The organism is Roseomonas fluvialis (genome assembly GCF_022846615.1).
GTDB lineage: Bacteria > Pseudomonadota > Alphaproteobacteria > Acetobacterales > Acetobacteraceae > Neoroseomonas > Neoroseomonas fluvialis.
In genome coordinates this window covers 5,197,756-5,253,253 of record NZ_AP025637.1, presented here as the reverse complement: position 1 = coordinate 5,253,253, position 55,498 = coordinate 5,197,756, and the positions used below count along the sequence as shown (strand labels likewise).

Sequence of the window (55,498 nt, the reverse complement as noted above, 5' to 3'; positions counted from 1 at the left end):
TGACCTACGTGGAGGCGGAATGCCGCCGGCTCGGTGATGCCGAGGCCGCGCGTCATGCCGCACTCGCGGCAGCACTGATCAACGGGCAGCCCGTGACGCATGCGGTCGAGACCGGCCTGCGGCATGTGCCGGCAGTGGCCGCCCCGCTGAACTGAAGCGTCCGGACCCAGCACGGCGGCTGCGGTCGCTTCGTCGCGCGAAGGCGCGCATTTCACTGAGGCGCGCGTCGCCGCGCATCATGCTCAGGCGCGCATAGGTGCGCACCGTTCCCAGGCGCGCGGAAGCGCCCATGCAGCACACGCGCGCGGACGCGCGCAGTTCGAACCAACGCGCGAATGCGCGGCATTCACCCGAACGCGCGCAGGCGCACACGTCACCCAAACGCGGCGCCGCGCTCGCATCAACCAAACTCGTGCTTGCGCGCGCTTCATTCACGCCTGTGGTTGTGCACGCTTCATGTGAACGCTTCATGCGAACGCATCAGCGCGCGCAAGTCGTGCCGCGTCACGTACACGGGCAACATGTCATCCTGCGCCTGTGCGCACGTAGCCCGGACGCGCGACGGGATGCACCCCGCTTCAACGCGCGGCATTCACCAAACCCACGGGTTCGTGCCATCCACATGCCCGGTCGGGCGCACGCTGGCGCAGCCTGCCCCGCATCATGGCTCAGCCGCGCGACATCGATCGACGCACCATCCGCGTAGCGCGCGCCATCACTCCGCGCGGCGCAGTTGGAACAGCGCCTGCTCACCGAACAGGTTGGCCAGCCGCACCGAACGCCGCCACGGCGCCTTCAGCCCGCGCTCATCGACCGCGAGCCATTTCTCGACGCGATAGCCCTCCATCTCGCACAGCGCCAGGAAGTCCAGGATGGTGCAGGGATGGATGTTGGGCGTTTCGTACCAGGGGCGGTTCCAGGTGTCGGTGTCGGGCATGCGCCCGCGCGTCAGCAGCCGCCAGCGCAACTGCCAGTGGCCGAAATTCGGGAAGGACACGATGGCGTGGCGGCCGATGCGCAGCATTTGGCGCAACACCTCACGCGGTTTCTCGACCGCCTGCAGCGTGCGCGACAGCACCACGAAGTCGAAGCCGCCATCGGGGTAAAAGGCCAGGTCATGGTCGGCATCGCCATGGATGACGGCCAGGCCCGAGGACACCGCCTTGGTCACCTCCGCCATGTCGATCTCGATGCCGCGGGCATCGACCTGCTTCTCGCGCGCCAGGTGTTCGATCAGCGCACCGTCGCCGCAGCCGATATCCAGCAGCTTGGCACCTTGCGGAATCATCTCAGCGATCAGGCGGAGATCCAGCCGCATGTTCTTCGCGACGTAGCGGATGTCGGCGGGGGCGTCAGGCATGTGCGGCGCTTCAGGGCTGCGGTGCGATCCGCGTAGTAGGCTGCACGCGGCATGTCCAGTGGAACCCCCGACCTCGTCGCGCGACTCGCACTGCTGCTCGCGGTGCAGGCCGCTGCGGTCCTGGCTTGGGATGCGCTGACACGCGGGCCGATGGCGACGATCCCGCCCGACAGCGTGATCGGCGGGCTCGGCACATTCTGGATGGTGCCGGCGGCCTGGCTGGCGGCGTGGCAGGTGCTGGCGCTGACCGACCTGCGCCGTGCGCTGAGCGGTGCGGCGGTCACGTTCGTGCTGTGCGTCGTGATCTTCGCGGTGGCCCTGGTGGCGGGGCTGTTCTCGGCCGCGCTACTGGCGCTGCCGGCGGGCGCGGTGGGTGTGGTGCTGATCGCCCGCTTCATCGCGCGACGCGAGGCCACCGAGGACGGCGCGCCGCCGCGCGCCTGGCCGCATGTCGTGGGGCTGCTGGTGGCGCTGGCGGGGCTGCTGCCCGCGGTGCTGTCGATCGGCGAGCGCTTCCACCCCGACATCCCGCCCCGGGCGGCGACGGCCGCCGGCCTGGCGCTGCTGCTGCTGCCCTCGGTCGCGATCTTCCTGCCGCATGCGCTGCTGGCACTGGCGGCGCGGCCGCACGGGCCGGCACCGTGGCGACGCGGCGCCGCCATGCTGGCGGTGGTTCTGGCGGTGCCGATGCCCGTGCTGGGCCCGGGCTGGATGTTCGCGACACCCGGGCGCGTCGCCGCCGAGCACGCCGAACATGTCCTGTTCAGCGAGGCCGGCGGTTGGGAGCGCGGCTACTATCCTGGCCAGGTGATGACGGCCGACCTTGGGCTGCGGCGGTTCAGCCTCACGGTGCCCCAGGGCTGGCTTGGCCTGCATCCGCCCTGGCCGCAGCCGGAGCCGGCGCGCGCGATCGAGATCGTGCCCGACCCGCGGCTGCCGCCGCCCGCCCTGCCGTTCCGCCGGCTGCGGATTGCACCGGCGGTCGAGAACCCCATGGTCCCGGTCGGCGCCGCCGGCACCGGGCAGGCCGACTGGCACCTGATGGGTTGCACGGCGCCGGACGACCAGGGGATCTCGTTGTGCCGGCAACTCGGCTTCCGCGACGGACGCGAGACGGATGCCGCGATGGCGACGCTGCTGCCCGAGGAAACGCTGACGCGCCGGATGCTCGCCCGCTACGCGATCGGCCCAGCCGCCTGGCGCGTGCTGGGCCCAGGGCTGCACGGCGAATGCTACCTGCGCGAAACCTGCCGCCTGCGCTTCGCCGTCCCGGACGCGATCGAACTGGAAGCGGAGATCCCGGCGACGATCGACCCCGACCTGCCGCAACTGCGCGCGGGCGCGGCGGTGCTGATGGGGCTGTAGGGCGAGCGGCGTGGAGGGCTTTGCCCTCCCCGGACCCCACCCACCAAAGGCCTAAAGGCCTCTGGACACCAATACCTGATCGGGGGATTCGGGGAGGGGCAGGGCGTGCCCGCCCCACCGGTGCCACCGGCGATGCCCCTCGCCAAATCCCCCTGATTAAATCAGGGGATCCAGGGGCCTTAAGCCCTTGGCGGAGGGGTCCGGGGGAGGCAGCGCCTCCCCCGCGCGCGACCCTCACCCCACCAGGAACGGGGCGTCCCGCGTATTCGCCAGCGCGTCCCAGGCGGCGCGCACACGGGCCGGGCCGTACTCGCGTTCGAGCCGCCGCAGCGTGAAGTGCCCCCGTGCCACACCGCGGAAGTGTTCCAGGAAGGCGATGTTGACCGCGGCCCCGGCCACGGCGCCCAGGATGGGCGCCGCCTGCGCCGACAGCTTCAACCCCATGGGTCCCACGAAGCGCGACGCCACCGCCGCGACGAAGCCGGGCACGATGGTGCGGCCCACGGCACCCTTCAGCGCCTCGGCCAGCGCGATGCGCACGGCGAAGTAGCCGCTCTCGGTGGCGTCGTCGGCGGCGGAGCTGCCGCCCAGCGCGAAGACCTTCAGGCATTCTGCGGCGGCTTCGGGGGCCGAAAGGTCTTCGCCTTCCTCACCCGCCACCGCGGCCACCTGGCGCAGCAGGATGGTGGTCGAGACCGGCAATTCGACCAGCGTGCCCGGCAAGCCGAAGGCGCCGCCGACGGCGCCCGAGGCCGCCGCCATGCCGCGATGGAACCACGATGAGGGCACCGGCAGGGGCGAGACCGACGGGCCCGAGCGCATCGCGGTGGCGATCGCGAGCTGCAGCGCAGCACGCACCGCGCCATCCAACCCGCCCTGCACTGCCGTGGGCAGGCGGGCGCGCAGCGCCTCCAGCGGCATGCCGGCGACCGAGGCCAGCCGCGCGGCGAGCGAGGGGTTCTCCAGGATCTCGAAGGCGGCGCGCAGATCGCGCTCGGCCTCGGGCGGCCATCCGGTGGTGGTGGTCAGGGTCAGGCTCATCTGCGGGGGACATGGCCCCGCGCGGGCGCGCGGTCCAGACCCGCCGCCTCCCGTTCCGCCGCCGCGGCATAGGGCGCGAGGCGCTCGGCGATGCTGCGCGCCACGGCCTCGACCGCCGCGTGGCGCGGGAAGGCGGCGCGCCAGACCATGCGGATGGTGCGCGAGGCGCGCGCCGCCAGCGGGCGCAACACGATCCCGGCATCCTGCGCTGCACCCGCCGCCAGGCCGGGGATCAGCGTGGTGCCGTAGCCGGCCGCAACCATGTTGATGAGGGTCGCGAGGCTCGCCGCGCGCAGCGCGCCACCAAGCGGCACCTGCGTTTCGCGCGCAGCCGCCACACCAACCCTGCGCGCAGGCCGGTCCGCCGAGGTCGCCGGACCGAGCAGTCCACACGCCGCCAGCGCCTGGTCGCGCAGGCAATGCCCGTCGGCCAGCACCAGCACGTCGGCGGCGAGGTCGGCTTCGGCGATACGCTCCCGCGCCGCCAGCGCGTGGTCGGGCGGTAGCGCGGCGATGAAGGGTTCGGTGAACAGCGCGCGCGACGACAGGTCGGCGGCGTCCGGGTCGGTCGCGAGCAGTGCGGCATCCAGTTCATGCGCGCGCAGCTTCTCCAGCAGGGTGCCGGTCACGTCCTCCCAGGGTTCGATCGTGAGGTCGGGCAGCGCTTCGCGCAGCGGCGCGAAGACCAGCGGCAGCAGGTAGGGGCCGAGCGTCGGGATGACGCCCAGGCGCAGCGTGCCGCGCAACGGGTCGGCGAGCGCGCGCGCGAGGGCGGACATCGCCTCGATCTCGGCCAGCGCGATGCGGGCATGGGGCAGCAGCGCCTCGCAGACCGGCGTGGGCACCACCTGCTTGCTGCTGCGTTCGAACAGCGCGGCGCCGAGCGATTCCTCAAGCTTGCGCAGTTGCACCGACAGCGTGGGCTGGGAGACGCGGCAGGCCTCGGCGGCACGGCCGAAATGGCGGTGCTCGGCCAGGGCGATCATGTAGCGCAGGTCGCGCGGGTTCATCGGGGCATCCATGCTGCGGCGCGGCGTGGCGGCTGCGTTGGCGCAAGCAGGGCGCGCGCGGCCGGCAGCTCGCCGCCACCATTGGCGCTGACTATCACAATCTTCAAAACTTGGGGCTTCCGTAATCGCCGCCGGCATGGGAAACGACGCGCCATCGTGCCGGCGCAGGTCGGCACGCCTTCGGCGGAATTCGGCCGTCCCGCCCATTCCGGCGGGGGTGGCCCACGCAGCCAGGAACGGAGAGACACCATGATGGACGGAACCTCGGGCAGCGGCGGCAAGTGCCCGGTGATGCATGGCACCCCGGTCGCGGCGCGCTTCAGCACCCGCACCAACAAGGATTGGTGGCCGAATGCGCTGAACCTGCGCATCCTGGCGCAGCACTCCGCCAAGTCGAACCCGATGGGCGAGGCGTTCAGCTACGCCGAGGAATTCAAGAAGCTCGACCTCGCGACGCTGAAGTCCGACATCATGGCGCTGATGAAGGTCAGCCAGGATTGGTGGCCGGCCGACTACGGGCATTACGGCCCGTTCTTCATCCGCATGGCCTGGCACGCGGCCGGCACGTACCGCACCGCCGATGGCCGCGGTGGCGCGGGCAACGGCGCGCATCGCTTCGCGCCCGAGAATTCCTGGCCCGACAATGCCAACCTGGACAAGGCGCGGCGCCTGCTGTGGCCGATCAAGCAGAAGTACGGCAACCGCATTTCCTGGGCCGACCTGTTCGTGCTGACCGGCAACTGCGCGATCGAATCCATGGGGCTGAAGCCCTTCGGCTTCGGCGGCGGCCGCGTCGACATCTGGGAGCCCGAGGACGACATCTACTGGGGCACCGAGGACACCTGGCTGGGCGACAAGCGCTACACCGGTGACCGGCAGCTCGAGAACCCGCTCGCCGCGGTGCAGATGGGCCTGATCTACGTGAACCCGGAAGGCCCGAACGGCACGCCGGACCCGGTCGCCTCCGGCCGCGACATCCGCGAGACCTTCGCGCGCATGGCGATGAACGACGAGGAGACCGTCGCGCTGGTGGCCGGCGGCCACACCTTCGGCAAGGCGCATGGCGCCGGCGACGCGACGCTGGTCGGGCGCGAGCCCGAGGGCGCGCCGATGGAAGCGATGGGTCTCGGCTGGCTCAGCACCTGGAAGTCGGGCAAGGGCATCGATGCCATCACCTCCGGCATCGAGGGCGCGTGGAAGCCGAAGCCCACCACCTGGGACATGGGCTATTTCGACATGCTGCTCGGCTACGACTGGGAACTGCACAAGTCCCCCGCCGGCGCCCACCAGTGGCACCCGACCGACCGCAGCGCCTGGACCCTGGTCGAGGACGCGCATGACCCGTCCAAGCGCCACCCGCCGATGATGACCACGGCGGACATGGCGATGAAGATGGACCCGGCCTATCGCGCCATCAGCGAGCGTTTCCACAAGAACCCCGACCAGTTCGCCGATGCCTTCGCGCGTGCATGGTTCAAGCTGACGCATCGCGACATGGGGCCGAAGGTCCGCTACCTGGGCCCCGACGTGCCGGCCGAAGACCTGATCTGGCAGGACCCGGTGCCGCCGGTGACGCATGCGCTGATCGACGAGGGTGATGTCGCCGCGCTGAAGGTGGCGATCCTCGCGACGGGGCTGTCGGTGTCACAGCTGGTGCAGACGGCCTGGGCCTCGGCCTCGACCTTCCGCGGTTCCGACAAGCGTGGTGGTGCGAATGGTGCGCGCATCCGCCTCGCGCCGCAGAAGGACTGGGAGGTGAACCAGCCTGCGCAGCTCGCGACCGTCCTGGGCAAGCTCGAGGGTGTGCAGAAGGCGTTCAACGCCTCGGCCACGTCCGGCAAGCAGGTGTCGCTGGCCGACATCATCGTGCTCGGCGGTTGCGCGGCGATCGAAGCTGCGGCGAAGGCGGCGGGCCACTACGTGACGGTGCCCTTCGTCCCCGGCCGTACCGACGCGACCGATGCGCAGACCGACGCGGCGAGCTTCGCCGTGCTCGAGCCCGAGGCCGACGGCTTCCGCAACTACCGCAAGGCGCGCTTCACGGTCTCGGCCGAGGAGCAGCTGGTGGACAAGGCGCAGCTGCTGGGCCTCACGGCGCCGGAGATGACCGCGCTGGTGGGCGGCATGCGCGTGCTGGGCGGCAACTTCAACGGCTCGCCGCACGGCGTGCTGACGACCCGCCCGGGCCAGCTCACGAACGACTTCTTCGTGAACCTGCTCGACATGGGCACCGCCTGGTCGCCCACGGATGAGTCGGCCGAGGAATTCCAGGGCCGCGACCGCGCCACCGGCACGGTGAAGTGGACCGGCACGCGGGTGGACCTGGTGTTCGGGTCGAACTCCCAGCTGCGCGCGCTGGCCGAGGTCTATGCCCAGGGCGACAACGCCGGGAAGTTCGTCGGCGATTTCGTGGCGGCCTGGGTGAAGGTGATGAACGCGGACCGCTTCGACCTGGCGTAAGGGTCGGGCCCCGCTTCGGGTTGACGGAGGGCCGCTCCCGGCAGGGGGCGGCCCTTCTGCGTGACGGGCTGCCGCGCGGATATGGCCCTGGCGCCCGCCGCCCCATATAAGGCGCCGCGACGGGGCGCCCTCGGGTGCCCTCCGCGCTTGAGGGCATCGACCGATGAACTGGATTTCCGACTGGGCCCTGCCGAAGATCTCCGGCCTGTTCAAGCGGGACGTGCCGGAAAACCTCTGGCACAAATGCCCGGCCTGCGAGCAGATGATCTTCCGCCGCGACCTCGATGCCGCGCTGAATGTCTGCCCGCATTGCGGCCATCACATGCGGATTTCGGCAAACCGCCGCCTGGAATGCACGCTGGATGAAGGCTTCTCCCGCATCGAGCTGCCCAAGGCGCCGGCCGACCCGCTGCGCTTCCGCGACCAGCGCCGCTATACCGACCGGCTGAAGGAATCGCAGGCGAAATCCGCGATGGACGATGCGGTGGCCGTGGCGCATGGCACCATCGAGGGCCAGCGCGCCGTCGTCGCCGCCTTCGAATTCGCCTTCATGGGCGGGTCGATGGGCGCGGGCGTGGGTGAGGCGATCGTCACCGCCGCGAAGCTCGCGGTGCTGCAGGATGCGCCGCTGATCGTCTTCACCGCATCGGGCGGCGCACGCATGCAGGAAGGCGCGGTGTCGCTGATGCAGATGCCGCGCACGGTCATCGCGACGCGCCTCGTGAAGGAAGCGGGGCTGCCCTACATCGTCGTGATGTGCGACCCGACCACGGGCGGTGTCACCGCATCCTTCGCCATGCTGGGCGACATCCACATCGCCGAGCCCAACGCGCTGATCGGCTTCGCCGGCGCACGCGTGATCGAGCAGACGGTGCGCGAGAAACTCCCCGAGGGCTTCCAGCGCGCCGAATACCTGCTGGAGCACGGGATCCTCGACATGGTGGTGAAGCGCGGCGAGATGCGCGCCACGCTCGCGCGTGTGATCGGCCTGCTGCGCGTGCCGCTGGTGCTGCGTCCGCCGGAGGTGAGCGTGGAGGACGTGACTGTGTTGCCCGCCCCCCAGGACCCGGCGCCGCCCGCGCAGGCCTGAGCATGCAGATGACGATACGCGCCCGCCGGTTCGCGATCACGCAGCCGCGTGGGCGCCTGGTGGTGGCGCCGCGCCGCGCAGCACGCCTCGGCCGCTGACCGTATGTCCCGCGCCGAAGCGATCGTCGAGCGCCTGCACGCGCTGCATCCGAAGCTGATCGACCTCAGCCTCGGGCGTATGCATCGCGCACTGGCCGCACTCGGGCATCCGGAACGCCGCATGCCGCCGGTCGTGCATGTGGCCGGCACCAACGGCAAGGGCAGCACCTGCGCCTTCCTGCGCGCCATCACCGAAGCCGCGGGGATGCGCGCGCATGTCTTCACCTCCCCGCACCTGGTGCATTTCCACGAGCGTGTACGCCTGGCCGGCACGCTGGTCTCCGATGCCGACCTGACCGCCGCGCTCGAGGAAGCGGAACATGCGAACGCCGGCGAACCCATCACGGTGTTCGAGATCACCACCGCCGCGGCGCTGCTGCTGTTCTCGCGCGTGCCGGCGGATGTGATGGTGCTGGAGGTCGGCCTCGGCGGGCGGCTCGATGCGACCAACGTGGTCGACCGGCCGGTGGCGACGGCGATCACCTCGCTGTCGATGGACCACATGGATTTCCTCGGCGACACGCTGGGGGCCATCGCCGGTGAGAAGGCCGGCATCATCAAGCACGGCGTGCCCTGCGCGACCGGATTGCACGCGCCCGAAGCGCGCGACGTGATCGAGCGCATCGCGCACGACAATGCCGCGCCGCTGCTGATGCGCGGGCGCGACTGGCGCTGTGACATCGTGCAGGGCGGCCTGCTGTTCGCCGATGCGCGCGGGTCGATCGACCTGCCGCCGCCGGGCCTGCCGGGGCCGCACCAGGCGGAGAATGCGGGCATCGCGATCGCCGCGCTGCGGGCCTGGAATCCGGCCTGGTTGACCGACACGGCGATCGCGCGCGGGATCGCCGCCGCGCAATGGCCCGCACGTCTGCAGCGGCTGCAGGGTGCGCTGGCCGCGCTGCTGCCGCCGGGCTTCGACCTGTGGCTGGATGGCGGGCACAATGCGGGCGCCGGCGTGGCGCTGGCCGCGCACCTCGACACCTGGCGGGATCGCCCGCTGCACCTGGTCGTTGGCATGAAGAAGGGCAAGGCGAGTGCCGAGTTCCTGCGCCCGCTGATCCCGTATGCCACCACGCTGACCGCCGTGGCCGAGCCCGGCCAGCACCTGGCGATGAGCGTCGAGGACATCGTGGACGCGAGCGGCGGCGTGGCGCGGCCTGGGCCGACGGTGGCCGAGGCGCTGACGCGGATCGCGCGCGATGGTCGGCCCGGCCGCGTGCTGATCTGCGGCAGCCTGTACCTGGCGGGGGAAGTGCTGAAGGCCGAGGGTCTGGTCGCGGCGTAGCGCCGGCCACGACCGGGCGGGACCTGCGGGCGGTTCCGCGGGCCGATCAGGCGCCGCTATTCGATCATCCGCGGCCAGCCGGCTGTTCGCAGCGCAGGCCGGTGCCCACGAAGGTGCGGGCGCGCGTTCACGCCGCGTCGCGGCGGGCCTGGTCCCAGCGGATCAGACGGCGGAGGCCTTCGAGCGCCACGCCGCAGAACACCAGGAGCACGACGAGGTAGGCCACCAGCGCCGGCCGCCCGGCCAGCGTGGCCGCGTCGATCGGCCCGCTCCCCCAGGCATCGTACGGCAGCGCGACCGGCACCAGCGCCCCCAGGGTCGTGACCGCGAGCACCGTGAGGAAGGCGCCGCGCGGCAGCCGGCTCGTCGGCACCACGATCGCGATCGGGACCGCTACCAGCAACGCGACCAGCACCGCTTCGAGCAGGCCAGGACCGCCATCCGGCAGGCTCAGCAGAAGGTAGAAGCCGAACATGGCAAGGGCGCCAAGCGCCATCACCCGCAGGTCGCGGGCCAGCGTCGGGACTGTCGCAGCGCGCGGTGCGTCCATGCGCGGCAGCATTCCCGCCGCGCGCCGGTGGCGCAAGCGCCTCAGGTCGGGCGGCGCAGGCGCATCGCGAAGAACCCGTCCATCCCACCGCGCCCGGCCCAGAAATCCGGGCGCGTGCGCAGGCAGCCGGCCGGCGTGATGCCCTCGGGCAGGCCGGGCAGGTCGGCGGCGGTCCAGGGTTGGTGCTCCAGGCCGAGGGCCGCGGCGCGCGCCAGGTGCGCCTCGCCTTCCTCCGGCTGCAGGGAACAGGTGGCGAAGACCAGCCGCCCGCCGGGCTTGAGCATCCTGGCGGCCGCGGCCAGCAGGCGCGCCTGGGCCTGGGCGGCCGCGGGCACGTCCCGCGCGCGCTTGGCATGCGCCACGTCGGGGTGGCGGCGGATGGTGCCCGTCGCGGTGCAGGGCGCATCCAGCAGGATGGCGTCCAAGGGCTCGGGCGGGGCCCAGGCGGCGGCATCGGCCTGCACCAGCGTGGCCGGCAGGCGCAGCCGGGCCAGGTTTTCGGCCAGGCGCGTGAGGCGCCCGGCATCGCGTTCGACCGCCGTGACCTCGGCGCCGGCCGCGGCGATCTGCGCGGTCTTGCCGCCGGGTGCGGCACACAGGTCGGCGATGCGTTCCCCGGGCCTGGGGGCCAGCAGGATCGCGGGCAGGGCGGCGGCCGCGTCCTGCACCCAGAAGCGGCCCTCGGCGAAGCCGGGCAGGTCGGTCACTCGCGTGCCGGGCGCCATGCGCCAGGTGCCGGTCGGCAGGGTCTCGGCACCGGAGGGCGGTTCGGCCCCGAGCGCGGGCGTGAGGTCGAGCGGTGCGGGGCCGCGATGCGCCTCCGCCATCGCGCGCACCGCTGGGCCATAGGCCGCATGCCAGGCCGACCACAGCCACGCCGGCGTGTCGAGCCGTGCCGCATCCAGCCCTTCCAGCGCTGCGGGGCCTTCGGTCGCGACCTTACGCAACACGGCGTTGACCAGCCCGGCGAAGGCCTTGGGCGCCAGCGTCACGGCCGTCGCGACGGCGGCGTGCGGCGGCGTGTCCAGCAGCAGCAATTCGGCGGCGCCGATGCGCAGCGCGTGGCGCGCCGGCGGTGGTGGTTCCTTGCGCAGGAAGGGTGCCAGCACCTCGTCGATGCTGCCCAGGCGGCGCAGCACCATGGCCGCGATGCGGTGCGCTGCCGCGCGGTCGCGCGGGTCGAGCCGCCCAGGCAGCGCGTCCAGCGCTTCCTCGAGCGGGCGGCGGTCATCGAGGGTCGCGGCGATCAAATCGCGCGCGGCGCGGCGGGTGGGAAGCCCCGGCGGAGGCGTCATCCGGGCCTCCGGTCGTCGCGACGGGGGGCAGGGCGGGCTGGCGCGTGCGCGCGTGCGTCCCGCGGCAGGGGGCTGCCGCCTGCGCTGTCCGGCGCGGGGAGGGTGCCGTGGGTCATGCTGGGGGTCACGCAGGCGTCCTGGGGCGGTTTGGCGGGAGCCATGTCGCGGCCGGGGCGCCGCCGCCGGCCCTTCATGGCACCGCCCGGCGCCGCGTGCTAGACGCCCCGCGCGATGCGCGCTGCTGCCTTCCTCGACCGGCTGCCCGAGACGCGACGGCCGGCCCTGTGGCTGGTCGCGCTGTGCCTGCTGCTGTGGCTGCCGGGCTTCTTCACCATCCCGCCCGCCGACCGCGACGAAGCGCGGTTCGCCCAGGCGACACGCCAGATGGTCGACACCGGCGACTACGTCCGGATCCGCCTGGGTGACGTGGAGCGCAACAAGAAGCCCGCAGGCATCCACTGGGCGCAGGCGGGCGTGGTGCATGCACTGGAAGCCGCGGGCATCCCGGCGCGGGGCAGCATCTGGGCGTATCGGCTGCCATCCCTGCTGGGGGCGCTGGCGGCGGTGCTCGCCACTTGCTTCCTCGGGCGGTTGCTGGTCGGGCGAAGGGCGGCCTTCGTGGCGGCGGCGATGCTGGCCCCCTGCATGGTGCTGGTGGTGGAAACCCACATCGCCAAGACCGATGCGGCGCTGCTGGCGAGCATCACGATCGCGATGGGGCTGATGGGGCGCGCGTATCTGTCGCCCGATACCTTCTCGGCGCGCGCCGCGGCGGCATTCTGGGCGGTGCTGGGCCTGGGCGTGCTGCTCAAGGGTCCGATCGCGCCGCTGGTGCCGCTGCTGGCAGGAATCACGCTGGCGGTGATGGACCGGACGTCGCGCGCGCGCTTCTGGCGCCTGCACGCGCCCTGGCTGCCGGCGCTGCGGCCGGCCTGGGGCATCCCGCTGATGGTGCTGTTCGCCGCCCCCTGGTTCGTCGCCATCGGCATCGCGACCGAGGGCCGCTTCTTCACCGAGGCGCTGGGCGGCGACATGCTCGACAAGGTGGGTTCGGGCGAGGAAGCGCATTGGGGCCCGCCCGGCCTCTATGCCTTCATTTTCGGCATCACGGCCTTCCCGTCGGCCTGGATCGTGATCCGAGCCCTGCCGGGCGCCTGGGCCGAACGCATGACCCCCGCGGTGCGCTTCCTGCTGGCCTGGGCGGTGCCGACCTGGCTGCTGTTCGAAGCGGTGCAGACCAAGCTGCCGCACTACACCTTGCCGGCCTTCCCCGCGCTGATGCTCCTGGGCGCGCGCTGGGCGATGGACCCGCTGCGCGTGGCGCCGCCGCGCTGGGTGGACTGGCTGGGCGGGATCGCGCTGGGTGGCGTGGCCACGGGGCTGCCCCTGGTGGCGGGCTATGCCGTATTCCGGGTGGAGGGGCGGATCGAGCCCTTCGCGCTACTCGGTCTGGCCGCGGGCCTCGCCATGACCTGGCTGCTGGTGGGCATGGCGCGGCGCGCGGAATGGACGCGCGCGGCGCTGGCCGGGGCAATCCTGGCGGTACCGGTCTATGCGTCGGTGCTGGAAGGCGTGATCCCGCGCCTGCAGGCGGTGTGGCTCTCCCCGCGGCTCGCCGCGACGGTGGCCGAGGTCGCGCCGGGGCTGCCCGCCGACCGCTTCGGCGTGGTGGGCCACCACGAACCCTCCCTGCAATTCGCCATGGGCGGGGGCATCCGGCTGCTGCGCGACGGTGCGGCGGCGGCCGAATTCCTGGCCGGCGCGCCCGGCCGCATTGCCGCCGTGAACGACCGGCAGGAAGCGGCCTTCCGCCAGGCTGTGGCGGAGCGGGGGCTGGCCGTGCGGGAGCTCGGTTCGGTCACCGGCTTGAATTACGTCCGCGGGCGCTGGGTCACGCTCTCGCTGTTCAAGGTGGAATAGATGTTCGAGTGGATCGCGAACCTGGTCGCGTCCTGGGGCTACCCCGGCGTCTTCCTGCTGATGGTGCTGGAAAACCTGTTCCCGCCGATTCCGTCGGAACTGATCATGGCGGCGGCGGGGTTCGCCGCGGCGCGGGGCGAGTTGTCGCTGGTGCCGCTGTTGGTGGCGGCGGTGGCCGGAACGCTGGCGGGCAACATCGCCTGGTACGAGGCCGGCCGCTGGCTGGGCGTGGACCGCTTCCGCCCGCTGGTGGCGCGCTACGGCAAGTGGTTCGCGGTCGAGGAGGAGGATGTCGACCGCGCGACCGGGCTGCTGAAGCGCTACGGGCCGGTGGCGCTGTGCTTCGGGCGGATGCTGCCGGGGGTGCGGACGCTGATCTCGGTGCCCGCCGGCATGGTCGAGATCCCGCGGTCGGTCTTCTATCTATGGACGGCGCTGGGGTCGGCGGTGTGGCTGACCTTCCTGGCGCTGGCGGGGTACTTTTTGGAAGAACACTACGACCGGGTGGAGGCCTGGGTGGGGCCGCTGGCCTGGGTGGTGATCGGGATTGCAGTGGGCGGGTATGCGGCGCACCTGGTGTTTGCGTTCCGCAGAGCGCGGCGGCGGCGGGCGCAAGGGTAGTAGCGCTTCAGCGCCGCCCGCCCCCGACGTGGTACCCGCCGCCGAAATGGTACGCGCCATAGTGGTAGCCGAGCCCGGGCAGATATTCACCGCGCGGCAATGAGGGCGGCAGCGCGCGACGCTCGATAGGCGCCGCCGGCGGCAGCACCGGCGGCGCGGCTGAGGGCGGGCCATACTCCACCCGCGTGGCCGCGAAGCGCCGCGGCCGTCCCTCCGCATCCGTGCCGTCGCCATACAGGGGCACGCCGTCATCCCCCACGCAGATCGTGCTGCCCGAGGCCGCGAAGGACCACACCGTGCAGGGCGTGCCGTTCAGGCTGCCCTGGCCCTGCGCCACGGCGCCCCCGTTGGGCAGGCGGCCCGGCGGGCTCGGCGGCATCGGAACCTGCACGGCGGCGCCGGCGGGGTCGACCGTGGTGATGCTCTGCCCCGTGCCGTGGTCCACGACCGAATAGCCCGGCGTGCCGGGCGCGTCGAAGCGCATGCGCTGCGCGCCGGCGTCGAAGGACATGTGAATGATCTGGGGCCCGTTGCCGGCCGCACCCGCGATACCGTACTGGACGGACACGTCACGCGTCGGCAGGGCGGGCTGCGCTGCGGCGGCCACCGGGACCAGCAGCGCGGCGATCAGCGCGGTCCGCATCAGTCCCGCGGCCCCGGCGCCAGCACCTCCCGCTTCCCGACATGGTTGGCGGCGCCCACCACGCCTTCCTTCTCCATCTGCTCGATCAGCTTCGCCGCGCGGTTGTAGCCGATGTTGAGGTGCCGCTGAACGAAGGACGTGCTGGCCTTGCCCTCCCGCGTCACCAGCGCCACCGCCTGGTCGTACAGCGACGCCTCCCCATCGGTGTTGCCCCCCAGCATACCGGGCAGCGCGCCGCCATCGTCGTCGGGTTCCTCGGTGACTTCCTCGACGTATTGCGGCTCGCCCTGTTCGCGCAGGAATTCCACCACACGCTCCACCTCGGTGTCGGACACGAAGGGCCCGTGCACGCGCGCCACGCGTTGCCCGCCCGGCATGTGCAGCATGTCGCCCTGGCCGAGCAGCTGCTCCGCCCCCTGTTCGCCAAGGATGGTGCGGCTGTCGATCTTCGACGTGACCTGGAAGGAAATCCGCGTCGGGAAATTCGCCTTGATGGTGCCGGTGATGACATCCACAGACGGGCGCTGCGTCGCCATGATGACGTGGATGCCCGCCGCGCGCGCCATCTGCGCCAGGCGCTGCACCGCGGCCTCGATCTCCTTGCCTGCCACGATCATCAGGTCGGCCATCTCGTCGATGACCACCACGATCATCGGCAGCGGCTCCAGCGCCAGCGGCTGTTCCTCGAACACGGGCTTGCCGGTGTCGGGGTCGAAGCCGGTCTGCACCTTGCGGGTCAGCACTTCGCTGCGCGCGCGCGCCGCCACCACCTTCTCGTTGTAGCCGCCGATATTGCGGACACCCAGCTGCGACATGGCGCGATAGCGGCGCTCCATCTCGCGCACCGTCCACTTCAGCGCGCCGATCGCCTTGGGTGGTTCCGTCACCACCGGGGCCAGCAGATGCGGGATGCGGTCATAGACCGACAATTCCAGCATCTTGGGGTCGATCATGATGAACCGGCACTCGTCCGGGCCGTAGCGGTACAGCAGCGACAGGATCATCGTATTGATCCCGACCGACTTGCCCGACCCCGTCGTGCCCGCGATCAGCAGATGCGGCATGCGCGCCAGGTCCGCGATCACCGGCGTGCCGCCGATATCCTTGCCCAGTGCGAGCGGCAGCTTCGCCTGGTTCCGCCCCCAGGCTTCGTCGGCGAACATCTCGGACAGGTAGACCATCTCGCGCTTGGCATTCGGCATCTCGATGCCGATCACGTTACGCCCCGGCACCGTCGCGATACGCACCGCGATCAGCGACATCGACCGCGCGATATCATCCGCCAGGCCGATCACGCGCGAGGATTTCGTCCCCGGCGCCGGTTCCAGCTCATACAGCGTGACTACAGGGCCGGGGCGGATCTCGGTGATGCGCCCGCGCACGCCGTAGTCTTCCAGCACGGATTCCAGCAGCCGCGCATTGGCCTGCAGCGATTCCTCCGACGGCCCGCCGGACCGGCGCGCCGGTGCCTCGGTCAGCAGATCCAGTGGCGGCAACTTCCACGACCCGTCGCGCAGATCGAGCGCGCGTTGTTCCGGCGGCCGCCGCTGGCTGTCGGCGGACGGCGTGGCGCGGCGCGTCAGCTTCGGCGTGCGGGGCGGCTCCGTCCCGGCGCGCGCATCGCCGGCCTGGCCCGGCAGGGGCGCGGGCGGTGCGGTCGGGCTCGGCGGTACGGCGGCGGCAGCCTCGTCCGCGGCGCGCAGCATGGTGCCGAGCGGCACCGACGGTTCGCGTCGCCACAGCCCGCCCGCATTGCGCCCGGCACGGCGGAAGCGGCCGGCCAGGCGCGCCACCAGGCCAGGTCGCTCGGGCGCCTGGGGCGGCTCCTCGTCATCCGGGTCGGGCCGGCGCAGCGCCGCGGCGCCCGACCGCGCGACGCCGACCGCCGCCTGGCTTGCCCCCACCGCCGCCTGGCCCGCGACACCAACGGCCGCGCGCCCGGCCCCGCGCCATTCGCCGACCGTCAGGCCGCAGGCGATGAAGGCAGCGCCAACCGCCGCCACCGTGAGCACACCCTGCGCCACGACCAGCCCCGATGGCCCCATCAGCGCGACCAGCCCATCCCCCAGGCCGCCCGAGATCAGCACCCCGATCGCGCCACCTGGACCCGCCGTGACCGGCACCTCGGCCGGCAGGGGCAGCACCGACAGCGCCGCCGCGGCCAGCGGCAGTCCGGCCACCAGCCCGCCCAGCCTGGCAACCGGCGAGCCGAGGCCACGATGCGTCACCAGCCGGAAGGCCCAGGCGATCAGCGCCAGCGCCGGCAGCCCGCCGGCAAAGCCGAAGCCCTGCAGCAGGATGTCCGAGACGATCGCGCCGGGCCTGCCGGCCAGGTTGGTCACGCCGCCCGCTGTCGCGGTGTTCAGGGATGGGTCGGCGGGGTTGTGCGTAACCAGCGCGACCAGCAACGCCATCGCTACGAGCACCACCAGCAGGCCCAGCGCCTCCATGGCGCGGCGGCGCAGCACGGCGCGCACGCCGGCCGAGGCGAAACGCCCCCCGAGCGACGGGCGGGACGACAGGCGGGCATCATCGGTGATGGCGGCGCGGGGCATGGACCGTGCTTATCCGGGCGTGAGCGTTGACAAGGATGATGAAGAATATCGCGAATAGGGCTGGCAAATCGATGTTTCTCACGCGCGGGTCGTCTTTCCCCCCGCGCTGTGCCAGCGGGGCCACGCCGCCGCCGGGGTGGAACCAGGCGCTAAGGGCGCGACCGGCCCCGCCCATATCCGCGGGTCGCCGCCGGCGGCCGTGCGCACGGTCCATGCCGGACATGCGCGGCGTTCGCCCGCTGCCTGAACGCCCCTCACCCCGCCCCTTGAGCCAAGCCCGGCGCGTCGGCACCTTCGGCGGATGGTCATGCCCGACACCGCCCTGCCCGCAACGATCGACTCCGCGACGCGGGCGCGCATCGCCGCCGGTGCGTTGCCGCTGCGCGCACCCGCCGGCGCGACGCTGTTCCGTCCGGGCGACCCCTGCCGCGGCTTCGTGCTGCTGCGCACCGGGCGCGCGCGCGTCGACCTGATCGCCGAGGACGGCCACGCGCTGCTGCTCTATCGCGTCGAACCGGGGCAGGCCTGCGCCATCACCACATCCTGCCTGTTCGCCGAGGAACCCTATTCCGCGGAGGCGACGGCGGAAGCCGATTGCGAAGGCCTGCTGCTGCCTGCCGCGCTGTTCGGCGCTCTGGTGCAGGACAGCGCCGCCTTCCGCACCTTCGTCCTCGCCGGCTTCGCCGCGCGCCTCGGCGCGCTGATGGGGCGTATCGAGGACCTGTCCTTCCGCAGCGTCGATGCGCGCCTCGCGGCCTATCTGCTGGATCGCGCGCCGGGCACGGTGGCGACGACGCAGCAGGAAATCGCCGCCGACATCGGCACCGCGCGGGAGGTCATCAGCCGCCGCCTCGCGGCCTTCGCGAAGGCAGGGCTGGTGCGGACCGAGCGCGGCGCGGTGACGCCGCTCGACCCCGCGGGCCTGCTGCGCATCAAGGACGGCACTGCCGGGGCGTGACTTCGTCACCGACGCGCCGCCGCGCCGGAGCGACAACCCCCGCGTGGCCGGGCTTGACCGGCCCGGATGAAGGAATGACGGCATGACCTGCAATGTGGGTGGCGTGGATCGTGCGCTGCGGATCGCGGCGGGGCTGGTGATCCTGGCACTGGGCGTGGCGGGGCCGCTCGGCTGGTGGGGTCTGGTGGGGCTGGTGCCGCTCGCGACCGGCGTGCTGCGCGTCTGCCCGGCCTATACGATCCTGGGCGTGCGGACCTGCGCGGCGGATGGCAAGGCCGCCTAGGGTCTCACCCAAGCAGACCCGAGGCGGATGGCCGAGGGTCGCGTGGCAGGCCGCCAAGAAGGACGCGCTGCATCGGCAATCGGCCTGACGCCGCGGATGCCGCGCGAGACCGGCCAGGCGCCCGGCAGATGATTGGGTTCGGACCCTCGGGCCTGCCGAACACGCCCAGCGCCGAGGCCCTACGGCGCCGCGGGCAGGAAAACCGCCGGCGGCGCGGTGCCGGCCGGCGTCGGCGCGGCCCGCAGGCTGACACCGCCGGGTGCGGCATCCATCGTCAGCCGCAGCCCGCCCTGCGGCGGCGCAGCAGCGGCGGCCTCGCGCGCCAGGCGGAACACCAACGCCTGCAACTCCGGCGCCGGCATCGCGAGGCGGCGCAGGCGCGGCGGTGCAATCACCTCGACGCTGCGGCCGGGACCCAGCAGCAGCACCAGCAGCGGTTCCAGCAGCTTCAGCACCTGCGGCGCGTCGGTGCCCTCCGGCCCGCCATCGGGCGGGGCCGCAAGCGAGAGGTAGGATTTCAACAGCGCCTCGATCCGCCGCGTCGCCTCCTGCATGCGCTGCACCCGCGCAAGGTCGCGCTCATTCGCCGCGCCCCGCAGCAGGATCTCGATGGTGCCACCCAGCGCGGCCAGCAGGTTGTTCGCCTCGTGGCGCACCGGGCGGGCAAAGGCGGTGAGCTCGGCGGCCATGCGCTCCGCGGTCACGATGGCACCGTGCGATGCGGCGCGGCGCGCCCCCCAGCGGTCACCCCGGCCTCCGGGCGGCTTCCAGGATGTCGCGGAACAGCCTCGCCGGAAGCCCGCCCCCGGCCACGCCGTCCATCGGCGACGCATCGTCATTGCCGAGCCAAACGCCCATCACCATCCCCCCCGCGATGCCGATGAACCAGGCATCGCGATTATCCTGCGTCGTGCCAGTCTTGCCCGCTACGGCAAGCCCCGGCACCGCGGCCGCGCGCCCCGTCCCGCGGGCGACCGTGGCGGCCATCATGCGCCGCATTGCCTCCGCCGTCTCGGGGGCGATCACCGGGCTGCGCGCGGGCGGCAGCCAGGCGATCGGGCGGCCTTCGGCGCGCGCTTCCATCACGCCATGCGCCGCCACGCGATGCCCGCCATTGGCGAAGGGCGCATAGGCCACAACCAGGTCGATCAACGTAACCTCGGCCGTGCCCAGCGCGATCGAGGCATCGCGCGGCAGCGGCCCGGGCAGGCCGACCCGCTGCGCCGCGGCCGTCACGGCGCGCGGCCCGCCGGCGCGCTGCATCACGCGCACCGCCGCGGTATTCACCGAGAAGGCGAGCGCGTCCTCGACCGAGATCTCCCCGCGCATCCGCCAATTGCCGTTGCCCGGCGACCAGCCGCCCAGCGTGAGCGGCCCGTCCGCGACCATGTCCTCTGGCCGTACCCCGGCCTCCAGCGCAGCCAGGTACACGAAGGGCTTGAAGGCGGAACCGGGCTGCCTGCGCGCCTGCGTGGCGCGGTTGAAGGGGCTGGTGCGGTAGTCCCGCCCGCCGGCCATGGCGCGCACCGCCCCGGTCGCGGCGTCGATCGCCAAGACCGCGCCCTGGCTGACCCCCGCTGCGCGCCCGGGGCCGGCCAGCAGCGCATCGATCCGCGCCTCCGCCGCTGCCTGCAGGCGCGTATCGAGCGTGGTGCGCAGCAGCAGGTCCGCGGTGGGCGGGGCGCGGTCGCCCAGGCCCTCGCGCACCCAGTCGGCGAACCAGCCGGCATCGCGCGACGGGCTGGGCGGAAAGTGCAGGCGCTCAGCCTCGACCATCGCCTGGGCCGCGGTCAGCGCGCCGGTCTCCACCATGGCATCCAGCACCTCCGTCGCGCGCCCGATTGCCGCCGAGGGGTTCACGCGCGGATTGAACCGGGACGGCGCCTTGGGCAGCCCCGCCAGAACCGCCGCCTGGCCGGGCGTGAGGCGCCGCGCCGGCACGCCGAAGAACTGCCGCGCCGCCGCATCCACGCCGAAGGTGCCCGCACCCAGGTAGACGCGATTGAGGTAGATGGTCAGCAATTCATCCTTGCTGAAGCGCCATTCCAGCCACAGCGCCAGCAGCGCCTCCTGCACCTTGCGGCGGATGCTGCGCTCGGGCGTCAGGAACAGGTTTTTTGCGAGTTGCTGCGTGAGCGTCGACCCACCCTGGACCACGCGTCCGGCGGTGAGGTTCACGACCAGCGCGCGCGCCACGCCGACGAGGTCGAGCCCCATGTGCTCGCGAAAGCGCCGGTCCTCGATGGCGACGAAGGCGGCCGGAACATGCGCCGGCAGGTCGCGCAGGCGTACCGTCTCCCCATACAGGTCGCCACTGGTGGCGAGCAGCGCACCGTCGGCGGCCACCAGCGTGACCGAAGGGCGGCGCGTGGCAGACAGCGCATCCTCCGGACGCGGCAAGTCCCAGGCAAAGAAGACCAGCGCGACGAAACCCGCCACCAGGCCCCAGACGGCCAGCACCACCGACCAACGCAACAGGCGCGGCACCAGGCGGCGCCGCGCGCGAACGGGGGGTGCAGGTCGGACAGGCTCGGCGAGGGGGGCACGCCGAACCCGCGCGGCGGCACGGGGCATCGGCAGGAGGCATAGCATGGGGCGGGCGGGAACTGGAGGGGCTTTGCCCCTCCAGACCACCCCACCAAGGGGCAACGGCCCCTTGGATCGCGGGTTTGAATTGGGGAGAGGCACCGCGCGCCCGTGGCGCCAGTGGTCCCGACGATGCCCCTCCCCAATCCCCCAATCAAGTCGAGGGGTCCAGGGGCCCTTAGGCCCTTGGCGGGTGGGTCCGGGAGGGCAGAGCCCTCCCGTCTTGCGTCCGCCCCATCTCATGCCAACCTGCGCAGCGCCGGCCCACCGGCCAACAACGCCTGCCACGCCTCACGCCTGTCTGGGATGTATCCGATGATCCGTGCCACCCGTCGTGCCGCGCTTGCGGCAATTGCTGCCGTGCCTGCCGTGCCGCACCTGGCGCGTGCGCAGGACTGGTCCCCGCGCGAGACCGTGCGGCTGATCAACCCCTTCGCGCCGGGTGGGTCGCCCGACATCCTCGCGCGCGTCATGGCGCCGCACATGCAGGCAGTGCTGGGCCAGCCCATGGTGGTCGAGAACCGGCCTGGTGCGGGGGCGGCGGTGGGCACGCGGTCGGTCGCGCGGGCGGCGCCGGACGGGCTGACGGTGCTGCTCGCGCCGATCTCCTCGGTTATTGCGCCGTTCATGATGCGTGACCCGGGCTATGCGCTGTCCGACTTCAAGCCGGTGAGCCTGCTGGCCACCACGCCGTTCATTCTGGTGGCGCGACCTGGGCTGTTCGCCGATGTGCGCGCCTGGGATGCGGCGATGCGCGCGAACGGCTCGAGGTTTTCCGCGGCGACGGGCGGGCCGGGTACGCCGCACCAGCTCGCCGCCGTGCTGTACCAGTCGATGTCGGGGGCGGATTTCACCCTGGTGAACTATCGCGGCACCGCGGCGGGGCTGACCGATATCCGTGCGGGGGTGGTGCAGTTCATGTTCGCCGACATGCCCGCCACGATGGGCCAGGTGCGTGATGGCGCGCTGCAGGCGCTGGCGGTGAACACCGCGCAGCGCGTGCCCGCCCTGCCCGATGTGCCGACCATGGCCGAGACCATCGCGCCGGGCTTCGAGGCGAATTCCTGGGTGATGTGGTGGGTGCCGGCGGCGACGCCCGATGCCGTGGTGAACCGCCTGAACGCGGCGGCGCGGCATGCGCTGTCGCAGCCGGATGTGCGTGCCCGCGTGGCGGAGGTCGGCTTCATCGGCGCGGGCGGTTCGGATGTGGCGACGGCGCAGGCGCATATGCGGACGGAAGCGGAGAAGTGGAGCGCGCTGATCCGGGCGAAGGGGCTCCGGTTCGAGGAGTGAGGGCGCGAAGGGGCGGGCACGGGAACGACTCCGCCCCTGACCCCTGGCGCTTCGTCGAGGCTTGGTCGCTGAGGTCGATGGACTACGCTTCGCGCACCGGCTTCATGACGAACCCCTTGAGACCCTTCTCGCGCAACGCGGCGCCGAGAGCGTCCGAGATGAAGATCAGGCCGCTGCCGATGTACGGCTTGTTGAGCCACAAGTGCCGCCCTTCGATCGCCGCCCGCGAGACACAGAGGTCGTCGACATCCGGCATCACGCCCCGCACGGTCTTGCGCCGCTCGCCCCAGGGGGCGACGCAGTGTTCGGGCAGCAGAGCCTCGATCTGCTGCAGGGGGTTCATGATGAAGTACTGCCCCGGTCCGACCTCCCGCCCGTCCAGACGCAGGATCGGCTTGCCGCTCGGCCGGCGCAGGGTGATCGGGAAGAACTGGTGTAGGCCGGGTTCAAACGCCTCGACGATGTCCCGGAACTCGGCCGAGCAACCCCAGGAACCGACAACCGGAAGCACATCCGCCAGCGTCCTGTGATTCGTCTTCAGCCAGAACTCTATCCTGACGTCAGCTGGATCGAACCGCTTGCCCATGAAGCCAAAGTCGAATTGCCGGATGGGCGGGACGTGTCCGGCCAGCACGGCGCTCCTTTCCCGACCATTGTCTCGGCTCCCGTCCACGAGCGGCACCCAGCGCCCGTCAATCGAGAACTTTATCAGCGCTGCCACGGGTCCCCGCCTCCTTCGTCAGTCACCAACCGAGTGCAAGGCGGCGCGCCGGGGCGCCCTGCTCTGCCGCCTCACCCCCGCATATCCTCTGCGATCAACACCGCCGCCTTCTCCGCCACGCTCAGCACCGTCGCGTTGATGTTGCACACGGGGATGTCCGGGAACACCGAGGCATCCACCACGCGCAGCCCATTGATCCCGCGCAGCCGCAGCCGCGCATCGAGCGGCACGCCCGGATCGCCACCCATCCGCACCGTGCAGGAGGGGTGGTACACCGTCCCGCCGGTGGCCTTCGCAAACGCCAGCAGCGCCTCGTCGCTCTCGGCCGCGGGACCTGGGCGAACCTCCCCCGCCACGATCCCGCGCAGGGGTTCCGCCGCCATCCAGCGGCGTGCCAGGCGCATGCCGCGCACCACGCAATCCTCGTCCGCGCGTTCGGTCAGGAAGCGCGGCGCGATCGCCGGTGCGTCCTCCGCCCGCGGGGATTTCAGCATGACGCTGCCGCGGCTGTGCGGGCGGCATTGCCACACGCCCAGCGTGAAGCCGGGTTCGGATTCGGGCACGCCGATGCGTCCCTCCGCCCAGGAGATCGGCCCGCCGTTGATCTGCACGTCCGGCGCCTCCAGCCCGTCCTGCGTGCGCGCGAACAGCGACATCATCCCCGGCGACCAGGTCAGCACGCCCTTGCCCGTGGTGGCCCAGCGCAGCACCTCGATCGCCAGCCGCGGCCAGACGATGCGGCGGTTCGCCGACCAGCGATGATCCGTCAGGCGAAACGTCAGCCGCGCGATGTAGTGGTCCTGCAGGTTGCGCCCCACGCCAGGCGCATCGAGCACCGGCGCGATGCCGTGCGCCGCCAGCTCATCCCCCGGCCCGATGCCCGAGAGCTGCAGCAGGTGCGGCGATCCGATCGCACCCGCGGACAGCACCACGCCGAAGCGCGCGCGCAGCAGCGTCTCCTCGCCGTTGCGGCGCACCAGCACGCCCACTGCGCGCCCTTCCTGCACGACCACGCGCAGCGCCATCGCATCGCTGACCACCTGCAGGTTCGGGCGCGACAGCGCCGGCACGAGGTACGCCCGCGCCGCCGAGACGCGCCGCTGCCCGCGCCTGGTCTGCTGGAAGGTCGAGAAACCCTCGCGCCGTGGGCCGTTCATGTCGGCATTCACCGGCAGGCCGATCGCCTCCGCCGCCGCGGCGAATTCGCGCAGCAGGTCGGGTGTCTCGGCCAGGTGTTCGATCGGCTGCGGGCCACTGGTGCCGCGCCCCTCGCCGCCGCCGGCGAAGCTCTCGTGCCTCATGAAATACGGCAGCAGGTCGTCCCATCCCCAACCCGTGCAGCCCTTCTGCGCCCACAGGTCGTAGTCCGACGGATGCCCGCGCACATGCCCCAGGCCGTTGATCGACGACGACCCGCCCCACACCCGCCCACGCGGATAATCGAGCGCCCGCCCCCCCGTCGCTGCATCCGGCTCGGTGCGAAACCGCCAGGTCAGGCGCGGATGATCGAGGATGCGCGCATAGCCCGCCGGGATGTGGATGTAGGGATGCCGATCCCGCCCCCCGGCCTCGATGACGGCAACACTGGCACGCCCATCGGCCGACAGGCGGTTCGCCAACACACAACCCGCACTGCCGGCACCGACGATGACATGGTCGAAGGTCTGATCCATGCGCGGCATGGGAGCGCGCCCGGGCGCGGAGGTCCAGGGCGGGGAGGGCTTTGCCCTCCCCGAACCCCACCCACCAAGGGGCAACGGCCCCTTGGATCGCGGTCAAATCGGGGGAATTGGGGAGGGGCATGGCGGGCACGTCGCGCCTGGACGCACCGACGATGCCCCTCCCCAATTCCCCCGATCAAGTCGAGGGTTCCAAGGGCGCTTAGGCCTTTGGCGGAGGGGGTTCGGGGGAGGCAGCGCCTCCCCCGTCCACGCCCTCCACCGCCGGCACCTCTCGTGCCACCGCCAGCATCAGTCGGCGCAGCCAGGCGTGGCCGGCGTCGCTTTCGAAGCGGCGGTGGAAGATCAGGGAGAGGCGTGTGTGGTGGATTTCGACGGGGGATTCGCGCAGCACCAGGCCGTGTGCTTCGGCCAGGCGGCAGGCCAGGCGGGCGGAGAGTGTCATCACCATGTCGGTGCGGGCCAGGATGTCCGGCACGGCCGACAGGTGTGCCACCACCGCGCCGATGCGGCGCTGCTTGCCGCGTGTGGCGAGGGCCACGTCCAGCGCGCCGTCGCGCGATCCGTTGGGCGAGTGCAGAAGATGCGGGAAGGCGATGAGGCGGTCTTCCGTCAGCACGCCGGACGCCAGCGCATGGCCGGGGCGCATCAGCGTCAGGAAGCCTTCCGGCAGCAGGCGGATGCGTGTGTAGATCGCCGGCGGTTCGGGCAGCACGCCGATCGCGAGTTCCGCCTCGCCACGGTCCAGAAGTTCCTGCCAGTTGGTGCGGTCGGCGTGGCGGATCGCGAGCAGGCAGCGCGGCGCGTCGTGCCCCATGCGTTCCAATAGCCGGGGTGCCAGCACCGCTTCCGCGTATTCGCTGAAGGCCACGGTGAAGACGCGGTCGGATGTGGCGGGGTCGAAGGGGGCGTGGACGGCCAGCGTCTCGCGCAGGCGGTCGAGAACCTCCGCGACGGGCCCCGCGAGCGCCAGGGCGAGTTCGGTCGGCTCCACGCCGCCCGGCCGGCGCAGGAATAATTCGTCGTTCAACGCAGCACGCAGCCGTGCCAGCGCGTTGGATACGGCAGGCTGCGACAGGTTCAGCCGCTGTGCGGCGCGCGTGACGTGGCGTTCGCGCGCCACCGCGTCGAACACCCGCAGCAGGTTGAGATCGAGGGTGGAGAGGTCCGCCATTCGTAGGGGTGATGATGGACGTTCCGAAGCGCCGTTGGAAGCGCGCTGCCCTCAGGGCGCATGGTCCGCGCCATCGAAGCCCCACGGGGCCTCCCACACCAAGGACCACGACGATGACCGATACGAAGACCACGACCCCCTATGCCGCCCTCCTGCTCCGCGTGAGCATGGGCGTGATGTTCCTGGCCCATGGCGGGCTGCTGAAGCTGGGCACCTTCGGGCTCGCGGGCACGATGGGGTTCTTCGGTTCGCTGGGCTACCCGCCGATCTTCGGCGCGATCGTCACCTTCGCCGAGATCGGCGCGGGCATCGCGCTGATCGCCGGCGTGGGCGTGCGGACCGTGAGCCTGCTGTCGGTGCCGATCCTGGTCGGCGCCACCATCCAGCATCTGCCCGCGGGCTGGATGTTCTCGGCCCAGGGCGGCGGCTGGGAATTCCCCGCCTTCTGGACGGTGGCGCTGCTGGTGCAGGCCGGGCTTGGCGCCGGCGCCCATGCGCTGGACGTGAAGCGCCTGATCGGCCGCCAGGCCGCCACCGTCAACGCCTGAACCCTGCGAAGCGCGGGCGGGGCCGAGACGCCCCGCCCCTTCGCGACCAAGGACCATGACCATGAGCGAAGCGAACCTGTTCACCCCCGTGCGCATCGGTGACATCGCGCTGCACAACCGCATCGCGATGGCGCCCATGACGCGCAACCGCAGCCCTGGCGGCGTGCCGACCGAACTGAACGCGCTGTACTACGCGCAGCGCGCCTCCGCCGGCCTGATCATCACCGAGGGCACCACGCCCGACGCCGGCGGGCGCGGCTACATCGACATTCCGGGCCTGTATGACGCGGCGCAGGTCGCCGGCTGGCGGCGCGTGACCGATGCGGTGCATGCGACGGGCGGGCGCATCGTGGTGCAGCTCATGCACACCGGGCGCATCTCGCATCCCGACTTCCTGGATGGCGGCACGCCGGTGGCGCCCTCCGCCGTCGCGGCGGCCGGCAACATCTTCACCAGGCAGGGTCCGAAGCCGCATCCGGTGCCGCGGGCGCTGGAGGCGCACGAGATCCCGGCGGTGATCGCAAGCTATGGCCGCGCCGCGTCGCTTGCGATCGAGGCCGGCTTCGACGGCGTCGAGATCCATGGCGCCAACGGCTACCTGCCGAGCCAGTTCCTGTCGACCAACGTGAACCTGCGCACCGACGACTGGGGCGGGTCGGTGGAGAACCGCGCGCGCTTCCTGCTCGGCGCGGTCGCGGCGGCGGCGGAAGCGATCGGCGCCGGGCGTGTCGGCCTGCGGGTCAGCCCGGGCAGTAGCTTCAACGATATCGCGGACAGCGACCCCGAGGCGACGCTGACCCACATCGCGACCGCGCTGCGGGGCCGCGGCCTGGCCTACTTCCACCTGGTGGGCGGGGCCTATGGCTACGACGCGGCGGGCATCGCGCGGCGCCGTTTCGATGGGCCGCTGATGCTGAACGGCGGATATGACCGGGCGCGTGCGGATGCGGATATCGCGGCCGGGCGTGCCGATCTCGTCTCCTTCGGGTCGGCCTTCCTGGCGAATCCCGACCTGCCGGAGCGGCTGCGCACGGGCGCCGCGCTCAACGCGCCGGACACCGCGACCTTCTATGGCGGTGACGCGAAGGGCTACACCGACTACCCGGCGCTGGCAGCCGCCGCCTGACCCGATGCGGCGCGCCGGGCCCTGTCCCGGCGCGCCGCCGCGTCTCATGCCACGTTCGCCTGCTTCGGCCGTGGTATCCGCTCTTGCCGCTCCGCGGACGCCTCCGGTTTCCGTGACGTGCGACAGCCGGCGGCGGGCCATTCGGGCGCTCGGCACGAGCCAAGCGCGCCCGCCTTCGGCATCACGCGCCGGCGGGTTCGACCTCGAGCAACCCGACGCGCGCCAGGCGCCGGCAGAAGGCCAGCGCGCCGTCGCCCAGCGCCTCGGGCGTCGCGCCGTCCTCCAGCGCCTGCAGCCAGTCGCACTCGGCGCCGGTGAGTGTCTCGACACCGCCATACCAGCGCAGCGCGGCGCCGCCTTCGGGCAGCGGGACCAGCGTGTGGTGCATGCTGGCCGACAGGCGCAGCCGGTCCTGCGGCGCCGGCGCGCGGCCGTACAGCCCGCGCGCGGGCAGCGCCATGCGGTCGCGCGACAGGCGGTCCAGCGCCATCAGCGCGAGGCGGTCCGCCAGCCCCGGCCGGCGCAGCACATCCAGCGCCGCCGCCAGCCGCTGTTCCACCAGCGCCAGTCCGCCATCGGCCAGGCGCCAGGTCGGGATGGCGGTGCGTAGCGCGGGATCCTCGGCTTCCAGGTCGCCCAGCAGGGCGCGCAGCAATTCGCCGATCGCGGGTTCCATGAAACCGATGGTGACATGCAGCGACGGGTCGGCGCCGTCCTGCACCATGGCTTCGTGCATGACGCCGCGCGGCAGGTACAGCGCATCGCCGGGCGCCATCACCAGTGCATGGGGGTCGCCCTGCACCTCGGCATTGTTGGCCCAGGGCGTGTGCCGCGTGGGCGCCGGGTACGGGATGTGGTCCCACACCCGCCACGCCTTGCGGCCGGAGACCTGCAGCACCAGCACGTCATGCGTGTCGAAATGCACACGGAAGCCCTGCGCGCCGGGCGGCGTCAGGTAGATGTTGGCCTGCACGCCATGCAGGAAGGCCTTCTCGAGCCCCCGGCAGAAGCGCGCCAGCGGGGGATGGATCTCGTGGAACTGCGAGACGACCAGGGAGGCCCCGTCATCGTGGCGGGCCAGCAGGCGCGGCAGGTCGACGCGGTCGGAGCCTTCCTCGAGGTATTCCTCGTCCGGCACGCGGGCGCTGCCCTTGCGCGACCCGTCGGCCATCGACACGCGGGGCGCGCGCGCCGCATCGGTGCGCAGGAAGTCGTCGAGGTCGGCGATCGAGACCAGCCCTGCATAGCGACCCGGATCGTTGCCCGGCATCAGCCGCCAGGCGGTCGCCTCGCGCAGCGCGAGACCGTCTTCGAAGGGCATGGTGCCGAAGGCAAGGGACCAGGCGTCCTCGGCCAGGGTGGTGGTGGTCATCGTGATCCTCGTCCGCGCCCGGCGGCGTCGCGCGGGTCGCTGTCGGAAAAGCCGGTGCGCGGGCGTCCGCGTCCGGCGGCGTCGCGGGGGTCGCTGTCGGAATATCCGGTGCGCGGGCGGCCACGCCCCGCGCCGTCGCGCGGGTCACTGTCGGACTGGCCGGTGTAAGGTCGGCCACGGCCGGCGGCGTCGCGCGGGTCGCTGTCGGATTGGCCGGTGCGGGGGCGTCCGCGGCCCGCGGCATCGCGGGGGTCGCTGTCCGATTGGCCGGTATAGGGCCGGCCGCGCCCCGCCGGGTCGCGCGGGTCACTGTCGGACGTCCCGGTGCGCGGCTGTGCGGCGGCGGCCAGCGGCATGATCGTCGCGGCGGACGCCAGGAACACCATCAGCCGGCGCGCGAGCCGGCCACGATGCGATCCGTCATCCTCCGCCACGGTGCGGGCGCCGTGCGGCGCCGCTCAGCGCCAGCCGCGGCCGCGGCCGGGGGCGTCGCCCGGGTCGTTGTCGGTCACGCCGCGACCCTGCTGGCGCAGGCGCCAGCCGGTGCCGTAGCCCGACGGGTCGCCCGGGTCGCCGTCGTTGATGCCGGTATAGGCGCGCTGCTGGACCCGCGGACGGTAGCCGCCGCGGCCATTGCCCGGGCCGTCGCCCGGGTCGGCATCGGTGATTCCGGTGCGTGCGGGGCCGCGATAGCCGCCGCGGCCGAATCCGGGCCCGTCGTTCGGGTCGGCATCGGTGATGCCCGTGCCGCGCCGCGCGCCGCCACGCCCATAGCCGGGGCCATCGCTTGGGTCGGCATCGGTGATGCCGGTGCCGCGCCGTGCGCCGCCGCGGCCGTAGCCGGGCCCGTCGCCCGGGTCGGCATCGGTGATGCCGGTGCGGTACTGCACAGGGGTTGGTTCCAGCGCCTCGGCCGCTGGGGCGAGGGTCGTGACGGCGGCACTGGCAGCGGCCACGCGCAGCACCAGCAGGCGTCGGCCGAGCCTCGGTTCCGCGGGGTCTGGCGCCGCGTCCGCCTGCGGCGCCTGCGCGCCTTGCGTGTCGGTCATCGCTGGCCTGCTCCTTCCACCGCCGTCATCATCGGACTGCCGCGGCAGTTTCGGCAAGTCGCATGAAGGCATGGTGAGTGCCCTGGCTCACGGTGTGCCGCGAAACGCGCACCTGGCGCAGTGAAACGCTTCACCAGCCGCGGCCGCGCCCCGGTGCGTCGCGCGGGTCGCTGTCACTGACCTGGCGGCGATAGGTGCGCCCACCGCGCCCCTGGCCCGGGCCGTCGGAGGGGTCGGCATCGGTCACGCCAGTGCCGCCACGGGCGCGATATCCGCCGCGGCCCTGGCCGGGCCCGTCATTGGGGTCGGCGTCGGTCAACCCGGTACGTGCGGGGCCGCGATAGCCGCCGCGCCCCTGGCCGGGGCCATCGGAGGGGTCCGCGTCGGTCAGGCCGGTGCGGCGGCTGCCGGCATAGCCGCCGCGGCCCTGGCCTGGGCCGTCACCTGGGTCGGCATCGGTCAGGCCGGTGCGCGCGGGCGCATAGACCTGTGCGGGCGGCGCCACGACGCAACCGGCCAGCGGTGCCGCCGCCGCCCCCACCGCGGCAGTGCGCAGCACCAGCAACCTGCGGCCGAGCCGCGGCGCCTCGTCGTTACCGTTCATCCGGCGGTCCTTCCCCGTGTCCCCGGCCGAAGCTTCGGTGACGGTGCGTTGCCGCGCAAGCCGTGCGCGGGCGTCGTCGCGCGAGCGGCGCGGGTCGTCGGTCGCGCGAGCGGCGCGGGTCATCGGTCGCGCGAGCGGCGCGGGTCATCGGTCGCGCGAGCGGCGCGGGTCATCGGTCGCGCGAGCGGCGCGGGTCATCGGTCGCGCGAGCGGCGCGGGTCGTCGGTCGCGCGAGCGGCGCGCGGGTGTCAGCCGCGCAAACCGCGTGGCCGCGTCGCGGGGCAGGCCGGGCAGGCGTGTCGTGGAAAAGCCCGCCCCCCGGGGCGCCACGGTGCTGCCGCGCTTCCCCTGCTTCCCCTGGCCGTGGCACCGTCGCAGTATCGCGCCGCCCCGAGGAAACGACCGGAAACGCCATGACACATCGCCGCACGATCCTTGCCGCCACCGGCGCCGCCGCGCTGGGCCTCACGCCACGCCTGGCGCGCGCGCAGCAGCGCTTCGCCAGCATCTACATGTTCGTCCCCGCCGGCCCGGGCGGCGGGTGGGACGGCCTGGGCCGCGCGATCGAGCAGGCGGCCCGAGCCGCCAGCCTGGTCGGCACCTTCCAGTTCGAGAACGTGGGTGGCGCCGGCGGCACGGTCGGCCTGCCGCGCTTCCTGTCGCAGCGGCGCGGGCGGGCCGATGCGCTGATGGTGTCGGGGTCCGTCATGGTCGGCGCCACGCTGACCAACAAGACGCCCGTCACGCTGCAGAACACGGTGCCGATCGCGCGCATGACCGCCGAGGCCGGCGTCATCATCGTGCCGGCCAACAGCCCGATCCAGAACATCGGCCAGCTGGCGGACGCGCTGAAGGCGAACCCGCGCGCGGTATCGGTGGCGGGCGGTTCCGCCGGCGGGACCGACCACATCATCCTGGGGCTGATGCTGCAGAAGCTGGGGCGCCAGGCGCGCGAGGCGTCCTTCGTGGCCTTCCCCGGCGGCGGCCCCGCGCAGGCCGCGATCCTGGGCGGGCAGGTGACGGCCGGCATCTCCGGCTGGTCGGAATTCTCCGAACAGATCAAGGCCGGGCGCGTGCGCGCGCTGGCCACCACCGGCGAGACACGGCTCGATCCCGCGGTGCCCACGCTGAAGGAAAGCGGCATCGACGTGGTCGCGATCAACTGGCGCGGCGTGTTCGGCGCACCGGGCATCAACCCCACGCAGCGCCAGGCGCTGGTCGACCTGATGATCGCGATCCACGCAACCGAAGCCTGGCGGCGCATCCTGGCCGATCGCGGCTGGGAGGATGCTTTCCTGACCGGCGTGCCGTTCGAGCAGTTCCTCGAGCGCGACCGCGCCGACATGGAGGGGGTGCTCAAGGACCTCGGCCTGGCCTGAGGCCGCTGCGATGAAGGCCGGCGCGGCGCCGGACCTGGCGGTCGGCCTTGGTGTCGTTGGCCTTGGCGCGCTGGCGGGATGGCTGACCTGGGTAATCCCGACCACGCCGGTCTATGCCGTGGTGGGGCCGAAGCTGGTGCCGGCGCTGATCGCCGGCGCGCTGGTGGTGCTGGGGGTGCTGCTGGTGGCGGCGGCGCTGCGCGGCGGCTGGAGCGCCGACATCCCGGAGGTGGCGGAAGCCGGACCGCCGAACCTGGTCTCGCTCGCGTGGCTGTGTGGCGGGATGCTGCTGAACCTGGTGCTGATCGTGCCGCTGGGCTTCGCGCTGTCGGCGGCGATCCAGTTCGTGTGCACGGCGCGCGCCTTCGGCAGCCGCAGCCCGCTGCGCGATGCCGTCATCGCGCTGCTGGTCTCGCTTGGCGCCTTCTTCCTGTTCGTGGAGGCGCTGGGTGTGAACATCGGCGCCGGGCTTCTGGAGGGCGCGATTCTGCAGGCGCTGGGGCGCGAAGTCTCGTGAGCGAACGACGCCAGCGCGTGTGGCAATCGTTGGCGCAGCAGCGTCGGATCGCGCAGCGCTCCGGAAGCGCACGGCGCGACCGGACCAAACCCGCCCGCTGCCGCCAAAGCGCGAGTGCGTGGTACGGAGCGAAGCCCGCGGATGTCGCCGCCCGGCGCCTGCGGCCGCCCCAACATTCGGATCGCGCAGCGATCCGGGAGCGCACGGCGCGACCGCGCCCAGACCAGCCGTCGCCGCCCGCACGCCAGTGCATGGCGCGCAAGCCAAGCCGGCGGATGCCGGCGCCCGGCGCCTGAGGGCATAACAACATGCGCGCATTCCGATTCGTGACGGTGGATGTCTTCACCGACCGGCGCTTCGGCGGCAACCAGCTCGCGGTGTTCCCGGATGCGCGCGGGCTGACCGATGCCGAGATGCAGGCGCTGGCCGACGAATTCAACCTCAGCGAGACCACCTTCGTCCTGCCGCCCGCGCATCCGCAGAACAGCGCGCGCGTGCGCATCTTCAACCGCGTGGCGGAGATGCCCTTCGCCGGCCACCCCAATGTCGGCACCGCCTTCGTGCTCGGGCGCGAGGACGAGGCCGCCCCGCCCGCCTATCGCTTCGAGGAACCGGCCGGCTTGGTCGAGGTGGTGCTGGAACGCGACGCCGAGGGCCGCGTGACGGGTGCCGAGGTCGCCGCACCGCAGCCGCTGCGCATCGGCGCGCCGCTGCCCGCCGCGGTCGCCGCCGCCTGCGCCGGACTGGCGGAGGACGACATTCTCACCGCACGCCACGCGCCGGTTCTGGCGGCGGATGGCGGCAATCACCGCCTGCTGACCGAAGTCTCGCCCGAAGCACTGGCCCGCGCCACCCCCGACCTCGCCGCCTTCCGCCGCGCCGTGGCGGCGCATCCGGCCGAAACCGGCGGCTTCCTCTCGCTCTACATCTATTGCCGCGACGGGGCTGGGCTGCGCGCGCGGATGTTCTCGCCCCTGACCGGCACGGTGGAGGACGCTGCGACCGGCAGCGCCGCCACGCCGCTCGCGGGCTTCCTGCTGCATCTCGATGGCGGGGCCGAAGGCGCGTGGGACATCGTGCAGGGGGTCGAGATGGGCCGGCCGAGCCTGCTGCGCGCCTCGGCGCGGCGCATGCCCGAGGGCATCCGCGCGCGCGTCGCCGGGCGCTGCGTGCCGGTGCTGCGCGGGGAGGCGGTGCTTTGAAGGAAGAAAGGTCGGGGGAGGACACCTCCCCCGAATCCCCCTCCGTTTTCTGGCTGTTGGGAACCGATCTCCGACGTCAGTCTCCAAGTGACAAAAGAAGGAGGGGGTTCGGAGGAGTTCCCTCCCCCGACCTTCCTCCGAAAGGCATCTGATGGATTCGCTTTCGGGCCTCGCGCTGGGCTTCGGCAATGCGCTCACGCTCACCAACCTGGCCTGGGCGCTGCTGGGGTGTTTCCTCGGCACCGCGGTGGGCGTGCTGCCGGGGATCGGGCCGGCGCTGACCATTGCGCTGCTGCTGCCCATCACCTTCCAGGTGAGTGCGACCGGCGCCTTCATCCTGTTCTGCGGGGTGTTCTATGGCGCGATGTATGGTGGTTCGACCACTTCGATCCTGCTGAACACGCCGGGCGAGAGCGGGTCGATCATCACCGCGCTCGAAGGGGCGAAGATGGCGCGCAACGGGCGCGCGGGGCCGGCGCTGGCCACCGCCGCCATCGGGTCCTTCGTGGCGGGCACGGTGGGCACGCTCGGCATCGCCTTCATCGGGCCGGTCATCGTGGAATGGGCGCTGGTGCTGGGGCCGGCAGAATACTTCGCGCTGATGGTGCTGTGCTTCGTGACCGTCTCGGCGGTGCTGGGCAGCTCGGCGCTGCGCGGGCTGACGTCGCTCGCCTTCGGGCTGATGCTGGGGCTGGTGGGCATCGACCTGCAGACCGGACAGCCGCGGCTGACCTTCGGCGTGCCGGAACTGCTGGATGGCGTGAACGTGGTGCTGGTCGCGGTCGCGCTGTTCGCGGTCGGCGAGGCGCTGCACATGGCCTGGCGCTACCACGCCGGAAAGGCCGAGGTGCTGCCGGTGGGCAGCGTGATGCTGTCTCGCCAGGACCTGAAGCGGTCCTTCTGGCCCTGGATGCGCGGCGCCGGGCTGGGCTTCCCCTTCGGCGTGCTGCCGGCCGGCGGCACCGAGATGCCCACCATGCTGTCCTATTACGCCGAACGCCGCCTGGCGAAGCCGGAATTCCAGAAGGAATTCGGCACCACCGGCGCCATTGAGGGCGTCGCCGGGCCGGAAGCCGCGAACAACGCCGCGGCCGCTGGCATCCTGGTGCCGATGCTCACGCTGGGCCTGCCGACCAGCGCCACGGCGGCGATCATGCTCTCGGCCTTCCAGTCCTACGGCATCAATCCCGGGCCGCTGCTGTTCACCCAGCAGGCGGAGCTGGTCTGGACGCTCATCGCATCCCTGTTCATCGCGAACGTGATGCTGGTGGTGCTGAACCTGCCGCTGGTTGGGCTGTGGGTGCGCATCCTGAAAATCCCGGTGCCGCAGCTCTATGCCGGCATCCTGGTCTTCGCGACCATCGGCACCTACGGCATTTCCAACAGCGTGTGGGATTTGGTGATCCTGTACACGCTGGGCGTGGTCGCGATGTTCATGCGGCGCTTCGACTTCCCTGTAGCCCCCGTGGTGATCGGCATGATCCTGGGGCCGATGGCCGAACAGGCTTTGCGCCAGGCGCTGACCATCGGGCAGGGCGATTGGTCGATCTTCATCACGCGACCGGGCAGTGCCATCATCCTGGGCCTCGCATTGCTGGCGCTGGCTGGGCCGCGTCTGTGGGCGGCGTTCGCGGCGCGGAGGGGCTGAATGTTCTACGAACCGCGGCTCGGGCACGGCCTGCCGCATGACCCGTTCAAGGCCATCGTGGCACCGCGGCCGATCGGCTGGATCTCGACGGTGGATACGCAGGGCCGCGCGAACCTCGCGCCCTATTCCTTCTTCAACGCGGTGCATTCGCGCCCGCCCATGGTGATGTTCACCTCCGAGACGATGAAGCACAGCGCGGCCAATGCGATCGCGACCGGGGAGTTCGTGTTCAACCTGGTGCCGCGCGCGCTGTTCGACGCGATGAACGTGTCGTCCGGCGCGCAGCCTGAAGGCGAGAGCGAATTCGCCGCCGCGGGGTTGGAGGAGGCACCCTGCCGCATCGTGCGCGCGCCGCGCGTCGCGGCGTCTCCGGCGGCGCTCGAATGCAAGGTCGTGACGTCGATGCAGTTGCAGGACGTGGACGGTGCCGCGCTGCAGGGCTGGATCATCATCGGCCAGGTGGTCGGCGTGCACATCAACGAGGCGTATCTGCGCGACGGTCGCTTCGACACGCTGGCGGCACAGCCGGTGGCGCGCTGCGGCTACCGCGACTACGCGGCGGTGACCGACCTGTTCGAGGCGCTGCGCCCGACCGATGGCGGTGCCTATGCGGCGGGGCAGCCGGATCGGTAGAGCAGACCCCGATGACGCCGGCTCTCCTGGTCGGGTGAAGATGCCCGCGATACCAGAAGGCCAGAGGCGTTGCCGCGAACCAAAGCGGTCGGGACGGGCGCCCGCGGCCTACCCGCGCGCCGCACGCTGGCGCAGCGTCGCGCGCATCTCCTCCATCGTCTCCTGCAGGCAATCGAGCGGCACGCGACCCGCCGCCTGTGCGCAGGCCTCCCGGTCCGCCACGTAGCGCGCCAGCAGCGCCTCGATCTCGGTCAGCGCCGTGGGTTGGCTCGCGAAGCGTATGCGGGCCGCAGCAGCGTCGCGCACCACGGCGGCATCCAGGTCGCGCATCCCGGGCGTGGCACAGATGCGGGGCGCCGCCCAGCCATTGGTGGCCGGGCAGCTGACGGCCGCCAGCGCCGTCACGGCCGGTACGGTGGCGGGCGGCGGCTTGGCGGGGTCGGCCGCCGCAGCGGAACTGCTGTTGCCGGCGCCACCGCCGGCAGCCGCCGCCTCTAGGTCCCGTGCGCGCGCGCGCATCACGCGGCGCACGCAGGATTGCGCCTCGCGCGCCTGCGGGCCCTCGCAGGCGCGGCGTTCCGCCAGCCAGGCGCGCTGCTGCGCCTGCAACTGGGCGCGCTGCTCGGGCGTCGCGCGTTCCGTCACCGCTCGCCAGGCGGCGGCGAGGCGACGGTCGAGCTCCGCCAGGTCGGCCTGCGCGCAGATCTGGCGTTCATCCCAGGCGCGGGCGCGTGTGCAGTCGAAGGACGGCCCGCTGCCCTGCGCCAGGACCGGCAGCGGCAGGAGGATCAGCAGGGCAACCAGGATGCGCTTCATGCCCGGACGGCAGCACGGATGGGGGCGCGCCGTCCACCGTCGCGCGACGGGCTTTCCGCGCCGCCCATCCTGCGCCACCCTGCCGCCCGCGAGGAAACGGAGGATGCATGGCCGGGGCGCTGGATGGCCTGCGCGTGGTGGACCTGACGCGCGTGGTGGCGGGGCCGCTGTGTGCGCAGATGCTGGGGGACCTCGGCGCCGACATCGCCAAGGTGGAACGCCGCGGCGATGGTGACGACCTGCGCGCGCTCGGCCCGCCCTTCGTGCAGGGCAGCGAGGACAGCACCTATTTCGTCGCGCTCAACCGGAACAAGCGGTCCGTCTCGCTCGACTTCACGCAGCCGGAGGGTGCGGCGATCCTGAAGCGCATGGCCGCGCGCGCCGACGTGCTGATCGAGAATTTTCGCACCGGCACACTGGCGCGCTACGGCCTGTCCTACGACGACCTGCGCGCGGTGAATCCGCGCCTGGTCTATTGCTCCATCACCGGCTTCGGGCAGGACGGTCCCTATGCCGGGCGGTCGGGCTACGACTTCGTCGCGCAGGCCATGGCGGGACTGATGGAAGTGACCGGCGAGGCCGACGGCGCGCCCGGCGGCGGGCCGCAGCGCGTGGGCGTGCCGGTCGCCGACATGTTCACCGGCTTCGCCGCCACCGTCGCGATCCTGGCCGCGCTGCGCCACCGCGACGCGACGGGCGACGGCCAGCACATCGACGTGAATCTGTTCGAGACCATGGCATCGCTGATGCAGGCGCCGATGTCGTCCTGGCTCAACGCCGGTAAGCTGCTGCAGCGCAGCGGTAACGAGGCGACCGTCGCCGTCCCCTACGGCGTCTTCGACGGGTCGGACGCGAAATTCGTCATTGGCGTGCTGAACGACCGCGAATTCGTGCGGCTGGCGGAGGCTCTTGGCCATCCGGAATGGGCCGAGGACCCGCGCTTCAAGCGCGCGCGCGACCGCTCCGAACACCGCGCGGCGCTGCTCGACCGGATGCGCACGCTGCTGCGCACGCGCCCGCGCGCCGAATGGCTCGCGCGGCTGGAGGTGGCCAAGATCACCAGCGGGCCGATCAATACGGCGCGCGACGTCGAGGCGGACCCGCACCTGCAGGCGCGTGGCTTGGTCGTGGAACTGCCGCACCACGCCGGCGGCACGGTGCGCGTGCCGGGGTCGCCGCTGCATCTCGGCACGACGCCGCCCACCTACCGGCACGGAATCCCGGCGCCGGGTGGGGACAGCGATGCGGTGCTGGCGGAATTCGCGGGCATGACGGCGACGGAGATCAGCACCGCACGCGCCGCGGGGATCGTGTGATGCGCGACAGAGACGCGCGGGGGAGGGAACTCCCCCGGATTCCCTCCTTTTTTTGGCATTTGGGGACTGACGCGGACAGGCGGCGCCACATGTCTGCCGCGGTGCGCGAACATGAGGGAGGCGCGGCATGACGGGGCTTCGTTTCGACCTGCGGGATCCACCGCACGGCGCGGCGGCACTGCGGGCCGAACTGCGCGCCTTCATCGCCGAACACGAACACCGATGGACCCCGGAGGTGCGCGCGCGATCCTGGATGGGATTCGACCGCGACTTCACCCGCGCGGTCGGTGCGCGCGGCTGGATCGGGATGTGCTGGCCGAAGCAGTATGGCGGCGCGGAACGCAGCTTCCTCGAACGCAACATCGTGCTCGAGGAATTGCTCGCCGCCGGCGCGCCCGTGGGCGCGCATTGGATCGGTGACCGGCAATCCGGCCCGCTGATCCTGCGCCTGGGCACGGATGCACAACGTGCGAAATTCCTGCCGGGCATCGCGCGCGGCGACCTCGCCTTCTGCATCGGCTTGTCGGAACCGGATTCCGGTTCCGACCTGGCATCCCTGCGCACGCGTGCTGACCGTACCGACACCGGCTGGCTGCTCAACGGCCGGAAGATCTGGACCACCTTCGGCCACCTCTGTGACTGGATGATCGCGCTGGTCCGTACCTCCCCCGCGCCCGAGGGCGGATCCCGCCACCAGGGCCTGTCGCAGGTGCTGGTGGACCTGCGCGCGCCGGGCGTGACCATCCGCCCGATCCGCGACCTGGTCGGTGAGGAAGGCTTCAACGAAATCACCTTCGACGACGTCCGCCTGCCGCCCGACGCTCTGGTCGGCACCGAGGGCGCGGGCTGGGCGCAGGCCACGTCGGAACTCGCCTTCGAACGCAGCGGCCCGGATCGCTACATGTCCTCGCACCCGCTGCTCGAAGCCGGCATGGCCGCGTTGCGCGACGACCCCGCGACGGCCCCCGCGCTGGGGCGGGAAGTCGCACGGCTCTGGACGCTGCGCGCCATGTCCACCGCCATCGCCGGCATGCTGCAGGACGGCGCCGACCCGGTGCGCCAGGCGGCACTGGTGAAGGACCTCGGCAACGACTTCGAACAGGCGCTGCCCGGCGCGATGCGCGCGCTGCGCGACGTGGACGACATGCCCGAGCCGATGCGCCGCATGCACGCCTACCTCACGCAGATCACGCCCACCTTCTCGCTGCGCGGCGGCACGCGGGAGATCATGCGCGGCATCATTGCCCGCGAACTGGGGCTGCGCTGATGATCGGCGACGAACTGGCCGACCAGCTGGCCCGTGCGCTCAGCGATGCGTCGGACGTGGCCACCCTGCGCGCCGCGGAATCCGGTGCCTTCCCGCAGGCGGCGTGGGATGCGCTGGACGCGCTCGGCCTCGGTGCTGCGCTGGTGCCGGACGCGCGCGGCGGCGCCGGGCTTGGCTTCGCCGAAATCGCACCGCTTCTCGAAGCGCTTGGCCGCGCCGGCGCGCCCGTACCGCTGGCGGAGGGCATCGGCGCCGCCGCGCTGCTCGCTGCGGCTGGGATCGATGTCCCACCGGGCGTCTTGACCTTCGCCGCCGCCGGCGTGCCCGTCCCGTGGGGCCGCCACGCCGCACATGTGGTCGTGGTGGACGGTGCGCGCGTCGCGCTGCACGCCGCGGCATCGCTGCGCTGGCGCGAAGCCATGAACATCGCCCGCGAGGCGCGTGACACGCCAACGATGGCTGCGCCCATCGCCGAGGGCACGCTGCCCAATGCCTGGGGGAATGACGCGGCGCGCGCGCTGACCGCGCTGCTGCGCTCCGCTCAGATCGCCGGCGCGCTTCAGGGTGCGCTCGCCCTCGCGGTGGACCACGCCAATACGCGCAAGCAGTTCGGTCGCCCGATCGGGCGCTTCCAGGCAGTGCAGCAGCAACTGGCCGTGTTTGCGGCGGAGACCTCCGCCGCCTCCGTCGCCGCCGCCGCGGCCGCGCGCGCCGCCGATGCGCGCGGCCTGGCCGACGCTGCCTTCGAGATCGGGTGCGCCAAGGTCACGGCAGGCGAAGCGGCGGCGAAGGGGGCCGCGATCGCGCACCAGGTCCTCGCCGCCATGGGCATCACCGAGGAACACGCGCTGCACCACCTCACGCGCCGCCTGTGGTCGTGGCGCGACGAAGGCGGGTCCGAGCGCTTCTGGTCCGCGCGCATCGGTGCGCTTGTTCAGGGCGCGCCGTGCGGCGCGACCGTGCAATCCACGCCCGGCCCACTCTGGACCTTCCTCACCTCCCGCGACCAGGAACCCGCCGCATGACCGACTTCCTGCGCATCGAGCGCGACGGCCATATCGTCACCCTCACGCTGAACCGGCCGGAGAAGCGCAACGCCATTTCCAGTGCGGAGGAATGCGCCGAGGTCGCCGAGGCCTGCCGCACGCTGAACCGCGACGAAGGCGTACGCGTCGTGATCGTCACCGGCGCTGGGTCCTCGTTCTGTGCCGGCGGCGACCTCAAGGGCATGCGCGACAAGACCGGCATCACGAAGGGCGAGACCGGCGCGGAGATCCGCGAATCCTATCGCCGCGGCATCCAGATGATCCCGCTCGCGCTGTACGAGATGGACATCCCCACCATCGCCGCCATCAACGGCCCGGCGATCGGCGCGGGGCTCGACCTCGCCTGCATGTGCGACATCCGCATCGCGAGCGAGACCGCGCGCTTCGCGGAATCCTTCGTGAAGGTCGGGATCGTGCCCGGCGATGGCGGCGCCTACCTGCTGCCGCGCGTGGTCGGCATGTCCAAGGCGCTGGAGATGTCGCTCACCGGCGATGCGATCACGCCGGCGGAGGCGCTCGCCTGCGGCCTCGTCTCCAAGGTCGTCGCCCCCGACGCGCTGCTCGCCGCCGCGCGCGACATGGCCGCGCGCATCGCCGTCAATCCGCCGCAGGCCGTGCGCCTGACCAAGCGCCTGCTGCGCGAGGGCCAGCACATGCGTCTGTCCACGCTGCTGGAAATGTCCGCCGCCTACCAGGCGCTGGCCCACGGCACGCGCGACCACCGCGAGGCAGTAGACGCAATGCTGGACAAGCGTGCGCCGTCCTTCGAGGGGCGCTGAGCGTTACGCCGGGTCCAACCGCAGCACCACGCCATCGGGCGAATCGACCAGCAAGTAGACACGCCCATCCGGCCCCACCAGCACGCTGCGCATGCGTGCCAGGCCGGTCAGCAGGCGTTCCTCGCCCACCACGCGGTCGCCATCCGTCGTCAGTCGCACCAGCCCTGGCGTGTTCAGCGCCGCCACGAACAGGGAGCGCTGCCAGCCCGGAAACGCCGCGCCGTCGTAGAAGGCGATGCCGGACGGGCTGATCGGCGGCGCGAAGACATGGATCGGGTCCTCGATATTCGGCGCGCTCACGTCGCGCGATATGCGCGGGCCCCAGTATTCGCGCCCGTGGCTGACCACAGGCCAGCCGAAATTGGCACCGCGGCGGACGACGTTGATCTCGTCCCCGCCGCGCGGGCCGAATTCGGCCTCCCACAGGCTGCCGGTCCAGGGGTTGAAGGCGAGACCCTGCGGATGGCGATGGCCATAGGACCAGATCTCGGGCCGCACGCCCTGCTGGCCCACGAAGGGATTGTCGGCCGGCACGCGCCCGTCACGCGTCAGGCGGATCACCTTGCCCGCCAGGTCATCGAGGCGCTGCGCGCGCGCTCGCTCGTTGCGTTCGCCGGTGGACAGGTACAGGTGGCCGTCGCGGCCGAAGGCGATGCGGCAGCCGTAGTGGTTGCGCCCGCTCGCCTGCGCCGGCGTCGCGTCCAGCACGCGGCGCAGGCCGGTCAGCGCATCGCCGGCGGGCGACAGGCGCGCGCTGACCAGCCGCGTCAGCGCCCCGCCCTCGACCGCGGCCGACTGGCACAGGAAGATCTCCCGCGTGCGGGCGAAATCGGGTGCGATCGCGACATCGAGCAAGCCGCCCTGCCCGCCGCCCTCGACCTGCGGCACGCCGCCCAGCGGTGCAGAGACGCGCCCATCCGTGCCGATGCGCCGCAGCCGCCCGGGGCGTTCCGTCACCAGCATCGAACCGTCCGGCAGGAAGGCCCCGCCCCAGGGAATCTCGAGCCCCTGCGCGAACTTCACGACGCGGAAGGTCGCGCGTTCGGAGACGACGGGCGCATCCTGCGCCGCGGCCGGCGCGGCGAGGAGCATGAGGGCGATCAGGGTGCGACGGAACATGCCGCAGGAGGTGGCACCGTCCCGCGCCGCGCGCAACCGCCCGGCTTCCGCATCCGCGAATCCCGGTGCAGGCTCCGTGCAACAACCGAGGAAACGGCACATGCAGGACAACACGCGCTTCGATGGCCGCGTCGCCATCGTGACCGGTGCGGGCTCGCGCGAGTCGGGCACCAACACCACCACCATCGGCAATGGTCGCGCCATCGCGGCGCTGCTGGCGCGCCGCGGCGCGCGGGTGCTGCTGCTGGATGTCACGCAGGACTGGCTGCGCGGCACGGAGGCGATGATCGCGGCCGAAGGTGGCACCTGCGCCGCCGCGGTGTGCGACGTGGCCAGGCCCGCCGATTGCGCCGCGGCGGTGGCGCATGCCGTGCGCGAATGGGGCCGTGTTGACATCCTGGTGAACAACGTCGGCATCTCCGGCCCGCCTGGCGATGCCACCGTGGTCGACGACGAGGCCTGGGACCACGCCATGCAGGTGAACGTGAAGTCGGTGATGCTGATGGCGAAATATGCCGTGCCGGAGATGCGCCGGCAGGGCGGCGGCGCGATCGTGAACCTGGCGTCCGTCGCCGGGTTGCAGGGCGGGCACCCGGGCCTGCTCTATGCCACCACCAAGGGTGCGATCGTGCAGATGACGCGCGCCATGGCCGCGCATCATGGCGGCGACCTGATCCGCGTGAACGCGGTGGCGCCCGGCTATGTCTATACGCCCATGGTCGCCTCCCGCGGCATGAGCGAGGAGCTGCGCCAGCAACGGGCGACGGCCGGGATGCTCAAGGTCGAGGGCAGCGCCTGGGACGTGGCGGAGGCCGCCTGCTTCCTCGCCTCCCCCGCGGCGCGCTGGATCACCGGCGTGACGCTGCCGGTCGATGCGGGGCGGTCAGCCGGCAATGTCGGCGCCACCCCGAAGCCGAGCGGCCTGACGCGCTGACCGGCCGGGGCACCAGCCCGCGGGCTGGCGTCACGCACGCTTGACCTGTGCGCGAACGAAGCACGAACATGGTGCCATGGACGCGCCCGCCCGCACCCTTGCCGTCACTCGCGCCGCGATGCGCTTCTGCGTCCTGCGCGGCTGGGCGCCGGTCGAACAGGTGCCGCTGCCCGATGGCCGCCGCGCCGACATCGTTGCCCTGCTGCCGTCCGGCGACTTCGCCATCCTGGAAGTGAAGTCCTGCGCGCGCGACTACCTGTGCGATGCGAAATGGGCGGACTACCGCGCCTGGTGCGACCGGCTGTTCTTCGCGGTCGACCTCGATTTCCCGCAGGACCTCCTGCCGCCTGACGCCGGCCTGGTGGTCACCGAACACCGCGACGCCGCCCTGCTGCGCGACGCGCCCGAACACCGCCTGGCCCCGGCGCGCCGGCGTGCGCTGCTGCATCGCCTGGCGTGCCTCGCGGCGGGGCGGCTCGCCGCGTTGTCGGACCCGGCCGGCGCGGCCGAACTACGCGCCGCGTTACGGCTGGAATAGAGCCGGTCCCGATCGGATGGGATCATCCCATCGGGTGACGATGCTGCCGAAGGCAAAGGGCCGGCGGCGGTGCTGGCCAGGCGTCACGGCCGCGACGCGCTCAGGTCGATCGACCCGAGCGGACGCAGCGATTCGATCCAGCCATTCCCGCTGCGCCCCTGCGCCTCGCCATAGGCGAACAGCGCCCGCATGTAGGCGGTCTCGAAGGGCTGCTCGCGCGTCGCGGTGAAGTTGGGGCCGATATAGGCCAGGCGGAAGCGCACGCCGTCGCGCTGCGCCGTCAGGTACACACGCACGATGTCGTTCACTGCGCTGAAATGCAGCAGCGTGGACGCGGCGCGCCCCGTGATCGACAGGATCGACCGGTTGGTGGTGGACCATTCGGTGTCGAGCCGCCCGTTGCGCACCACCCAGGCGGTGCGTTCGCGCGCGCGCGGGCCGTCCTGCGCCCGCAGGTCGATCCCCGGGGGGTACAGGAACAGCTGCAGCGCCGCGCCGCCGTCCACGTGCATCTCCTGGTAGCGCCGGCCGCCGGCCTCGACATCGAACAGCACCGGCGGGAAGGCGCCGGGGATCGACGCCGATGCGAGCAGGATGCGCCGCATCAGGTCCAGCGCCTCGGGCCGGCCGCTGGCGGCGATCGCGCCGATATTCCAGAACACCGGCCGCCCCAGGTCGAGGTTGGTGGTGCCGATCAGCAACAGCCGCCCGCGCCCGTATTCGCGCGCGATCGCGGCCATCATCGCCTCGTTCACGTGGCGCTCGATCAGGCGGTACAGCGGCGAGGTGTCGGCCAGCGCCTCGCCGAACAGCACGGCCCGGATACGGTTGCCGAAGATCAGCACGTCGCCGGGCGCGACATCGGTGAACACCTCGCGCAGCGGCGCGTCGTAGTCGGGGCCGAGGAAGGCGAAGGGCGCGATCAGCGCGCCGGCGGACACGCCGGTGACCAGGTCGAAGGACGGGCGCCGGCCAGATGCCGTCCAGCCGACCATCAGGCCCGCCCCGAAGGCGCCGTTGTCCCCCCCGCCCGACAACGCCAGCATGTTCGCCGGCGGCAGGCGGCCGCGCGCCGCGCGCGGCAACGCCGCCACCTGACGGTCCTGCGCCAGCCGCCATTCGCGCACCAATGGCGCGGGGTCGCCATCCAGCCAGAAGCGCGCATTGGACAGGCCCAGGATGGGCAGCGTCTCGGTCGCGGCGAGCGGCGGCGGATCGAGCCGCGCGATGTTCCCGCATCCGGCCAGACCCAGGACGAGCAGGGACAGCAGCCACAGTCGCCGCATCGCGGGAAGGCTCATCGGGCAGGTGCTCCAGCCGGCATCGACCGCCCCGACCGCTGCCGGCGCGCGAGCGTCGGCGTACCCTAGAGCAGATCCCGATCGGGCGGAATCGTTCGATCGGATGAGGATGCGCGCGAAACCAAGCGACTAGGGACGTTGATGCACGCCAACATGCCCTGAATCGGCTTCAGGTTCCGTGCGACGCGCGGCGGGACGCCGCGGCAGCGCACCCCGCCCGGCCGGGCGGCACCTGGTCCGGCCGGCACAGCCCTGGGACGCCAGATCAGCCGCGGTGATTTCCTCTCGCCGGAGAGTGGTCTAGTGTCCGCCCGCATTGTGCGATGCAGCATGCCGCGCATGCCCGCGCGCCACGACGGCCCGCAACCGGAGACTGGACCATGGCCAGGAAGCCCACCCGCGGCCCCGCCGGGCGCGACCCTCTGCTGATCGACCTCGCGCTGCAGGGCGGCGGCAGCCACGGCGCCTTCACCTGGGGCGTGCTCGACCGCATGCTCGAGGAAGGCTGGATCGAGATCGAGGCCGCGTCCGGCACCTCGGCCGGCGCGATGAACGCGGCGGTGCTGGCGCATGGGCTGATGGATGGCGGGCCCGACGGCGCGCGTGCCGCGCTCGCCACGTTCTGGAAGAAAGTCTCGGACGCGGCGGCGCTCAGCCCGCTGCGGCGCGGGCCGCTCGACGTGCTGCTCGGGCGCTGGACGCTCGACAATTCGCCGGCGTATCTCGCGATGGACATCGCGACGCGGGTGTTCTCGCCCTACGACCTCGACTTCGGCATGCCCAACCCGCTGGCCGCGATCCTGGCCGAGGTGGTGGATTTCGAACGCCTGCCGCGATCCCCGGTGAAGCTGTTCATCACCGCGACCAACGTGCACACCGGCCGCCCGCGCGTGTTCCGCAACCACGATGTCTCGCCAGCCGCGCTGATGGCCTCGGCCTGCCTGCCCATGATGTTCCAGGCGGTCGAGATCGACGGCCAGGCCTATTGGGACGGTGGCTATTCGGGCAACCCGACCATGACGCCGCTGATCGACGAATGCGTCTCCGACGACACCGTCATCATCGGCATCAATCCGGTGCAGCGCCCGGGCACGCCCAAGACGGCGCGCGACATCCTCAACCGGTTGAACGAGGTCGCCTTCAACGCCGTGCTGCTGAAGGAACTGCAGATGATGGCGCTGCTGCGCTCGGTTGCCGACCCGGGCAACGAGAAGACCGCGCATTGGGCGCGCATGCGCGTCCACCTGGTGCAGAGCGCGATGCTGGCCGACCTCGGCGCGTCGTCCAAGCTGAACGCGGAGTGGGACTTCCTGACCATGCTGCGCGACGAGGGCCGGCGCGCCGCCGATGCCTTCCTGGCCGCCCATGGCGATGCCCTCGGCAAGCGATCGACGCTGCCGATCGAATACCTGCTCGAGAAGGTCTGACACCATGGGGCTGCTCGGCATCCTGGCCGGCCTGGCGCTGCTGGTCGCCCTCGCGTATCGCGGCTGGTCGGTGCTGCTGCTGGCACCCGCCGCGGCGCTTGTCGCGGCGGCCTTCGCAGGCGAACCGCTGCTGGCGCACTGGACCGAGACCTTCATGAATTCCGCCGCGCGCTTCGTCGCGCAGTTCTTCCCGCTGTTCCTGCTGGGGGCGCTGTTCGGCAAGCTCATGGAGGATACCGGCGCGGTTGCCAGCATCGCGCGCTGGATGACCGCCACGCTGGGGCCGAAGCGTGCGATCCTGTCGGTGGCGCTGGCCGGCGCGGCGGTCACCTATGGCGGCGTGTCGCTGTTCGTCGCGATCTTCGTGCTCGCACCCATGGCCGCGGCGCTGTTCCGCGAGGCGGGCATCCCGCGCCGCCTGATGCCAGGTGCGATCGCGGTAGGCGCCTTCACCTTCACCATGTCGGCCATGCCGGGCACGCCCGCCATTCCGAACGCCATCCCGATGCCCTTCTTCGGCACCACGCCCTTCGCCGCGCCGGGGCTCGGCATCATTGCCTCGGCTATCATGCTCGGCTTCGGGCTGTGGTGGATGGCGCGGCAGGAGGCACGCGCGCGCGCCGCCGGGGAGGGTTTCGGTGACGATGTACCGGTCGCGGTCGATGCCGTGGCGGACGACCCGATCATCCGCGAGCGCGCCAGCACCGCGCGCGAATTCGACCCCGCCGAGATGCACCGCAGCGAACCCACGCAGCGCGACCTGCCGGTCATGCTCGCGGCCCTGCCGCTGGTCGTGGTGGTGGCGGTCAACCTGGTCATGTCGCTGGTCGTACTGCCCAGAATCGACGCGGCCTTCCTGGCGGAACCGCGCTTCGGCGGCACCACGCTGGCGGCGGTGGCGGGTGTGTGGTCGGTGGCGGTGGCGCTGTTCGCGGCGATCCTCGTGCTGCTGGCGGTGGCGGGGGCGCGGCTGCCCTCGCTGCGCGCGACGATGGATGCGGGGGCCAATGCGTCGGTGCTGCCGATCTTCTCGGTCGCATCGCTGGTCGGCTTCGGCGCGGTGGTGGCGGCGATGCCGGCCTTCGAGGTCGTGCGCGACTGGGTGCTGGGCATCGGCGGCGGACCGCTGGTCTCGCTGGCGGCGGCGACTACCATCCTGGCGGCGCTGACCGGCTCCGCCTCGGGCGGGTTGACCATCGCGCTGGATGCGCTGGGGCCGACCTACATGGCGCTGGCAGCGCAAATTGGGCTCGACCCCGGCCTGATGCACCGCGTGGCCGTGATCAGCGCCGGCACGCTGGACGCGCTGCCGCACAATGGCGCGGTGGTGACGCTGTTCGCGGTCTGCGGCGCCACGCACAAATCCAGCTACCTGGACATCGTCATGACCACGGTGGTCAGCGCCATGCTCGCGCTGGTCGTCGTGATCGTCCTGGGCAGCCTGGTCGGATCTTTCTGAGGCGGCTCAGACCGACCAGTCCATATCGGGATCGAGCGGCCAGATCGGCCGCGGCACGGCGCGCCAGGGCACGCGGTCGAGCATCACCGTGGTGAGGCCGGGCACATCCACCTCGATGATGCGGTCCGGGGTGAAGTGCTCGTCGAAGCCGGCGCGGAAATGCCCGCGCGACTTCACCACCAGCGATCGCAGCGCGGCGATGTCGACGCCCAGCGCCTCCAGCATCGCGGGCTCGCACAACTGCCGGCGCTGCGTCGCCACCGCCACCAGCATGCCGCCGATGCGCAGCAGCGCCATCGGGCCCATGTCGATCTCGCGCCCGGCATAGATGCCGCGGCGGCCGATGATGCGCCCGTCATGCAGCGCGGCCACCTCCGCCTCAGCCTCGAAGCCATGCGAGAAGTGGTTGGTCTCCAGCCGGTTGAAATGGGCCAGGAAACGCGCGCCGGGACCGAGCAGATACGCCTCGGCCGCCAGTTCCGGATCGTTGAAGACGCCCAGGCACGCGCCGCGTACGCCGGCCTCGTGGAAGGCCTCGAGGATCCACACCGTGTTGCCGCGCCCGCCGCCACCGGGGTTGTCGGCCACGTCCGCGAACAGCAGCGGTGCGGCGCGCGAATCACCGCCCACCTGCTTCGCCCGGCGGACCGCCTCGGCCAGCGGTGTCAGCCGCGCCACCCAACGCCCGCGCGACGACCAGATGAAGCGCGCGACCTCCTCCGCCGCCGCCTGCGCGCGCGCCGCATCGGTGCGCGTGGTCACCACCACCGAAAGCCCGGCCTTGGGCGTATCCCCCAACGAGAAGCCGGAGGAGATCGACACGTTCATCACCTCGTGGTCCAGCAGGCCCTGCCCGAAGGCGATGGCATCCGCATAGGGCCCCGCATCGGTATTCTGGCTGGTGGCGGGTGGGATCATCGGCAGCTTCACGAAGCCGCGGCGTGGGCGCATCCCGCCCAGCATGGCGCGCATCGCCGCTGCCGCCTCGGCACCGCGTTCGGCCATGTCGACATGCGGGTTGGTCACGAAGGCCACCAGCACATCGGCATGGTCCACCATGGCGCGCGAGACATTGGCATGCAGGTCGAGTGTCGCGATCACCGGCACGTCCGGCCCGACCACCGCGCGCACCCGCGCCAGCAGCACGCCGTCGGGGTCGACCTCGACCGTGGCGGACGCGGCGCCGTGCAGCGACAGGAACACGCCATCGACAGGCATGGCCGCGCGCAACCGCGCCTCCATGGCATGCAGCAGTCCATCGAAGGCGTCCTGCTCCATCGGGCCGGAGGCACCGGCGGCGGCTGCCACCAGTGGCACCGACACCCAGGTGCGCCCGGCCTCCATGGCACGCATGAAGCCGGTCAACGCCGTGGGCGCGCGCGGGGCGGGGCGCGCCAGGTCGGCGGCCAGCGCCTTGCCTTCCAGCCAGCAGCTCGCCTCGAACTCGGCACGCGTGGCCACCGGCGCGTGGCCGTTGCTCTCGAGCATGAAGGCACCGAGCGCGATGCGCGGGGTGCGGGTCATTCCTCCAGCGCCCGCGCCGGTGCCGCCGGGTGCGGCGGGCCTTGTTCCACCACCAGCTTCTGGTGCGGGTACGGGATCTCGATGCCGAGTTCGTCGAAGCGGCGCTTGACGCGGCGGTTGAGTTCACGCGCCACCGCCCAGCGCTGGGAGGGTTCGGTCTTGAAGCGGACGCGGATGATCACGCCCGAATCGCCCAGCCGCTCCACGCCCATCACATCCAGGTCGTCGCGGATCGCCGTGCGCCACTTCGCGTCCTCGCGCATCTCCGCGGCCACGTCGCGCAGCACGTCGGTCACGCGGTCGGTGTCCTCGCCATAGCCCACGTTCACGTCCATCACCGCGAAGCCGAAGTCGCGCGTCATGTTGGTCACGGTGGTCACGGCGCTGAACGGGATGATGTGCAGGCTGCCATCCACCGCGCGCAGCTTGATGGAGCGGATCGACAGCTGCTCCACCACGCCCGACAGCCCGCCCACCTGCACCACGTCGCCCACCGCCAGCGCGTCCTCGAACAGCAGGAAGATGCCGGTGATGATGTCGCGCACCAGCGTCTGGGACCCGAAGCCGATCGCAATGCCGACCACGCCCGCGCCGGCGATCAGCGGCGCCACGTTCACGCCGATCTCGGTCAGTATGATGAAGGCGGTGATCAGCACGATGGTCACCATCAGCGCGGTGCGCAGCATGGGCAGCAGCGTGCGCACGCGGGCGGACCGCGCTGCCTTGGCATCGCGCGACAGCCCGACCAGGTGGCGCTGGATGGCGGCATTCGCTGCCTCCCACGCCGTCATGGCCGCCAGCAGCGTGAAGCCCATCGACGCGAGCGACCCGACCAGCCGGTTGCCCAGCTTGCCCTGCCCGAACCAATCGAAGGCATCGAGGCCCCATGCCTCGAGCAGGAGGAGCAGCGCGAGCCCGCCGATGAAGACCGAAAATGTCCCCTTGAGGATCGGCAGGTAGCGGTTCGCCCGCGCCTCCAGCCCCGGGTAGCGCCGCGCGAGATCCGGCGTGATGCGGAAGGCGCGCGCCAGCATGCGGCGCATCGCCACGTCCGCGAGCTTCGCCGCGCCCAGCACCAGCAGCGTGAGCAGCGACACGCGCGACAGCCGCCAGAAGCCGCCCTGAACCTCGAGCGCCCAGACGCCCCAGGCGGCGATCAGCCAGGCGATGGCGATGATGTGCCAGATGTCGGCCAGCCGGTCGCGCAGTGCGCGCAGCATGCGCCGCGGGGCCTCGGCCATGGTGCTGTCGGGCAGGTCCGGCGCGCGCAGCGCATCCGACACCGCGCCGCGGTTCTGCAGGATGACGATGATGAGGAACAGCGTCACCAGCAGCAGGCAGACCCGCAGGATGGAATCATACGCGTTCCAGGGCAGGCCGAACTGCAGCCCGGCCTCGGCGGTCGCGTAGCCGACCACCAGCACGAAGGTGATGCGCCGCAGCCAGACCGTGATGTAGGCCGCGGTCTCGTCCGCCACCGGCAGCAGCCGCAGCATGGGCGAAGCCGGCGAGAGCAGCATGCGCGACGCCACCATCACTGCGCGCGACGCCATGTAGGCGTTGTTCACCGTCAGCATGACCAGTTCGGTGGTGGGCAGCGGCTGCACCAGCCCGATCCCGCCATAGGAGACGATGGCGAAGGCCCCGATCGGCAGCAGGTCGAGGCACAGCCGCGCGATCACCAGCGGGATCTTGCGCAGCCAGGAGAACATCTCGCCTTCCGCCGGTGCGCGGGAATCGAGCGCATCGCGCGCGCGCCGCAGCAGCCGCACCGCGATCCATTCCGCGACCAGGCCCAGGCCCAGCACCATGAACAGCTTCCATGCCGCGTCCATGATGCGGAACTGCGTGACCGGGTCGCGCGCCATGGCGGATAGCCAGGAGACCATCGACGGGAGGTCGGCGATGGTCTGCACCGCCACCACCAGCTGCTCGGACAGTGCCGAGAGCCGCTGCGACGCGCCCTGTAGCAACTGCGCGCCGAGCGTGTTTGGCGCGAGGATCGTGGGTTCCTCCGGCGCTGCGGGCGGTGCGGCCGGCGCCGGCGTGGCGGCCGCGGCCCCGGTGCCACCGGCGGCCGACAGCCCCTGCAGAGTCCGGATCAGGTCCGCCCGGCGGGCATCATCCTGCAGCAGGCGCAGCAGGCGCTCGGCCTCGGAGGCGGGCACGGCGGCCTCGGCCGCGGGCGCGGGCGGCGGCGATGCGGGCTGCGCGGCCGGTGTGGCCGCGCGCGGCGGGGCTGCCTGGCGCGCCGCGGCCGGTGGTGCAGCCGGGGCGCCCGGGCGGGGAGCGGCATCGGCCGGGCGCGGCGGCGCGGCGGCCGGGCGCGCGGGGGCAGGGGGAGGGGGCGGCGCGGGCACCGCCTCGGTGGCGCTGGGCGCGGTCTCGGCCGGCGGCAATGGCTCGGGCGCTTCCACCGGCACGGTCTGGGCGGCCAACAGCCCGCCCAGGCCCAGCACGAGCAGACACGAAAGCGCGAGGATCTGGCGTCGGAACCCGGTCATGCCGGCAGGGACCCCATCCGGGCGGGCCGGGTCAAGTCGCCGCCCCCGGTGGACGGATGCCCCCGGCCGGCGCAGCATTGCGGTGCAGCATGATACACGCCCCTTCCGTCTGGACCGTGATGTTCGCCCTTCTGGGGACGCATCTGGCCGGCATGGGCGTGTTCCTCGCGGTGCCCGTGCTGGCCCCGGCGATAGCGGCGGAAGTGGGCATTCCTGCGGCACTGGCCGGGGTGCATACGGCGCTGGTCTATGGCGGGGCGCTGGTGTCGGGGCCGCTCGCGGGGGCCTTCATCCGGCGCTATGGCGGCATCCGGGTGCTGCAGGCGGGCCTGGTGGTCTGCGGCGCCGCGGTGGCGGTGGCGGCGCTGGGACATCCGGTCGCGCTGGCGGCCTCGGCGCTGCTGGGTGGCCTGGGGCATGGGCCGGTCACGCCGGCGGGCAGCCACCTGCTGGCACAGAAGGCGCCGCCCAACCGGCGCGCGCTGATCTTCAGCCTGAAGCAATGCGGCGTGCCGGCGGGGGCCATGCTGATCGCCGCCGCCACGCCGGCCATCGCGGCGGCATGGGGCTGGCGGGCAGGGGTGCTGGCGGTGGCGGCGTTCCTGGCGGTCTCGGCGCTGGTGCTCCAGCCGCTGCGCGCCGCCCTCGATGCCGAACGGGACCGGACGGCCGCGATCGGCAGCCTGGGCGCGGCCTGGGCGGCGGCACTGGGCAGCCTGGGCATCCTGCGCGACGTACCGGTGCTGCGGCGCATGACGCTGATGTCGGCGCTCTATGGCGTTTCGCAGTTCTGCTTTTCCTCCTTCTTCGTGGTGTTCCAGGTCGAAGCCCTGGGCGTGCCGCTGACAGAAGCCGGGCTGCGCCTGGCCATGGCGCAGGCCGCGGGCGTCGCTGGGCGCATCCTGTGGGGCCTGGTGGCGGACCGGGTGGGGGCCGGACCCGTGCTGACCGGCCTAGGGGTCGGCGCGGCGGCTTCCGGCGCGGCGTTGCTACTGGCCGGGCCGGACTGGCCGGGGCTGTTGCTGACGCTGGCGGGCATGGGCATGGGCGCGACCGCAATCGGCTGGAACGGCGTGTTCCTGGCCGAGACGGCGCGCCTCGCACCCGCCGGCCAGGTCGGCGCCGCGACGGCGGCGGCGGGCTTCGTATTCGGCGCGTGCATGCTGGTGGGCCCGCCGGCCTTCACCGCGCTGGTCCAGGCCTCGGGCGGCTATGCACTGGGCTTCGGGCTATGCGTCGGGACCGCCCTGTTGGGCGCAGTGCTGATCCGCGGCGGCGGGGGTGTTGCGAAGCGCTGAATCGGGGTTAGGTGGCGGGCATGACCACGGTCCTCACCATCCTGGTCGGCATCGCCATGCTGGCGACGGTCGGCGTGCTGCTCGCGGGCATCCTGGGCATGGCCGGGGGCAGCGGCGATTCTGGCCGCGCCCAGCGGCTGATGCGCTGGCGCATCGGGCTGCAATTCCTGGCCCTGGGGCTCTTCGCGATCCTGCTGACCTTGCTGAAACGCTAGGGCCAGCCTTGCCGCGGCAGGGCTCGCCCCGTATTTTCCGCCCGCATCGCCCTTGCCACCTGCGCGGCCCGCCGCGCCAACACCCCCGCGCGGCACGCCGCGCCAACACCACCGAAAGGCACACGGTCGCGCCATGAAGGTCCTCGTCCCCGTCAAGCGGGTGGTCGACTACAATGTGAAGGTCCGCGTGAAGGCGGACGGCACCGGCGTCGAGACGGCGAACGTCAAGATGTCGATGAACCCCTTCGACGAGATCGCGGTCGAGGAAGCCGTGCGCCTCAAGGAAAAGGGCGTGGCTACCGAGATCGTGGCGATCTCCGCCGGCCCGACCGCGGCGCAGGAACAGATCCGTACCGCGCTCGCCATGGGGGCCGACCGCGGCATCCTGGTCGAACATGACGGCGTGCTGGAACCGCTCGCCGTCGCCAAGATCCTGAAGGCGATCGTGGCCAAGGAGGACCCCGCGCTGGTCATCCTGGGCAAGCAGGCGATCGACGACGACATGAACGCCACCGGACAGATGCTGGCCGCGCTGCTCGGCTGGGGCCAGGGCACCTTCGCGTCCAAGATCGAGAAGGACGGCGACACCCTGAAGGTGACGCGCGAAGTCGATGGCGGGCTCGAGACCGTGTCGCTGAAGCTTCCGGCGATCGTGACCACCGACCTGCGGCTGAACGAACCGCGCTACGCGTCGCTGCCGAACATCATGAAGGCGCGCAAGAAGCCGATCGAGACGGTGAAGCCGGCCGACCTCGGCGTGGACGTGACCCCGCGCCTGACCGTGCTGAAGGTCGAGGAACCGGCCAAGCGCCAGGCCGGCCGCAAGGTGGGGTCGGTCGAGGAACTTGTCGCGATGCTGCGCACCGAAGCGAAGGTGATCTGACCATGACCGTCCTGATCCTGGCCGACCACAAGGACGGCGCCGTCTCACAGCCCACCCGCAGCACCGTCGCGGCGGCCGCGTCGCTGGGCGAGGTGCATGTGCTTGTCACCGGCGATGGCGCCGCCGCCGGCGCAGCCGCCGCAGCGAAGATGCCCGGCGTGGCGAAGGTGCTGACCGGCGCCGAGGGCCCCGTGCTGGCCGAACCGCTCGCGGCACTGCTGGTGGCGCTGGCGCCTGGCTATTCGCACCTGCTCGCCCCCGCCTCCGCTGCCGGCAAGAACGTGATGCCGCGCGTCGCCGCGCTGCTGGACGTGCAGATCCTGTCGGACATCGCCGGCGTGGTGGATGCCGACACCTTCGTGCGCCCGATCTATGCCGGCAACGCGATGGCCACGGTGAAGTCGTCCGACGCGACGAAGGTGATCACCGTGCGCGCCGCATCCTTCGACCCCGTCCCCGCCGAGGGCGGGTCTGCGGCGATCGAGGCCGCGCCCGCCGCCGCCGATCCGGGGCTGTCCACGTTCCTGGGCTCCGAGATCGTGAAGTCGGAGCGGCCGGAACTCACCGCGGCGCGCATCGTCATCTCCGGTGGCCGCGCCATGGCGTCGGCCGAGAACTTCGCCATCATCGAGAAGGTCGCCGACAAGCTCGGCGCGGCGGTCGGCGCGTCGCGCGCCGCGGTCGATGCCGGCTACGCGCCCAACGACATGCAGGTCGGCCAGACCGGCAAGATCGTCGCGCCGGACCTCTACATTGCGGTCGGCATCTCGGGCGCCATCCAGCACCTGGCCGGCATGAAGGACAGCAAGGTCATCGTCGCCATCAACAAGGACGAGGAAGCGCCGATCTTCCAAGTGGCGGATTACGGCCTGGTGGCGGACCTGTTCAAGGCCGTGCCGGAACTCGAAGCGGAACTGGCCAAGGGCTGACCGGCACGGGGCGCCCCTCGGGGCGCCCTTCTTCTTTCCAACGAGGACACGGACATGGCGGAGATCAAGACCCTCGGC

51 protein-coding genes (2 of these 51 running past the window's edge) are annotated in these 55,498 nt (G+C 72.1%); 30 read left to right on the top strand and 21 right to left on the bottom strand.

Going from position 1 to position 55,498, the window contains the following annotated elements:
- On the top strand, positions 1 to 155 hold the 3' portion of the coding sequence (locus MWM08_RS25170; protein ID WP_244457207.1) for a hypothetical protein. The gene continues 70 nt to the left of window position 1, outside the view; 155 of the gene's 225 nt are visible here — the last part of the coding sequence; its start codon lies beyond the left edge, outside the window; it ends in the stop codon at positions 153 to 155.
- Between the two features lie 560 nt (positions 156 to 715).
- On the opposite strand, the gene metW is transcribed toward MWM08_RS25170, so the two are convergent.
- Positions 716 to 1,318, bottom strand: coding sequence for a methionine biosynthesis protein MetW (gene metW / locus MWM08_RS25165; protein WP_244460030.1), 603 nt, complete (start codon positions 1,316 to 1,318; stop codon positions 716 to 718).
- A 93-nt stretch (positions 1,319 to 1,411) separates the two neighbouring features.
- On the opposite strand from metW, the gene MWM08_RS25160 reads away from it, so the two are divergent.
- Positions 1,412 to 2,725, top strand: a complete 1,314-nt coding sequence (locus tag MWM08_RS25160; protein WP_244457206.1) for a hypothetical protein — start codon at positions 1,412 to 1,414, stop codon at positions 2,723 to 2,725.
- A 234-nt stretch (positions 2,726 to 2,959) separates the two neighbouring features.
- Here the strand turns inward: MWM08_RS25160 and MWM08_RS25155 are convergent, their stop codons facing one another.
- Together MWM08_RS25155 and MWM08_RS25150 are read right to left on the bottom strand one after the other, a co-directional pair.
- Positions 2,960 to 3,766: an EcsC family protein gene (locus tag MWM08_RS25155; protein WP_244457205.1), complete on the bottom strand. Its 807-nt coding sequence runs from the start codon at positions 3,764 to 3,766 to the stop codon at positions 2,960 to 2,962.
- A complete protein-coding gene (locus MWM08_RS25150) occupies positions 3,763 to 4,776 on the bottom strand; it encodes a LysR substrate-binding domain-containing protein (RefSeq protein WP_244457204.1) in 1,014 nt (337 codons plus the stop codon). Before MWM08_RS25150 ends, MWM08_RS25155 begins: the two co-directional genes overlap by 4 nt.
- A 252-nt stretch (positions 4,777 to 5,028) precedes the next feature.
- Here MWM08_RS25150 and katG point away from each other — a divergent pair, with 252 nt between their 5' ends.
- From katG to MWM08_RS25135, 3 genes are all read left to right on the top strand, one after another.
- Positions 5,029 to 7,236 carry a catalase/peroxidase HPI gene (gene katG, locus MWM08_RS25145; protein ID WP_423816058.1) on the top strand — a complete coding sequence of 736 codons (2,208 nt, stop codon included), beginning with the start codon at positions 5,029 to 5,031 and terminating at the stop codon, positions 7,234 to 7,236.
- Positions 7,237 to 7,399: 163 nt separating this feature from the next.
- Positions 7,400 to 8,326 (top strand): acetyl-CoA carboxylase, carboxyltransferase subunit beta, encoded by a 927-nt coding sequence (gene accD, locus MWM08_RS25140; protein WP_244457203.1) that lies wholly within the window; start codon positions 7,400 to 7,402, stop codon positions 8,324 to 8,326.
- Positions 8,327 to 8,428: 102 nt separating this feature from the next.
- Positions 8,429 to 9,709, top strand: a complete 1,281-nt coding sequence (locus MWM08_RS25135) for a bifunctional folylpolyglutamate synthase/dihydrofolate synthase (RefSeq protein WP_244457202.1) — start codon at positions 8,429 to 8,431, stop codon at positions 9,707 to 9,709.
- A 127-nt stretch (positions 9,710 to 9,836) separates the two neighbouring features.
- Here MWM08_RS25135 and MWM08_RS25130 read toward each other — a convergent pair whose 3' ends face one another.
- Entirely contained in the window at positions 9,837 to 10,259 is a 423-nt protein-coding gene (locus MWM08_RS25130) for a hypothetical protein (RefSeq protein WP_244457201.1), read from the bottom strand.
- A 41-nt stretch (positions 10,260 to 10,300) separates the two neighbouring features.
- Positions 10,301 to 11,554 carry an RsmB/NOP family class I SAM-dependent RNA methyltransferase gene (locus tag MWM08_RS25125; RefSeq protein WP_244457200.1) on the bottom strand — a complete coding sequence of 418 codons (1,254 nt, stop codon included), beginning with the start codon at positions 11,552 to 11,554 and terminating at the stop codon, positions 10,301 to 10,303.
- Positions 11,555 to 11,785: 231 nt separating this feature from the next.
- Here MWM08_RS25125 and MWM08_RS25120 point away from each other — a divergent pair, with 231 nt between their 5' ends.
- Both MWM08_RS25120 and MWM08_RS25115 read left to right on the top strand, forming a co-directional pair.
- Positions 11,786 to 13,474 carry an ArnT family glycosyltransferase gene (locus MWM08_RS25120; RefSeq protein ID WP_244457199.1) on the top strand — a complete coding sequence of 563 codons (1,689 nt, stop codon included), beginning with the start codon at positions 11,786 to 11,788 and terminating at the stop codon, positions 13,472 to 13,474.
- Positions 13,475 to 14,095, top strand: a complete 621-nt coding sequence (locus MWM08_RS25115) for a DedA family protein (RefSeq protein WP_244457198.1) — start codon at positions 13,475 to 13,477, stop codon at positions 14,093 to 14,095.
- A gap of 7 nt (positions 14,096 to 14,102) precedes the next feature.
- Here the strand turns inward: MWM08_RS25115 and MWM08_RS25110 are convergent, their stop codons facing one another.
- Positions 14,103 to 14,738, bottom strand: a complete 636-nt coding sequence (locus tag MWM08_RS25110; RefSeq protein WP_244457197.1) for a hypothetical protein — start codon at positions 14,736 to 14,738, stop codon at positions 14,103 to 14,105.
- Positions 14,738 to 17,293 carry a DNA translocase FtsK gene (locus tag MWM08_RS25105; protein WP_244457196.1) on the bottom strand — a complete coding sequence of 852 codons (2,556 nt, stop codon included), beginning with the start codon at positions 17,291 to 17,293 and terminating at the stop codon, positions 14,738 to 14,740. Before MWM08_RS25105 ends, MWM08_RS25110 begins: the two co-directional genes overlap by 1 nt.
- Positions 17,294 to 17,600: 307 nt before the next feature.
- On the opposite strand from MWM08_RS25105, the gene MWM08_RS25100 reads away from it, so the two are divergent.
- Entirely contained in the window at positions 17,601 to 18,251 is a 651-nt protein-coding gene (locus tag MWM08_RS25100; protein ID WP_244457195.1) for a Crp/Fnr family transcriptional regulator, read from the top strand.
- An 82-nt stretch (positions 18,252 to 18,333) separates the two neighbouring features.
- Positions 18,334 to 18,534, top strand: coding sequence for a YgaP family membrane protein (locus MWM08_RS25095; protein WP_244457194.1), 201 nt, complete (start codon positions 18,334 to 18,336; stop codon positions 18,532 to 18,534).
- Positions 18,535 to 18,713: 179 nt separating this feature from the next.
- Here MWM08_RS25095 and MWM08_RS25090 read toward each other — a convergent pair whose 3' ends face one another.
- Entirely contained in the window at positions 18,714 to 19,223 is a 510-nt protein-coding gene (locus tag MWM08_RS25090; RefSeq protein ID WP_244457193.1) for a hypothetical protein, read from the bottom strand.
- Positions 19,224 to 19,278: 55 nt separating this feature from the next.
- The gene (locus tag MWM08_RS25085; protein WP_244457192.1) at positions 19,279 to 21,021 is read right to left on the bottom strand and encodes a transglycosylase domain-containing protein; all 1,743 of its coding nucleotides are present in this window, start codon (positions 21,019 to 21,021) and stop codon (positions 19,279 to 19,281) included.
- A 414-nt stretch (positions 21,022 to 21,435) separates the two neighbouring features.
- Here MWM08_RS25085 and MWM08_RS25080 point away from each other — a divergent pair, with 414 nt between their 5' ends.
- Positions 21,436 to 22,413, top strand: a complete 978-nt coding sequence (locus MWM08_RS25080; RefSeq protein ID WP_244457191.1) for a Bug family tripartite tricarboxylate transporter substrate binding protein — start codon at positions 21,436 to 21,438, stop codon at positions 22,411 to 22,413.
- An 82-nt stretch (positions 22,414 to 22,495) separates the two neighbouring features.
- Here MWM08_RS25080 and MWM08_RS25075 read toward each other — a convergent pair whose 3' ends face one another.
- The 3 genes from MWM08_RS25075 to MWM08_RS25065 form a co-directional block, all read right to left on the bottom strand.
- Positions 22,496 to 23,134 carry an imm11 family protein gene (locus tag MWM08_RS25075; RefSeq protein WP_244457190.1) on the bottom strand — a complete coding sequence of 213 codons (639 nt, stop codon included), beginning with the start codon at positions 23,132 to 23,134 and terminating at the stop codon, positions 22,496 to 22,498.
- Between the two features lie 71 nt (positions 23,135 to 23,205).
- Positions 23,206 to 24,807: a GMC family oxidoreductase gene (locus tag MWM08_RS25070; protein ID WP_244457189.1), complete on the bottom strand. Its 1,602-nt coding sequence runs from the start codon at positions 24,805 to 24,807 to the stop codon at positions 23,206 to 23,208.
- A gap of 208 nt (positions 24,808 to 25,015) precedes the next feature.
- A complete protein-coding gene (locus MWM08_RS25065; protein WP_244457188.1) occupies positions 25,016 to 25,987 on the bottom strand; it encodes a LysR family transcriptional regulator in 972 nt (323 codons plus the stop codon).
- Between the two features lie 113 nt (positions 25,988 to 26,100).
- Here MWM08_RS25065 and MWM08_RS25060 point away from each other — a divergent pair, with 113 nt between their 5' ends.
- Together MWM08_RS25060 and MWM08_RS25055 are read left to right on the top strand one after the other, a co-directional pair.
- On the top strand, positions 26,101 to 26,535 hold the full coding sequence (locus MWM08_RS25060; RefSeq protein WP_244457187.1) for a DoxX family protein: 435 nt from the start codon (positions 26,101 to 26,103) through the stop codon (positions 26,533 to 26,535).
- A 61-nt stretch (positions 26,536 to 26,596) separates the two neighbouring features.
- Entirely contained in the window at positions 26,597 to 27,661 is a 1,065-nt protein-coding gene (locus MWM08_RS25055) for an alkene reductase (RefSeq protein ID WP_244457186.1), read from the top strand.
- Between the two features lie 181 nt (positions 27,662 to 27,842).
- On the opposite strand, the gene MWM08_RS25050 is transcribed toward MWM08_RS25055, so the two are convergent.
- From MWM08_RS25050 to MWM08_RS25035, 4 genes are all read right to left on the bottom strand, one after another.
- Positions 27,843 to 29,033 (bottom strand): cupin domain-containing protein, encoded by a 1,191-nt coding sequence (locus tag MWM08_RS25050; protein ID WP_244457185.1) that lies wholly within the window; start codon positions 29,031 to 29,033, stop codon positions 27,843 to 27,845.
- The gene (locus MWM08_RS25045; protein WP_244457184.1) at positions 29,030 to 29,467 is read right to left on the bottom strand and encodes a hypothetical protein; all 438 of its coding nucleotides are present in this window, start codon (positions 29,465 to 29,467) and stop codon (positions 29,030 to 29,032) included. Before MWM08_RS25045 ends, MWM08_RS25050 begins: the two co-directional genes overlap by 4 nt.
- 24 nt (positions 29,468 to 29,491) lie before the next feature.
- Positions 29,492 to 30,082, bottom strand: coding sequence for a hypothetical protein (locus MWM08_RS25040; protein ID WP_244457183.1), 591 nt, complete (start codon positions 30,080 to 30,082; stop codon positions 29,492 to 29,494).
- A 130-nt stretch (positions 30,083 to 30,212) separates the two neighbouring features.
- Positions 30,213 to 30,809 carry a hypothetical protein gene (locus MWM08_RS25035; RefSeq protein ID WP_244457182.1) on the bottom strand — a complete coding sequence of 199 codons (597 nt, stop codon included), beginning with the start codon at positions 30,807 to 30,809 and terminating at the stop codon, positions 30,213 to 30,215.
- A gap of 290 nt (positions 30,810 to 31,099) precedes the next feature.
- On the opposite strand from MWM08_RS25035, the gene MWM08_RS25030 reads away from it, so the two are divergent.
- The 5 genes from MWM08_RS25030 to MWM08_RS25010 all read left to right on the top strand — a co-directional run bounded on the left by MWM08_RS25030 (position 31,100) and on the right by MWM08_RS25010 (position 36,065).
- Positions 31,100 to 32,065, top strand: coding sequence for a Bug family tripartite tricarboxylate transporter substrate binding protein (locus MWM08_RS25030; RefSeq protein ID WP_244457181.1), 966 nt, complete (start codon positions 31,100 to 31,102; stop codon positions 32,063 to 32,065).
- 10 nt (positions 32,066 to 32,075) lie between these two features.
- Positions 32,076 to 32,582 (top strand): tripartite tricarboxylate transporter TctB family protein, encoded by a 507-nt coding sequence (locus MWM08_RS25025; RefSeq protein ID WP_244457180.1) that lies wholly within the window; start codon positions 32,076 to 32,078, stop codon positions 32,580 to 32,582.
- Positions 32,583 to 32,890: 308 nt separating this feature from the next.
- On the top strand, positions 32,891 to 33,784 hold the full coding sequence (locus MWM08_RS25020) for a PhzF family phenazine biosynthesis protein (RefSeq protein ID WP_244457179.1): 894 nt from the start codon (positions 32,891 to 32,893) through the stop codon (positions 33,782 to 33,784).
- A gap of 151 nt (positions 33,785 to 33,935) precedes the next feature.
- Positions 33,936 to 35,432, top strand: a complete 1,497-nt coding sequence (locus MWM08_RS25015) for a tripartite tricarboxylate transporter permease (protein WP_244457178.1) — start codon at positions 33,936 to 33,938, stop codon at positions 35,430 to 35,432.
- Positions 35,433 to 36,065, top strand: coding sequence for a flavin reductase family protein (locus MWM08_RS25010; protein WP_244457177.1), 633 nt, complete (start codon positions 35,433 to 35,435; stop codon positions 36,063 to 36,065).
- A gap of 108 nt (positions 36,066 to 36,173) precedes the next feature.
- Here MWM08_RS25010 and MWM08_RS25005 read toward each other — a convergent pair whose 3' ends face one another.
- On the bottom strand, positions 36,174 to 36,881 hold the full coding sequence (locus MWM08_RS25005; protein ID WP_244457176.1) for a lysozyme inhibitor LprI family protein: 708 nt from the start codon (positions 36,879 to 36,881) through the stop codon (positions 36,174 to 36,176).
- A 107-nt stretch (positions 36,882 to 36,988) separates the two neighbouring features.
- Here MWM08_RS25005 and MWM08_RS25000 point away from each other — a divergent pair, with 107 nt between their 5' ends.
- From MWM08_RS25000 to MWM08_RS24985, 4 genes are all read left to right on the top strand, one after another.
- Positions 36,989 to 38,197, top strand: a complete 1,209-nt coding sequence (locus MWM08_RS25000) for a CaiB/BaiF CoA transferase family protein (RefSeq protein ID WP_244457175.1) — start codon at positions 36,989 to 36,991, stop codon at positions 38,195 to 38,197.
- A 127-nt stretch (positions 38,198 to 38,324) separates the two neighbouring features.
- Positions 38,325 to 39,464: an acyl-CoA dehydrogenase family protein gene (locus MWM08_RS24995; RefSeq protein WP_244457174.1), complete on the top strand. Its 1,140-nt coding sequence runs from the start codon at positions 38,325 to 38,327 to the stop codon at positions 39,462 to 39,464.
- Positions 39,464 to 40,489, top strand: a complete 1,026-nt coding sequence (locus MWM08_RS24990) for an acyl-CoA dehydrogenase family protein (protein WP_244457173.1) — start codon at positions 39,464 to 39,466, stop codon at positions 40,487 to 40,489. The genes MWM08_RS24995 and MWM08_RS24990 overlap by 1 nt, the downstream gene beginning before the upstream one ends.
- Positions 40,486 to 41,289, top strand: a complete 804-nt coding sequence (locus MWM08_RS24985) for a crotonase/enoyl-CoA hydratase family protein (RefSeq protein WP_244457172.1) — start codon at positions 40,486 to 40,488, stop codon at positions 41,287 to 41,289. Before MWM08_RS24990 ends, MWM08_RS24985 begins: the two co-directional genes overlap by 4 nt.
- 3 nt (positions 41,290 to 41,292) lie before the next feature.
- On the opposite strand, the gene MWM08_RS24980 is transcribed toward MWM08_RS24985, so the two are convergent.
- On the bottom strand, positions 41,293 to 42,408 hold the full coding sequence (locus tag MWM08_RS24980; protein WP_244457171.1) for a PQQ-dependent sugar dehydrogenase: 1,116 nt from the start codon (positions 42,406 to 42,408) through the stop codon (positions 41,293 to 41,295).
- Between the two features lie 100 nt (positions 42,409 to 42,508).
- Here MWM08_RS24980 and MWM08_RS24975 point away from each other — a divergent pair, with 100 nt between their 5' ends.
- Together MWM08_RS24975 and MWM08_RS24970 are read left to right on the top strand one after the other, a co-directional pair.
- Positions 42,509 to 43,342, top strand: coding sequence for an SDR family NAD(P)-dependent oxidoreductase (locus tag MWM08_RS24975; protein WP_244457170.1), 834 nt, complete (start codon positions 42,509 to 42,511; stop codon positions 43,340 to 43,342).
- Positions 43,343 to 43,418: 76 nt separating this feature from the next.
- The gene (locus MWM08_RS24970) at positions 43,419 to 43,880 is read left to right on the top strand and encodes an MmcB family DNA repair protein (RefSeq protein ID WP_244457169.1); all 462 of its coding nucleotides are present in this window, start codon (positions 43,419 to 43,421) and stop codon (positions 43,878 to 43,880) included.
- Between the two features lie 83 nt (positions 43,881 to 43,963).
- Here MWM08_RS24970 and MWM08_RS24965 read toward each other — a convergent pair whose 3' ends face one another.
- Positions 43,964 to 45,181 carry a patatin-like phospholipase family protein gene (locus tag MWM08_RS24965; protein WP_244457168.1) on the bottom strand — a complete coding sequence of 406 codons (1,218 nt, stop codon included), beginning with the start codon at positions 45,179 to 45,181 and terminating at the stop codon, positions 43,964 to 43,966.
- Positions 45,182 to 45,561: 380 nt separating this feature from the next.
- Here MWM08_RS24965 and MWM08_RS24960 point away from each other — a divergent pair, with 380 nt between their 5' ends.
- Both MWM08_RS24960 and MWM08_RS24955 read left to right on the top strand, forming a co-directional pair.
- On the top strand, positions 45,562 to 46,608 hold the full coding sequence (locus MWM08_RS24960; protein ID WP_244457167.1) for a patatin-like phospholipase family protein: 1,047 nt from the start codon (positions 45,562 to 45,564) through the stop codon (positions 46,606 to 46,608).
- A gap of 4 nt (positions 46,609 to 46,612) precedes the next feature.
- Positions 46,613 to 48,067 carry a GntP family permease gene (locus tag MWM08_RS24955; protein WP_244457166.1) on the top strand — a complete coding sequence of 485 codons (1,455 nt, stop codon included), beginning with the start codon at positions 46,613 to 46,615 and terminating at the stop codon, positions 48,065 to 48,067.
- Between the two features lie 6 nt (positions 48,068 to 48,073).
- Here MWM08_RS24955 and MWM08_RS24950 read toward each other — a convergent pair whose 3' ends face one another.
- A complete protein-coding gene (locus tag MWM08_RS24950) occupies positions 48,074 to 49,591 on the bottom strand; it encodes a M81 family metallopeptidase (protein WP_244457165.1) in 1,518 nt (505 codons plus the stop codon).
- Positions 49,588 to 52,095 carry a mechanosensitive ion channel family protein gene (locus MWM08_RS24945; protein WP_244457164.1) on the bottom strand — a complete coding sequence of 836 codons (2,508 nt, stop codon included), beginning with the start codon at positions 52,093 to 52,095 and terminating at the stop codon, positions 49,588 to 49,590. The genes MWM08_RS24950 and MWM08_RS24945 overlap by 4 nt, the downstream gene beginning before the upstream one ends.
- Positions 52,096 to 52,184: 89 nt before the next feature.
- On the opposite strand from MWM08_RS24945, the gene MWM08_RS24940 reads away from it, so the two are divergent.
- The 5 genes from MWM08_RS24940 to MWM08_RS24920 form a co-directional block, all read left to right on the top strand.
- Positions 52,185 to 53,393, top strand: coding sequence for an MFS transporter (locus tag MWM08_RS24940; RefSeq protein WP_244457163.1), 1,209 nt, complete (start codon positions 52,185 to 52,187; stop codon positions 53,391 to 53,393).
- Positions 53,394 to 53,413: 20 nt separating this feature from the next.
- Complete coding sequence (locus MWM08_RS24935; RefSeq protein WP_244457162.1) at positions 53,414 to 53,608, top strand: twin transmembrane helix small protein; 195 nt, start codon at positions 53,414 to 53,416, stop codon at positions 53,606 to 53,608.
- Between the two features lie 133 nt (positions 53,609 to 53,741).
- Positions 53,742 to 54,491, top strand: a complete 750-nt coding sequence (locus tag MWM08_RS24930) for an electron transfer flavoprotein subunit beta/FixA family protein (protein ID WP_244457161.1) — start codon at positions 53,742 to 53,744, stop codon at positions 54,489 to 54,491.
- A 2-nt stretch (positions 54,492 to 54,493) separates the two neighbouring features.
- Positions 54,494 to 55,420 (top strand): electron transfer flavoprotein subunit alpha/FixB family protein, encoded by a 927-nt coding sequence (locus MWM08_RS24925; protein WP_244457160.1) that lies wholly within the window; start codon positions 54,494 to 54,496, stop codon positions 55,418 to 55,420.
- A 54-nt stretch (positions 55,421 to 55,474) separates the two neighbouring features.
- Positions 55,475 to 55,498 carry the 5' end (the start) of a 3-hydroxybutyryl-CoA dehydrogenase gene (locus MWM08_RS24920; protein ID WP_244457159.1) on the top strand. The gene runs 855 nt beyond the window's last position, so 24 of the gene's 879 nt are visible here — the first part of the coding sequence; its start codon is at positions 55,475 to 55,477; its stop codon lies off the right edge, out of view.

Coding starts and splice junctions, on each gene's coding strand:
- MWM08_RS25115 (WP_244457198.1), top strand. CDS start 13,475: ATGTTCGAGTGGATCGCGAACCTGGTCGCGTCCTGGGGCTACCCCGGC.
- MWM08_RS25080 (WP_244457191.1), top strand. CDS start 21,436: ATGATCCGTGCCACCCGTCGTGCCGCGCTTGCGGCAATTGCTGCCGTG.
- MWM08_RS25130 (WP_244457201.1), bottom strand. CDS start 10,259: ATGGACGCACCGCGCGCTGCGACAGTCCCGACGCTGGCCCGCGACCTG.
- MWM08_RS25035 (WP_244457182.1), bottom strand. CDS start 30,809: ATGACCCGCGCCGCTCGCGCGACCGACGACCCGCGCCGCTCGCGCGAC.
- MWM08_RS25050 (WP_244457185.1), bottom strand. CDS start 29,033: ATGACCACCACCACCCTGGCCGAGGACGCCTGGTCCCTTGCCTTCGGC.
- MWM08_RS24990 (WP_244457173.1), top strand. CDS start 39,464: ATGATCGGCGACGAACTGGCCGACCAGCTGGCCCGTGCGCTCAGCGAT.
- MWM08_RS25070 (WP_244457189.1), bottom strand. CDS start 24,807: ATGGATCAGACCTTCGACCATGTCATCGTCGGTGCCGGCAGTGCGGGT.
- MWM08_RS25040 (WP_244457183.1), bottom strand. CDS start 30,082: ATGACCGACACGCAAGGCGCGCAGGCGCCGCAGGCGGACGCGGCGCCA.
- MWM08_RS25010 (WP_244457177.1), top strand. CDS start 35,433: ATGTTCTACGAACCGCGGCTCGGGCACGGCCTGCCGCATGACCCGTTC.
- MWM08_RS25155 (WP_244457205.1), bottom strand. CDS start 3,766: ATGAGCCTGACCCTGACCACCACCACCGGATGGCCGCCCGAGGCCGAG.
- MWM08_RS25090 (WP_244457193.1), bottom strand. CDS start 19,223: ATGGCCGCCGAGCTCACCGCCTTTGCCCGCCCGGTGCGCCACGAGGCG.
- MWM08_RS24945 (WP_244457164.1), bottom strand. CDS start 52,095: ATGACCGGGTTCCGACGCCAGATCCTCGCGCTTTCGTGTCTGCTCGTG.
- MWM08_RS24975 (WP_244457170.1), top strand. CDS start 42,509: ATGCAGGACAACACGCGCTTCGATGGCCGCGTCGCCATCGTGACCGGT.
- MWM08_RS24985 (WP_244457172.1), top strand. CDS start 40,486: ATGACCGACTTCCTGCGCATCGAGCGCGACGGCCATATCGTCACCCTC.
- MWM08_RS25105 (WP_244457196.1), bottom strand. CDS start 17,293: ATGCCCCGCGCCGCCATCACCGATGATGCCCGCCTGTCGTCCCGCCCG.
- MWM08_RS24955 (WP_244457166.1), top strand. CDS start 46,613: ATGGGGCTGCTCGGCATCCTGGCCGGCCTGGCGCTGCTGGTCGCCCTC.
- MWM08_RS25055 (WP_244457186.1), top strand. CDS start 26,597: ATGAGCGAAGCGAACCTGTTCACCCCCGTGCGCATCGGTGACATCGCG.
- MWM08_RS25160 (WP_244457206.1), top strand. CDS start 1,412: ATGTCCAGTGGAACCCCCGACCTCGTCGCGCGACTCGCACTGCTGCTC.
- MWM08_RS24965 (WP_244457168.1), bottom strand. CDS start 45,181: ATGAGCCTTCCCGCGATGCGGCGACTGTGGCTGCTGTCCCTGCTCGTC.
- MWM08_RS25110 (WP_244457197.1), bottom strand. CDS start 14,738: ATGCGGACCGCGCTGATCGCCGCGCTGCTGGTCCCGGTGGCCGCCGCA.
- MWM08_RS25000 (WP_244457175.1), top strand. CDS start 36,989: ATGGCCGGGGCGCTGGATGGCCTGCGCGTGGTGGACCTGACGCGCGTG.
- MWM08_RS25030 (WP_244457181.1), top strand. CDS start 31,100: ATGACACATCGCCGCACGATCCTTGCCGCCACCGGCGCCGCCGCGCTG.
- MWM08_RS25020 (WP_244457179.1), top strand. CDS start 32,891: ATGCGCGCATTCCGATTCGTGACGGTGGATGTCTTCACCGACCGGCGC.
- MWM08_RS25065 (WP_244457188.1), bottom strand. CDS start 25,987: ATGGCGGACCTCTCCACCCTCGATCTCAACCTGCTGCGGGTGTTCGAC.
- MWM08_RS24960 (WP_244457167.1), top strand. CDS start 45,562: ATGGCCAGGAAGCCCACCCGCGGCCCCGCCGGGCGCGACCCTCTGCTG.
- MWM08_RS25150 (WP_244457204.1), bottom strand. CDS start 4,776: ATGAACCCGCGCGACCTGCGCTACATGATCGCCCTGGCCGAGCACCGC.
- MWM08_RS24980 (WP_244457171.1), bottom strand. CDS start 42,408: ATGTTCCGTCGCACCCTGATCGCCCTCATGCTCCTCGCCGCGCCGGCC.
- MWM08_RS25060 (WP_244457187.1), top strand. CDS start 26,101: ATGACCGATACGAAGACCACGACCCCCTATGCCGCCCTCCTGCTCCGC.
- MWM08_RS25025 (WP_244457180.1), top strand. CDS start 32,076: ATGAAGGCCGGCGCGGCGCCGGACCTGGCGGTCGGCCTTGGTGTCGTT.
- MWM08_RS24935 (WP_244457162.1), top strand. CDS start 53,414: ATGACCACGGTCCTCACCATCCTGGTCGGCATCGCCATGCTGGCGACG.
- MWM08_RS24925 (WP_244457160.1), top strand. CDS start 54,494: ATGACCGTCCTGATCCTGGCCGACCACAAGGACGGCGCCGTCTCACAG.
- MWM08_RS25120 (WP_244457199.1), top strand. CDS start 11,786: ATGCGCGCTGCTGCCTTCCTCGACCGGCTGCCCGAGACGCGACGGCCG.
- MWM08_RS25005 (WP_244457176.1), bottom strand. CDS start 36,881: ATGAAGCGCATCCTGGTTGCCCTGCTGATCCTCCTGCCGCTGCCGGTC.
- MWM08_RS25135 (WP_244457202.1), top strand. CDS start 8,429: ATGTCCCGCGCCGAAGCGATCGTCGAGCGCCTGCACGCGCTGCATCCG.
- MWM08_RS24940 (WP_244457163.1), top strand. CDS start 52,185: ATGATACACGCCCCTTCCGTCTGGACCGTGATGTTCGCCCTTCTGGGG.
- metW (WP_244460030.1), bottom strand. CDS start 1,318: ATGCGGCTGGATCTCCGCCTGATCGCTGAGATGATTCCGCAAGGTGCC.
- MWM08_RS24995 (WP_244457174.1), top strand. CDS start 38,325: ATGACGGGGCTTCGTTTCGACCTGCGGGATCCACCGCACGGCGCGGCG.
- MWM08_RS25095 (WP_244457194.1), top strand. CDS start 18,334: ATGACCTGCAATGTGGGTGGCGTGGATCGTGCGCTGCGGATCGCGGCG.
- MWM08_RS24970 (WP_244457169.1), top strand. CDS start 43,419: ATGGACGCGCCCGCCCGCACCCTTGCCGTCACTCGCGCCGCGATGCGC.
- MWM08_RS25100 (WP_244457195.1), top strand. CDS start 17,601: ATGCCCGACACCGCCCTGCCCGCAACGATCGACTCCGCGACGCGGGCG.
- MWM08_RS25125 (WP_244457200.1), bottom strand. CDS start 11,554: ATGACGCCTCCGCCGGGGCTTCCCACCCGCCGCGCCGCGCGCGATTTG.
- MWM08_RS24930 (WP_244457161.1), top strand. CDS start 53,742: ATGAAGGTCCTCGTCCCCGTCAAGCGGGTGGTCGACTACAATGTGAAG.
- accD (WP_244457203.1), top strand. CDS start 7,400: ATGAACTGGATTTCCGACTGGGCCCTGCCGAAGATCTCCGGCCTGTTC.
- katG (WP_423816058.1), top strand. CDS start 5,029: ATGGACGGAACCTCGGGCAGCGGCGGCAAGTGCCCGGTGATGCATGGC.
- MWM08_RS24950 (WP_244457165.1), bottom strand. CDS start 49,591: ATGACCCGCACCCCGCGCATCGCGCTCGGTGCCTTCATGCTCGAGAGC.
- MWM08_RS25015 (WP_244457178.1), top strand. CDS start 33,936: ATGGATTCGCTTTCGGGCCTCGCGCTGGGCTTCGGCAATGCGCTCACG.